The sequence below is a fragment of the Maritimibacter alexandrii genome (assembly GCF_005871115.1).
Lineage (GTDB): Bacteria > Pseudomonadota > Alphaproteobacteria > Rhodobacterales > Rhodobacteraceae > Maritimibacter > Maritimibacter alkaliphilus.
This window is the reverse complement of the sequence record NZ_SWKQ01000009.1, coordinates 280,425-336,250: the sequence shown is the minus strand read 5'-3', so window position 1 is coordinate 336,250 and position 55,826 is coordinate 280,425. Positions and strand designations below refer to the sequence as shown.

55 protein-coding genes, 1 tRNA gene and 1 riboswitch (2 of these 57 cut by a window edge) are annotated in these 55,826 nt (G+C 65.6%); of the genes, 32 read left to right on the top strand and 24 right to left on the bottom strand.

Going from position 1 to position 55,826, the window contains the following annotated elements:
* Positions 1-316, bottom strand: partial view of an NAD+ synthase gene (locus tag FCT00_RS02420; protein ID WP_138421704.1) — the 5' end (the start) only. Its footprint begins 1,346 nt before the window's first position; only the first 316 of its 1,662 coding nucleotides appear in the window; its start codon is at positions 314-316; the stop codon falls past the left edge of the window.
* Between the two features lie 149 nt (positions 317-465).
* Between FCT00_RS02420 and FCT00_RS02415 the strand changes: the two genes are divergently transcribed.
* The gene (locus FCT00_RS02415) at positions 466-2,244 is read left to right on the top strand and encodes an MORN repeat-containing protein (protein WP_138421703.1); all 1,779 of its coding nucleotides are present in this window, start codon (positions 466-468) and stop codon (positions 2,242-2,244) included.
* Positions 2,245-2,316: 72 nt separating this feature from the next.
* Here the strand turns inward: FCT00_RS02415 and FCT00_RS02410 are convergent, their stop codons facing one another.
* The 4 genes from FCT00_RS02410 to FCT00_RS02395 all read right to left on the bottom strand — a co-directional run bounded on the left by FCT00_RS02410 (position 2,317) and on the right by FCT00_RS02395 (position 6,678).
* Positions 2,317-3,600 carry an NAD(P)/FAD-dependent oxidoreductase gene (locus tag FCT00_RS02410; protein ID WP_138421702.1) on the bottom strand — a complete coding sequence of 428 codons (1,284 nt, stop codon included), beginning with the start codon at positions 3,598-3,600 and terminating at the stop codon, positions 2,317-2,319.
* Positions 3,601-3,749: 149 nt separating this feature from the next.
* The gene (locus FCT00_RS02405; RefSeq protein ID WP_008334304.1) at positions 3,750-4,340 is read right to left on the bottom strand and encodes a TetR/AcrR family transcriptional regulator; all 591 of its coding nucleotides are present in this window, start codon (positions 4,338-4,340) and stop codon (positions 3,750-3,752) included.
* Between the two features lie 146 nt (positions 4,341-4,486).
* On the bottom strand, positions 4,487-6,016 hold the full coding sequence (locus tag FCT00_RS02400; protein WP_138421701.1) for a cryptochrome/photolyase family protein: 1,530 nt from the start codon (positions 6,014-6,016) through the stop codon (positions 4,487-4,489).
* A complete protein-coding gene (locus FCT00_RS02395) occupies positions 6,010-6,678 on the bottom strand; it encodes an SDR family NAD(P)-dependent oxidoreductase (RefSeq protein ID WP_138421700.1) in 669 nt (222 codons plus the stop codon). The genes FCT00_RS02400 and FCT00_RS02395 overlap by 7 nt, the downstream gene beginning before the upstream one ends.
* A 258-nt stretch (positions 6,679-6,936) precedes the next feature.
* Between FCT00_RS02395 and FCT00_RS02390 the strand changes: the two genes are divergently transcribed.
* The 7 genes from FCT00_RS02390 (at position 6,937) to FCT00_RS02360 (ending at position 15,304) form a co-directional block, all read left to right on the top strand.
* Positions 6,937-8,499 carry a 2-isopropylmalate synthase gene (locus FCT00_RS02390; protein WP_008334309.1) on the top strand — a complete coding sequence of 521 codons (1,563 nt, stop codon included), beginning with the start codon at positions 6,937-6,939 and terminating at the stop codon, positions 8,497-8,499.
* A gap of 213 nt (positions 8,500-8,712) precedes the next feature.
* Complete coding sequence (locus FCT00_RS02385; RefSeq protein WP_040885198.1) at positions 8,713-9,750, top strand: rod shape-determining protein; 1,038 nt, start codon at positions 8,713-8,715, stop codon at positions 9,748-9,750.
* Between the two features lie 41 nt (positions 9,751-9,791).
* Positions 9,792-10,763: a rod shape-determining protein MreC gene (gene mreC, locus FCT00_RS02380; RefSeq protein ID WP_050771989.1), complete on the top strand. Its 972-nt coding sequence runs from the start codon at positions 9,792-9,794 to the stop codon at positions 10,761-10,763.
* Positions 10,760-11,299: a rod shape-determining protein MreD gene (locus FCT00_RS02375; protein WP_138421699.1), complete on the top strand. Its 540-nt coding sequence runs from the start codon at positions 10,760-10,762 to the stop codon at positions 11,297-11,299. Before mreC ends, FCT00_RS02375 begins: the two co-directional genes overlap by 4 nt.
* Positions 11,296-13,239 (top strand): penicillin-binding protein 2, encoded by a 1,944-nt coding sequence (gene mrdA, locus FCT00_RS02370; protein WP_008334316.1) that lies wholly within the window; start codon positions 11,296-11,298, stop codon positions 13,237-13,239. Before FCT00_RS02375 ends, mrdA begins: the two co-directional genes overlap by 4 nt.
* On the top strand, positions 13,236-14,375 hold the full coding sequence (rodA, locus tag FCT00_RS02365) for a rod shape-determining protein RodA (protein ID WP_138421698.1): 1,140 nt from the start codon (positions 13,236-13,238) through the stop codon (positions 14,373-14,375). The genes mrdA and rodA overlap by 4 nt, the downstream gene beginning before the upstream one ends.
* On the top strand, positions 14,375-15,304 hold the full coding sequence (locus tag FCT00_RS02360; protein WP_138421697.1) for a 2-hydroxyacid dehydrogenase: 930 nt from the start codon (positions 14,375-14,377) through the stop codon (positions 15,302-15,304). Before rodA ends, FCT00_RS02360 begins: the two co-directional genes overlap by 1 nt.
* 103 nt (positions 15,305-15,407) lie before the next feature.
* Here FCT00_RS02360 and FCT00_RS02355 read toward each other — a convergent pair whose 3' ends face one another.
* The 4 genes from FCT00_RS02355 to mgtE all read right to left on the bottom strand — a co-directional run bounded on the left by FCT00_RS02355 (position 15,408) and on the right by mgtE (position 20,037).
* Entirely contained in the window at positions 15,408-17,186 is a 1,779-nt protein-coding gene (locus FCT00_RS02355) for an SLC13 family permease (RefSeq protein WP_138421696.1), read from the bottom strand.
* A 64-nt stretch (positions 17,187-17,250) separates the two neighbouring features.
* The gene (locus FCT00_RS02350; protein WP_138421695.1) at positions 17,251-18,063 is read right to left on the bottom strand and encodes a TIGR00282 family metallophosphoesterase; all 813 of its coding nucleotides are present in this window, start codon (positions 18,061-18,063) and stop codon (positions 17,251-17,253) included.
* A gap of 43 nt (positions 18,064-18,106) precedes the next feature.
* Entirely contained in the window at positions 18,107-18,655 is a 549-nt protein-coding gene (locus FCT00_RS02345) for a 5-formyltetrahydrofolate cyclo-ligase (RefSeq protein ID WP_138421694.1), read from the bottom strand.
* Complete coding sequence (gene mgtE / locus FCT00_RS02340) at positions 18,655-20,037, bottom strand: magnesium transporter (protein WP_008334325.1); 1,383 nt, start codon at positions 20,035-20,037, stop codon at positions 18,655-18,657. Before mgtE ends, FCT00_RS02345 begins: the two co-directional genes overlap by 1 nt.
* Positions 20,038-20,161: 124 nt before the next feature.
* On the opposite strand from mgtE, the gene guaD reads away from it, so the two are divergent.
* Positions 20,162-21,448: a guanine deaminase gene (gene guaD / locus FCT00_RS02335; RefSeq protein WP_138421693.1), complete on the top strand. Its 1,287-nt coding sequence runs from the start codon at positions 20,162-20,164 to the stop codon at positions 21,446-21,448.
* 89 nt (positions 21,449-21,537) lie between these two features.
* Positions 21,538-22,200: a methyltransferase domain-containing protein gene (locus FCT00_RS02330; RefSeq protein ID WP_138421692.1), complete on the top strand. Its 663-nt coding sequence runs from the start codon at positions 21,538-21,540 to the stop codon at positions 22,198-22,200.
* 1 nt (position 22,201) lies between these two features.
* Here the strand turns inward: FCT00_RS02330 and FCT00_RS02325 are convergent, their stop codons facing one another.
* The 3 genes from FCT00_RS02325 to trxC all read right to left on the bottom strand — a co-directional run bounded on the left by FCT00_RS02325 (position 22,202) and on the right by trxC (position 23,623).
* A complete protein-coding gene (locus FCT00_RS02325) occupies positions 22,202-22,918 on the bottom strand; it encodes a SapC family protein (RefSeq protein WP_171042859.1) in 717 nt (238 codons plus the stop codon).
* Between the two features lie 124 nt (positions 22,919-23,042).
* Positions 23,043-23,118, bottom strand: a tRNA-Ala gene (locus FCT00_RS02320).
* 58 nt (positions 23,119-23,176) lie between these two features.
* Positions 23,177-23,623, bottom strand: a complete 447-nt coding sequence (gene trxC, locus FCT00_RS02315) for a thioredoxin TrxC (RefSeq protein ID WP_138421690.1) — start codon at positions 23,621-23,623, stop codon at positions 23,177-23,179.
* A gap of 75 nt (positions 23,624-23,698) precedes the next feature.
* Here trxC and FCT00_RS02310 point away from each other — a divergent pair, with 75 nt between their 5' ends.
* The gene (locus FCT00_RS02310) at positions 23,699-23,884 is read left to right on the top strand and encodes a hypothetical protein (protein WP_138421689.1); all 186 of its coding nucleotides are present in this window, start codon (positions 23,699-23,701) and stop codon (positions 23,882-23,884) included.
* 18 nt (positions 23,885-23,902) lie between these two features.
* Positions 23,903-25,087 (top strand): geranylgeranyl reductase family protein, encoded by a 1,185-nt coding sequence (locus FCT00_RS02305; RefSeq protein ID WP_138421688.1) that lies wholly within the window; start codon positions 23,903-23,905, stop codon positions 25,085-25,087.
* 133 nt (positions 25,088-25,220) lie between these two features.
* On the opposite strand, the gene FCT00_RS02300 is transcribed toward FCT00_RS02305, so the two are convergent.
* The 6 genes from FCT00_RS02300 to gcvT all read right to left on the bottom strand — a co-directional run bounded on the left by FCT00_RS02300 (position 25,221) and on the right by gcvT (position 31,407).
* On the bottom strand, positions 25,221-26,201 hold the full coding sequence (locus tag FCT00_RS02300) for a class I SAM-dependent methyltransferase (protein ID WP_171042858.1): 981 nt from the start codon (positions 26,199-26,201) through the stop codon (positions 25,221-25,223).
* A 64-nt stretch (positions 26,202-26,265) separates the two neighbouring features.
* Positions 26,266-29,112, bottom strand: coding sequence for an aminomethyl-transferring glycine dehydrogenase (gcvP, locus tag FCT00_RS02295; RefSeq protein ID WP_138421686.1), 2,847 nt, complete (start codon positions 29,110-29,112; stop codon positions 26,266-26,268).
* Positions 29,113-29,123: 11 nt separating this feature from the next.
* Positions 29,124-29,477, bottom strand: coding sequence for a VOC family protein (locus tag FCT00_RS02290; RefSeq protein WP_138421685.1), 354 nt, complete (start codon positions 29,475-29,477; stop codon positions 29,124-29,126).
* Positions 29,474-29,938, bottom strand: coding sequence for an SRPBCC family protein (locus FCT00_RS02285; RefSeq protein ID WP_212747989.1), 465 nt, complete (start codon positions 29,936-29,938; stop codon positions 29,474-29,476). Before FCT00_RS02285 ends, FCT00_RS02290 begins: the two co-directional genes overlap by 4 nt.
* On the bottom strand, positions 29,935-30,294 hold the full coding sequence (gene gcvH / locus FCT00_RS02280) for a glycine cleavage system protein GcvH (RefSeq protein WP_138421684.1): 360 nt from the start codon (positions 30,292-30,294) through the stop codon (positions 29,935-29,937). Before gcvH ends, FCT00_RS02285 begins: the two co-directional genes overlap by 4 nt.
* Before the next feature lie 18 nt (positions 30,295-30,312).
* Positions 30,313-31,407 carry a glycine cleavage system aminomethyltransferase GcvT gene (gcvT, locus tag FCT00_RS02275; RefSeq protein WP_138421683.1) on the bottom strand — a complete coding sequence of 365 codons (1,095 nt, stop codon included), beginning with the start codon at positions 31,405-31,407 and terminating at the stop codon, positions 30,313-30,315.
* Positions 31,408-31,546: 139 nt separating this feature from the next.
* Positions 31,547-31,646: riboswitch (glycine riboswitch) on the bottom strand.
* Between the two features lie 69 nt (positions 31,647-31,715).
* On the opposite strand from gcvT, the gene FCT00_RS02270 reads away from it, so the two are divergent.
* The 4 genes from FCT00_RS02270 (at position 31,716) to FCT00_RS02255 (ending at position 34,445) form a co-directional block, all read left to right on the top strand.
* The gene (locus FCT00_RS02270; protein WP_138421682.1) at positions 31,716-32,282 is read left to right on the top strand and encodes a gamma-glutamylcyclotransferase family protein; all 567 of its coding nucleotides are present in this window, start codon (positions 31,716-31,718) and stop codon (positions 32,280-32,282) included.
* Positions 32,283-32,502: 220 nt separating this feature from the next.
* Positions 32,503-33,363, top strand: coding sequence for a branched-chain amino acid aminotransferase (locus tag FCT00_RS02265; RefSeq protein ID WP_138421681.1), 861 nt, complete (start codon positions 32,503-32,505; stop codon positions 33,361-33,363).
* Between the two features lie 201 nt (positions 33,364-33,564).
* On the top strand, positions 33,565-34,020 hold the full coding sequence (locus FCT00_RS02260) for a universal stress protein (protein ID WP_008334356.1): 456 nt from the start codon (positions 33,565-33,567) through the stop codon (positions 34,018-34,020).
* Between the two features lie 35 nt (positions 34,021-34,055).
* On the top strand, positions 34,056-34,445 hold the full coding sequence (locus tag FCT00_RS02255; RefSeq protein ID WP_138421680.1) for a hypothetical protein: 390 nt from the start codon (positions 34,056-34,058) through the stop codon (positions 34,443-34,445).
* Here FCT00_RS02255 and FCT00_RS02250 read toward each other — a convergent pair.
* Positions 34,420-35,313: a DMT family transporter gene (locus tag FCT00_RS02250; protein ID WP_138421679.1), complete on the bottom strand. Its 894-nt coding sequence runs from the start codon at positions 35,311-35,313 to the stop codon at positions 34,420-34,422. The genes FCT00_RS02255 and FCT00_RS02250 overlap by 26 nt on opposite strands.
* A gap of 104 nt (positions 35,314-35,417) precedes the next feature.
* Here FCT00_RS02250 and FCT00_RS02245 point away from each other — a divergent pair, with 104 nt between their 5' ends.
* The 3 genes from FCT00_RS02245 to FCT00_RS02235 are packed head-to-tail and all read left to right on the top strand — an operon-like array spanning position 35,418 to position 36,971.
* Entirely contained in the window at positions 35,418-35,978 is a 561-nt protein-coding gene (locus FCT00_RS02245; protein WP_008334363.1) for a NifU family protein, read from the top strand.
* A complete protein-coding gene (gene tsaB, locus FCT00_RS02240; RefSeq protein ID WP_138421678.1) occupies positions 35,968-36,561 on the top strand; it encodes a tRNA (adenosine(37)-N6)-threonylcarbamoyltransferase complex dimerization subunit type 1 TsaB in 594 nt (197 codons plus the stop codon). Before FCT00_RS02245 ends, tsaB begins: the two co-directional genes overlap by 11 nt.
* A gap of 11 nt (positions 36,562-36,572) precedes the next feature.
* On the top strand, positions 36,573-36,971 hold the full coding sequence (locus FCT00_RS02235) for a GNAT family N-acetyltransferase (protein ID WP_138421677.1): 399 nt from the start codon (positions 36,573-36,575) through the stop codon (positions 36,969-36,971).
* Here FCT00_RS02235 and FCT00_RS02230 read toward each other — a convergent pair.
* Entirely contained in the window at positions 36,968-37,582 is a 615-nt protein-coding gene (locus FCT00_RS02230) for a PAS and helix-turn-helix domain-containing protein (protein WP_008334370.1), read from the bottom strand. The genes FCT00_RS02235 and FCT00_RS02230 overlap by 4 nt on opposite strands.
* Positions 37,583-37,671: 89 nt before the next feature.
* On the opposite strand from FCT00_RS02230, the gene FCT00_RS02225 reads away from it, so the two are divergent.
* The 8 genes from FCT00_RS02225 to FCT00_RS02190 all read left to right on the top strand — a co-directional run bounded on the left by FCT00_RS02225 (position 37,672) and on the right by FCT00_RS02190 (position 45,461).
* Positions 37,672-38,865 carry a substrate-binding domain-containing protein gene (locus FCT00_RS02225; protein WP_008334372.1) on the top strand — a complete coding sequence of 398 codons (1,194 nt, stop codon included), beginning with the start codon at positions 37,672-37,674 and terminating at the stop codon, positions 38,863-38,865.
* 65 nt (positions 38,866-38,930) lie between these two features.
* The gene (locus FCT00_RS02220; RefSeq protein ID WP_138421676.1) at positions 38,931-39,695 is read left to right on the top strand and encodes an ABC transporter ATP-binding protein; all 765 of its coding nucleotides are present in this window, start codon (positions 38,931-38,933) and stop codon (positions 39,693-39,695) included.
* The gene (locus tag FCT00_RS02215; protein ID WP_008334380.1) at positions 39,692-40,405 is read left to right on the top strand and encodes an ABC transporter ATP-binding protein; all 714 of its coding nucleotides are present in this window, start codon (positions 39,692-39,694) and stop codon (positions 40,403-40,405) included. The genes FCT00_RS02220 and FCT00_RS02215 overlap by 4 nt, the downstream gene beginning before the upstream one ends.
* Positions 40,406-40,664: 259 nt before the next feature.
* Positions 40,665-41,651 carry a branched-chain amino acid ABC transporter permease gene (locus FCT00_RS02210; RefSeq protein ID WP_138421675.1) on the top strand — a complete coding sequence of 329 codons (987 nt, stop codon included), beginning with the start codon at positions 40,665-40,667 and terminating at the stop codon, positions 41,649-41,651.
* Positions 41,652-41,662: 11 nt separating this feature from the next.
* Complete coding sequence (locus FCT00_RS02205) at positions 41,663-42,721, top strand: branched-chain amino acid ABC transporter permease (protein ID WP_138421674.1); 1,059 nt, start codon at positions 41,663-41,665, stop codon at positions 42,719-42,721.
* Positions 42,718-43,581, top strand: coding sequence for an alpha/beta fold hydrolase (locus tag FCT00_RS02200; RefSeq protein ID WP_138421673.1), 864 nt, complete (start codon positions 42,718-42,720; stop codon positions 43,579-43,581). Before FCT00_RS02205 ends, FCT00_RS02200 begins: the two co-directional genes overlap by 4 nt.
* 65 nt (positions 43,582-43,646) lie before the next feature.
* A complete protein-coding gene (locus FCT00_RS02195; protein WP_138421672.1) occupies positions 43,647-44,807 on the top strand; it encodes an amidohydrolase family protein in 1,161 nt (386 codons plus the stop codon).
* 36 nt (positions 44,808-44,843) lie between these two features.
* Positions 44,844-45,461: an AAA family ATPase gene (locus FCT00_RS02190; RefSeq protein ID WP_008334395.1), complete on the top strand. Its 618-nt coding sequence runs from the start codon at positions 44,844-44,846 to the stop codon at positions 45,459-45,461.
* Here FCT00_RS02190 and FCT00_RS02185 read toward each other — a convergent pair.
* Complete coding sequence (locus FCT00_RS02185) at positions 45,451-45,957, bottom strand: Lrp/AsnC family transcriptional regulator (RefSeq protein WP_171042857.1); 507 nt, start codon at positions 45,955-45,957, stop codon at positions 45,451-45,453. The genes FCT00_RS02190 and FCT00_RS02185 overlap by 11 nt on opposite strands.
* A 61-nt stretch (positions 45,958-46,018) precedes the next feature.
* Between FCT00_RS02185 and putA the strand changes: the two genes are divergently transcribed.
* Genes putA through FCT00_RS02170 form a run of 3 tightly spaced genes read left to right on the top strand, consistent with a single transcriptional unit; the run spans position 46,019 to position 51,264 of the window.
* Positions 46,019-49,435 carry a bifunctional proline dehydrogenase/L-glutamate gamma-semialdehyde dehydrogenase PutA gene (putA, locus tag FCT00_RS02180; protein ID WP_138421670.1) on the top strand — a complete coding sequence of 1,139 codons (3,417 nt, stop codon included), beginning with the start codon at positions 46,019-46,021 and terminating at the stop codon, positions 49,433-49,435.
* A 60-nt stretch (positions 49,436-49,495) separates the two neighbouring features.
* Positions 49,496-50,431, top strand: coding sequence for a diacylglycerol/lipid kinase family protein (locus FCT00_RS02175; protein WP_171042856.1), 936 nt, complete (start codon positions 49,496-49,498; stop codon positions 50,429-50,431).
* On the top strand, positions 50,428-51,264 hold the full coding sequence (locus tag FCT00_RS02170; protein ID WP_138421668.1) for a metallophosphoesterase family protein: 837 nt from the start codon (positions 50,428-50,430) through the stop codon (positions 51,262-51,264). Before FCT00_RS02175 ends, FCT00_RS02170 begins: the two co-directional genes overlap by 4 nt.
* Here FCT00_RS02170 and FCT00_RS02165 read toward each other — a convergent pair.
* A complete protein-coding gene (locus FCT00_RS02165) occupies positions 51,232-52,044 on the bottom strand; it encodes a division plane positioning ATPase MipZ (RefSeq protein ID WP_138421667.1) in 813 nt (270 codons plus the stop codon). The two genes, FCT00_RS02170 and FCT00_RS02165, sit on opposite strands and share 33 nt — an antisense overlap.
* A gap of 320 nt (positions 52,045-52,364) precedes the next feature.
* Between FCT00_RS02165 and FCT00_RS02160 the strand changes: the two genes are divergently transcribed.
* Both FCT00_RS02160 and FCT00_RS02155 read left to right on the top strand, forming a co-directional pair.
* A complete protein-coding gene (locus tag FCT00_RS02160; protein ID WP_138421666.1) occupies positions 52,365-54,497 on the top strand; it encodes a calcium-binding protein in 2,133 nt (710 codons plus the stop codon).
* A gap of 156 nt (positions 54,498-54,653) precedes the next feature.
* Positions 54,654-55,310 (top strand): hypothetical protein, encoded by a 657-nt coding sequence (locus tag FCT00_RS02155; protein ID WP_138421665.1) that lies wholly within the window; start codon positions 54,654-54,656, stop codon positions 55,308-55,310.
* A 58-nt stretch (positions 55,311-55,368) separates the two neighbouring features.
* Here the strand turns inward: FCT00_RS02155 and rpmE are convergent, their stop codons facing one another.
* Entirely contained in the window at positions 55,369-55,590 is a 222-nt protein-coding gene (gene rpmE / locus FCT00_RS02150; protein WP_008334405.1) for a 50S ribosomal protein L31, read from the bottom strand.
* Positions 55,591-55,601: 11 nt separating this feature from the next.
* A protein-coding gene (gene rplS, locus FCT00_RS02145) for a 50S ribosomal protein L19 (protein ID WP_008334407.1) crosses the window boundary here: on the bottom strand, positions 55,602-55,826 show its 3' portion. Its footprint extends 156 nt past the window's final position; 225 of the gene's 381 nt are visible here — the last part of the coding sequence; the start codon falls outside the window, past its right edge; it ends in the stop codon at positions 55,602-55,604.

Genomic DNA, 55,826 nt, shown 5'->3' with positions numbered 1-55,826 from the left:
GCCCGCCTTCGAGAACCCAGTAGGCGTTATACAGGTCTTTGCCGTCGTGATAGGGGCAGCCGATCCCCATGACCGGGCCATCGGCCACGTCCTTGGCCAGCGCCTCGCACGCCTCCATCGCCTCGGACCAGAAGGCCGGGCGCATCACAAGGTCCTGCGGCTGGTAGCCGGTGAGGAAGCTTTCGGTCAGCATGACCATGTCTGCCCCGGCCTCTTTCGCGGCGGTCCACGCCGCGCGCGCCATGTCGGCATTGCCGGGAATATCACCCACAACAGGGTTCAACTGGGCCAGTGTCAGGCGAAAGGTGTCAGCCATGTCCATCCTCGCGAGGTCGCGACCCTCTTAGCGGGGTTCATGGGCAGGGAAAAGCCGGGTGCCGTGATTGTCATGCGAAAACAATTGTCTCTCATGGCCCTGACGCTTAGGTTTCGCACACTTTCCGAACGAATGCCCACGAGGTTCTCATGTATCGCGCGATGCGTCTTGTCCTTCCCCTCGCCGCCAGCCTGTGCGCCAGCGGCGTCTTTGCGCAGGACGGGGCCGATACGATGCAGTATGACGACGGCCGCGTCTATGAAGGCACGTTCAAGGACGGGCAGCCCCACGGACAGGGCACGCTGCGCACCCCGGCGGGCTACGAATACACCGGCACCTTCGTCGAGGGCGAGATCCGGGGCGAGGGCGTCGCGCGCTTTCCCAACGGTTCGGTCTACGAAGGGAACTTCGCCGCCGGCAAGCCGCATGGCTTCGGCAAGATCACCTTCGCGGACGGGTCGAGTTTCGAAGGCGACTGGGTGGACGGCAAGATCACCGGGACCGGGATCGCGGAATACGCCAATGGCGTGACCTACGAGGGTGGTCTGCGGGAGGCGCTGCATCACGGGCGCGGCAAGATGGTCAGCCCGTCGGGCTTCACCTACGACGGCGAGTGGAACATGGGCCAGAAGGACGGGACGGGCACCGCGACCTATGCGGACGGCTCGACCTATTCCGGCGGGTTCTCGAACGACCAGCGGCAGGGGCAGGGCACCTATGTCGGAACCGACGGGATGCGCTACGAAGGCCAGTGGGTCGCGGGCCAGATGCACGGCTCCGGGATTCTCACGCAGGCCAATGGCGACGTCTATCAGGGCCAGTTCGTCGAAGGTCAGCGGTCAGGCGAGGGCAAGGTCACCTATGCCAGCGGCGACAGCTACACCGGCGCCTTCCTGAACGATCACCGCAGCGGGCAGGGCGTTTTCGCCGGCGCGGACGGGTATCGCTACGAGGGCAACTGGGTCGACGGCCAGATCGAAGGCGAAGGCACCGTCACCTATCCCGACGGGTCGGTCTATCAGGGCACTTTCCGCGCGGGCCTGCCCGACGGCAGTGGCACGATCACCTATCCCGACGGCGGCACCTATGTCGGCGACTGGCGCGACGGGGTGATCGAAGGCACGGGCCGCGCGACCTATCCCAACGGCTCGACCTACGAGGGCAGCTTCGTGTCGGCGCTGTTCGATGGCGAAGGCACCCTGACCTTCGCCGAAGGTCACGGCTATACCGGCGGCTGGAAGGCGGGCAAACGCCACGGTCAGGGACGCGAGGAATACGCCGACGGCTCCGTCTATGACGGCGGCTGGGCCAATGGTGAACGCGACGGGCAGGGCACGCTGACGCTGGCCGACGGGTTCACCTATACCGGCGAATGGAAAGACGGGATGAAACACGGCATGGGCACCGCGACCTATGCCAACGGCGACGTCTACGAAGGCATGTTCGCGAACGACCAGCGCAACGGGCAGGGCACGGTGGCCTATGCCTCGGGCGAGCGGGTGTCAGGCGCATGGGTCAACGGCGTGATGTCGTCGATGCTCGAAGGTGGCACGCCCGCGCCGATTGTCCCGGCTGCGACCGAAGCCGAACCCGAAACGCCCGCGGCCGAACCCGAGACACCTGCGACCGACCCGGTACCTGCTGCGGAGCCCGAGCCCGCCCCCGAACCGGAACCGGAACCTGCGCCCGAGCCTGAGCCTGAACCCACACCGGAACCCGCGCCGACGCCCGAACCCGAGCCCACGCCGGAACCCGCGCCTGCCCCTGCGCCCGAGCCGGAGCCTGCGCCCGCCCCGGCACCCGCTCCGGCGCCTGCGCAAGAGAACCAGTCGTCGGATCAGAACAATTCGGCCGCGCCCCGTGTGCCGTCGGGGCCGCCGCAGGCGCCCGAGATCAATTCGACCCTGGGAAGCGGCGGGCTTTACTGATTCCGACATCCTCGACCACGAAAAAGGCCGCCCACTGGGCGGCCTTTTCCCTTTTCCGATGCAAGGGCTGCCTCAGCGGCCTTGGATCTTGTTGATCTTCATGATCTTCATCGCGGTCTTTTCGTACCACGGCTCGCTCACGCCCTTGCGAACCTTGCGCATGAAATACCATTCGAAGGCCAGCTTCGCCCAATGCACCCATTTGCCTTCCGACGCCCAGTTCACGTTACGCGGCGGGTTCTGGGGCATGGCGAGGAACGCGGCCCCCCTGTCGCCGAAATCGGCAAGGCAAAGCGCGTTCCAAGACGGCAGGTTGTTCGGCTCCTCTCCCGCAAGGATGCGGGGCAGGTTGTGGGCCGTCGCGGTCACCATCGACTCGATCATGAAGCCGGTCTTGGGCACACCCGTCGCGACCGGGGTCGCCACAGGCGGTGCGATGGCGATGGCGACGCCGATGCCGAAGATGTTGCGGTATTTCGGATTGCGCTGGTATTCGTCGACGATGACGAAGCCGCGCGGGTTCACCAGCCCATCGATGCCCCGGATCGCCGGGATGCCGCGAAAGGCGGGCAGCATCATCTTGTAGGTCGCCGGCACCTCGTGCGTCTTCTTTTCGTTGCCGTCCTCGTCGAACTCGGTGACGTGGACCGCGCCCTCGGTGAACTTGTCGGTGTGCGCGTTGGTGATCCACTTGATGTCGCGGTCGCGCATCGCGCTTTCCAGCATCGACTTGGTGTCGCCCACGCCGCCAAGGCCCAAGTGGCCGATATAGGGTTCCGATGTCACAAAGGTCATCGGCACCTTATGCTTGATCTTGCGGCGGCGCAGGTCCGTGTCGAGCGTGAACAGGTATTCATAGGCCGGGCCGAAGCAGGACGCGCCCTGAACCGCGCCGACGACGATGGGGCCGGGGTTCTTGCAGAACGCCTCCCACGTGCCACCCTTGCCGCCCGATTTCTCGGCATGTTCGATGGTGCAGACCGAGTTCGTGTGACCCTCGGGTCCGAACCCCTCGATCTCGTCGAAGGCAAGCTCCGGCCCGGTCGCGATGATGAGGTAGTCGTATGTGACCTCGGCCCCGCTCTCGAGCTCGATCCTGTTTTCCTCGGGCACCAGTTTCGTCGCGCCGTCGCAGATGAAATCGATCCCCCGGCGTTTCATCACCGGAGCGAGGTCGATGGTGATCTCGTCCTTCGAGCGCCAGCCGACACCGGCCCACGGGTTCGACGGGGTGAACTGGAAATAGGGCTTGTTCGATATGAGCGTGATGGTGTCGCTGCGTGTCAGCGTTTCCTTCAGCTCATAGGCCTGGATGGTGCCCCCAAGGCCCCCGCCCAGAACGACCACATGCGCCATGATGTCTCCTCCCACAAGAGGGGCGCAGCGATCCCACCAAGCGCCCGAGCAGGCCGCGACAGTGCGGCCAAGGGCGATTGTATACTATCGGAGACCGAAAAACGGAAGCATAAATTCATATTTTAGAATGTTACATTCCGCCGCAGGTTTCAGGTGCGGATCATCGCGATCAGGTTGTCCGCAAGACGCGCGCCTTCTTCTTCCAGATCGAAGGTCTGGCCCTTCAAGGTCCAGTCGAGCGTAAGACCGTGGAGCGAGGAGAGCACCACACCGGCCACTTCCGATGGTTTCAGGTCGTGCCGAATGATCCGTGCGCCCTGACCCTGCTCGACCAGCCCGGCGATCATCGACGTGCGCTCGGAATGCATGGCATGGAAACGGTCGCGCAGCGCGGCGTTGTCGGCCTGAAGCTCCAGCGAATGCAGGATCGAGGGCAGGGCGGGCCGCCATTTGACCAGATCGACGAAATTCTTCACGTAGTCGCGCAGCCCGTCCAGAGCGTCTCCGGCGGTGCGCGCGATGCCTTCGATGTCGGTCACGATCCGCTCGCTCACGGCGTCCCAAATCTCGGCCTTGGTGCCGAAATGACGGAAGATCGCCGGCTGGGTCACCCCCACCGCATCTGCAAGGTGCTGTGTCGTCACGCGGTCCGGCCCCATCGTCGCCGACAGCTGGATCACCGTGTCCACGATTTCGGCTTTGCGGTCGGCGGCGCTTTTTCTTCTGCGCACCTGGTCCACGAATACCTCCTTTTCGACCGGCCCATCCGGTCATGTCTGGAAATCCTGACAGCAAGGACTGACTAACAGTGACTCATATGGGCTTTAAATACGATAGTGAAATACAACTTTTGGCCGTGCAGGCCGATTTTCGCTTGGGAAGTGGGTTACGGAGTCTCACCATTATCGAGTCGGGCCAAGAATTCTTCGGCTTCCGACAGGATCACCTTTTTCCGGTCCGTGTCCATCCGGTCCCATGTCGCATAAATCGTTCCCATGCGGGGATTTTTTCGGAACCTTTGCGCGTGTCGGTCAAGGAACCACCAGTAGAGCAGGTTGAACGGGCAAGCGCCTTTCCCGGTCTTCTTGCGCACGTCATAGGCGCAACCGTCACAATAGTTTGACATCTTGTCGATATAATTGCCGGACGAGACATAGGGCTTGGACGCGATCATGCCGCCATCTGCGAACTGGCTCATTCCGATCGTGTTCGGGGCCTCGACCCATTCGAACGCGTCGGCATAGACCGACAAATACCAGTCGTGCACCTGCGCCGGGTCCGCGCCGATCAGAAGCGCGAAGTTCCCGGTAATCATCAACCGCTGGATATGGTGCGCATAAGCGTTTTCGCGCGTCAGGGTCACCACTTCGGACAGGCAGGCCATATCGGTCTCGCCGCCCCAGAATAGCCATGGCAGATCGCGGTCGTGCCGCAGCGCGTTGCGGTCGGTATAGCCTGGGCCGTCCATCATGTAGATGCCGCGCACGTATTCGCGCCAGCCGAGGATCTGGCGGATGAACCCTTCGGCCGAATTCAGCGGCACCTTCCCGTCGCGATACGCCGTCTCCGCCCGGCGGCACAGGTCGAGCGGGTCCAGAAGCCCGATGTTCAGCGCGGGCGACAGGATCGAGTGATACAGATGCGCCTCGCCGGTCAGCATCGCGTCCTGATAGGGACCGAAGCCCTCAAGGCGATTCGCGATGAAGTCGTCGGCGGCCTTCGCGGCCTCTTTCGCGGTGGTCGGATAGGCGAACCCGTCCAGATCCCCGAAATGGTCGGCGAATTCGTCGGCGACAAGTTCCAGCACTTCCCGCGTCACGTCATCGGGCTTGAACCTCGGCACCTTGGGCTGGAACAGGTCCGCCTCGGCGGGCTTTCGGTTGTCGTGGTCGTAATTCCACTTGCCGCCCTCCGGCTTTTCGCCATCCATCAGGATGCCCGTCTTCTTGCGCATCAGCCGATAGAAATACTCCATGCGGAGTTCCTTGCGCCCCTTCGCCCAATCCTCGAACTCCGATTGGGTCGAGATGAACCGGGTGTCGGGCAGGCGCGTGACCTTCAGCGGCAACTCGTCCAGCATCTCGATCAACCGCCAGTCGCCGGGGGTGGTGCAGATCACCTCCTGCGCGCCGAATTCGTCCGCGCGGCGCAGGAGTTCGCCGTCGATGGTCTGTGCGTTGTCCGTGTCGGTGAGCCGGGCATAGGCCGCGGTCCAGCCCTCTTCGATCAGCTGCGCGGCGAACTTGCGCATCGCGGCAAAGATCAGCGCGATCTTCTGCGGATGGTGGTTAGGCCTTCCCGCCTCGCCCCGCACCTCGGCCATGACCACCACATCCGTCTCCCGGTCGGCCGCATCCAGCGCGGACAGCGTCGGGGCCAACTGGTCGCCAAGGACGAGGATCAGGCGGCTCACCACACCACCCGCTTGCCCTGCCAGTCGAAAAAGAGCCCCGTGTCCTCGGGCGCCAGACCGTCCAGAACGCCCAGCAGGTTCGCGGCGGCCTGATCGGGTGTGACCTTGTCGTGGCCCGCGCCGTGCACGGCGGTCAGGTCCGTCTCGACCGTGCCGGGGTGCAGGGCCACGCAGACGGCCTGTTTGTGGGTGCGGGCAAGTTCGATGGCGGCGCCGTGCATGATCTGGTTGAGCGCGGCTTTGGCGGCGCGGTAGCCATACCAGCCGCCCAGCCGGTTGTCCCCGATGGACCCGACCCGCGCCGACAAGGCCGCAATGGCCGCCGGGCGGTCGCGGGGCAGAAGGCGGGCGGCGTGGCGCAGGACCAGCGCGGGGCCGATGGTGTTGGTGCGAAACTGTGCCTCCAGTGCGGCGGCATCGATCTGGCGCAGCGCCTTTTCGGGGCCGTGTCCGTCGATCTCAAGCGCCCCCGTGGCGATGAAGATCAGATCGACCGGGCCTTCGACGCCCCCAAGCAGCCGATCCACGCCTTCGGGGTCGCCGTAGTCCAGCCCCTCGGTGCTGCGGGACAGACCAGTGACCGCCCAGCCGTCCGCCTTGAGTTGCCGCGCGATGGCCCCGCCGATCCCGCCCGACGCGCCGATGATGAGTGCTGTTTTCGTCATGGGGTGTTTACGACACGCATGGGCCCTCAGACCAGTTCCACCGAAAAACACTTTTCATTCACGCTGGGCGGGGTATAAATCCGCCCCATGACGATGACGGCACATATTCTCGGTTCGACCGGCGCGACCCCGCGCCCGTCCCGTCGTGCTGCCCTCCTCCTTCTTAGCCGCCTCTGAGCGTGCCGTCGGCGCGAGCGCTCAGGGGTATGCAACCGCGCCAGCGAACCCAAGGCTAAGACAGACAAGAGAGACATTCCCATGACCGACAAGAGCGAACAGGACCGCGTCCTGATTTTCGATACGACCCTGCGTGACGGCGAACAAAGCCCCGGCGCGACCATGAGCCACGAGGAAAAGCTCGAGATCGCGGAAATGCTCGACGACATGGGCGTCGACGTGATCGAAGCGGGCTTTCCCATCGCCTCCGAGGGCGATTTCGAGGCGGTGAAGGAAATCGCCGTCCGCTCGAAACAGTCCACGATCTGCGGGCTGTCGAGGGCGAATTTCAAGGACATCGACCGGTGTTATGAGGCGATCAAGCACGCGGGCAGCCACCGGATACACACGTTCATCGGCACCTCGCCGCTGCACCGGGCCATCCCGAACCTGACGCAGGATGCGATGGCGGACCTGATCCACGACACGGTGACCCACGCCCGCAACCTGACCGACAACGTCCAGTGGTCCGCGATGGATGCGACCCGGACCGAGCACGACTATCTCTGCCGCGTCGTCGAAATCGCGATCAACGCGGGTGCGACGACGATCAACATCCCCGACACGGTGGGCTACACCGCGCCGCGCGAAAGCGCCGACCTGATCCGTATGCTGATAGAAAAGGTGCCGGGCGCGGACGAGGTCGTGTTTTCGACCCATTGCCACAACGATCTGGGCATGGCGACGGCCAACAGCCTCGCCGCCGTCGACGCAGGCGCGCGCCAGATCGAATGCACGATCAACGGGCTGGGTGAACGCGCGGGCAACACCGCGCTGGAAGAGGTCGTCATGGCGATGCGCGTGCGCAACGACATCATGCCCTATGCCACCCAGATCGACACGAAAAAGATCATGGCGATCAGCCGCCGTGTGAGCCAGGTGTCAGGCTTCCCGGTGCAGTTCAACAAGGCCGTGGTCGGCAAGAACGCCTTCGCGCATGAAAGCGGCATCCATCAGGACGGAATGCTGAAGAACGCCGAGACGTTCGAGATCATGCTGCCCGAGGACATCGGCCTCGCCGCGTCCTCCTTGCCGCTGGGCAAACACTCGGGTCGGGCGGCGCTGCGCGACAAGCTCAAGGGTCTGGGCTACGACGATGTGGGCGAGAACCAGTTGAAGGACGTGTTCGTGCGGTTCAAGGCTTTGGCCGACCGCAAGAAAGAGGTCTACGACGACGACATCATCGCCCTGATGCAGGTGGTGTCGGGCGACGCGATCAACGAGCGGATCAAGCTGAAGTTCCTGCGCGTCATCTGCGGCACCGAAGCGCCGCAATCCGCCGACATCAACCTGACCATCGACGGGGTGGATCACCAGCACACCGCGACCGGCGACGGCCCGGTGGACGCGACCTTCAACGCAGTCAAGGCGCTGTTCCCGACCGGGGCGCGGCTGGAACTCTATCAGGTGTCCGCCGTGACCGAAGGCACGGATGCGCAGGCCACGGTGTCGGTGCGTTTGTCCGAGGATGGCCGGATCGCCACCGGCCAGTCGTCGGACACCGATACGGTCGTGGCCTCGGCCAAGGCCTATATCACCGCGCTGAACCGGCTTCAGGTCCGAAAGAAATCGACCCCGGAAGTGCGCTACACCGACGCGAGCTGACGGGCGGGGCCACGCTCATCCGGCCCTGCGACCCGTCTTCGCCCAGACGGCGATGAGAGGGCAGCGACCTTGAAGAGCGGGCGGGCTGGGCAGAATTTTGCCGGGGCCGCCTGCGCACCCCCTTTCACCTGCGCCCCTTGGCTCATATAAGGCGTCACACCCCCGGCCTCGCGTCGGGGGCTTGGGTATTGGGACTGACGGAAGACACCGAAAATGGTAGGAATCTCTGGACTTTTCTCGTCCGACATGGCGATCGACCTCGGGACGGCGAACACGCTCGTCTACGTGAAGGGTCGCGGTGTGATTCTCAACGAACCTTCGGTGGTCGCCTACCACGTCAAAGACGGCGTGAAGAAGGTGCTCGCCGTGGGCGAGGACGCCAAGCTGATGCTGGGTCGGACCCCCGGTTCGATCGAAGCGATCCGCCCGATGCGCGAAGGCGTGATCGCCGACTTCGACACCGCCGAAGAGATGATCAAGCACTTCATCCGCAAGGTTCACAAGCGCACGACCTTCTCCAAGCCCAAGATCATCGTCTGCGTGCCACACGGCGCGACCCCCGTCGAAAAACGCGCCATTCGCCAGTCGGTTCTTTCCGCAGGCGCGCGGCGCGCCGGCCTGATCGCGGAACCTATCGCTGCGGCCATCGGGGCGGGGATGCCGATCACCGATCCGACCGGGTCCATGGTCGTCGACATCGGCGGCGGCACGACCGAAGTGGCCGTCCTGTCGCTTGGCGACATCGTTTACGCGCGCTCGGTCCGCGTCGGTGGCGACCGGATGGACGAAAGCATCGTCAACTACCTGCGTCGCCAGCATAACCTGCTCATCGGCGAAGCGACCGCCGAGCGCATCAAGACCTCCATCGGCACCGCGCGGATGCCCGACGACGGGCGTGGCGCGAGCATGATGATCCGGGGCCGCGACCTGCTCAACGGTGTGCCGAAGGAAATCGAGATCAGCCAGGCCCAAGTGGCCGAGGCGCTGGCCGAACCCGTGCAGCAGATCTGCGAGGCGGTCATGACGGCGCTTGAAACCACGCCGCCCGACCTCGCCGCCGACATCGTCGACCGGGGTGTCATGCTCACCGGCGGCGGCGCACTTCTGGGCGAACTCGACCTCGCCCTGCGCGAGCAGACCGGGCTTTCGATCTCGGTCGCAGACGAGTCGCTGAATTGTGTAGCCTTGGGCACCGGCAAGGCACTGGAATACGAAAAGCAACTGCGTCACGTTATCGACTACGACAGTTGAGGGGCCACGTGGCCCGCACCCCGAGACGATAGGGGATCAGATTGGCAAGGTCCAAGGCACGGACAGAGGACTATGTGGGTCCGGTCAGGCGCATCCTGATCGGTCTGACGCTGTTCGTCCTCTTCGCCCTGTTCCTGCTCTGGCGGATCGACAGCCCGCGGGTGGAACGCTTCCGGGCGCAGCTTGTCGATGCCGTGGTGCCGAATTTCGAATGGGCACTGGTCCCGGTAACCAAGACCGCCGACGCGATCGAGAATTTCCAGAGCTATCAGCGCATCTCCGAGCAGAATCAGGAACTGCGCCGCGAATTGCGCCAGATGCAGGCGTGGAAAGAGGCGGCGCTGCAACTGGAGCAGGAGAACGCCAAGCTGCGCGACCTGAACAACGTCCGCCTCGACGCGCGCCTGTCCTACGTGACCGGCGTGGTGCTCGCCGATTCCGGGTCGCCCTTCCGCCAGTCGGTGCTCATCAACCTCGGCGCGCGCGACGGCGTGGTCGATGGCTGGGCGGCGATGGACGGTCTGGGCCTTGTCGGCCGGATCGCGGGGGTCGGGGAACGCACCAGCCGGGTGATCCTGCTCACCGATTCCAACAGCCGCATCCCGGTGACCGTGCAGCCCTCGGGCCAGACCGCTATCCTGACCGGCGACAACTCGGCGGTGCCGCCGCTGGGCTTCGTCGACAACCGCGATCTCGTGCGCCCCGGCGACCGGGTGCTGTCCTCGGGCGACGGCGGCGTATTCCCCGCCGGGCTTCTGGTGGGTGAGGTGGTGCAGGGCAAGGATCGCCGCCTGCGCGTGCGCCTTGCGGCCGATTACGAACGGCTCGAATTCCTGCGGGTCATGCGCTCGCACCCCGGCGAAGTGGTGACGGACAACGGTGCGCTCATCGTGATGAACCCGGTCATGGCCCCCGTGGCCGACGGCCTGCCGCCCGAATGCGTCGACCTCGAAGACGGGGCGGAGCGGCCTGAAACCTGCCCGGCGGAGGAAACGGCGGAGGTCACGCAATGATCGACCCGTATCTCGCCCGCAGGCTACTCTACATGCTGCTCTTTCTCGGCATCAGCGCGCTGATCCTGTTCACCCGGATGCTGCCGCTGCACAACGGGGCGCAGAACTTTCCGCCGCCCGATCTGATCCTGTGCTTCGCCTTCGCCTGGACCGTCCGGCGCCCGGATTATCTTCCGGTCCTGCTGGTCGCGGCCATCCTTCTCGTCGGTGACATGCTGTCGCTCGCCCCGCCGGGCATCGCGCCGTTGCTCGCGATCCTGGGGCTCGAGGCGCTCCGCTCGCGCCGTGGCCTGTTGGCCGAACAGGGCTTTGCGCTCGAATGGGTGTCGGTCGGCGCGATCCTGACCTTGATGATGCTGGCCGAACGGCTGATCCTCGGCGTCTTCTTCGTGCCGCAGGTCGGGTTCGGCATGTCGGTTCTGAACCTGTTGGTCACCGTGGTCGCCTATCCGGTGGCCGTCCTGATCTCGTCGCTCGGGTTCCGCATCGAATGGCTGAAACCCGGCGCCCTCGACCCGGAGGCGCGGCCTGCATGAGACGCACCCCCGCCGATACCGAGAAAAGCGCCAAGCGCATCACCCGGCGCGGCCTGCTGCTGGGCACGGCCCAGCTTGCGCTGGCGGGCGTCTTGGTGGGCCGGATGCGCTATATGCAGGTCGATCAGGCCGACGAATACCGGATGCTCGCCGACGAGAACCGGATCAACATTCGCCTGATCCCGCCGGTGCGCGGTCTGGTCTATGACCGCAAGGGCGTCTTGCTTGCCGGGAACGAGCAGAATTACTCCATCGTCATGGTGCGCGAGGATGCGGGCGACCCCGAAGAAATCCTGACCCGGTTGCAGAAGCTCGTCTGGATTTCGGAAGAGGACAAGCAAAAGGCGCTGGACGAGATGATGCGCCGCTCGCCCTTCGTGCCCGTGACGGTGGCCGAACGTGTCGCGTGGGAAGACATCTCCAAGGTCGCCGTGAACGCGCCCGCCCTGCCGGGTGTCACGCCCGAGGTCGGCCTCAGCCGGGTCTATCCGCTCGACAGCGATTTCGCCCATGTGGTCGGCTACGTCGGCCCGGTGTCCGATTATGACTTGTCCAAGATCGAAGACCCGGACCCGGTGCTTCAGATCCCACGTTTCCAGATCGGCAAGACCGGGGTCGAGAACAAGCACGAAGAGGATCTGAGGGGCGAGGCCGGGACACGCCGGATCGAAGTGAACGCCGTGGGCCGCGTCATGCGCGAGATCGACAGGGAAGAGGGCATCCCCGGCGCGAACCTGCAACTGACGGTGAACCACGCGCTCCAGAATTTCTCGGAAGCGCGTCTGGCGGGAGAAAGCGCGGCGGCGGTGGTGATGGACCCGCGCAACGGCGATATCCTCGCCATCGCCTCAGCACCGTCCTACGACCCGAACAAGTTCGTGCGCGGGATTTCCAGCCGCGATTACAACGCGCTGCTCGAAGACCCGTATCGCCCGCTCGCCAACAAGACGGCGCAGGGCACCTATCCGCCCGGCTCGACCTTCAAGATGGTCGTGGCGCTCGCGGCGCTCGAGGCGGGGGTCATCGACGACAAGGAAACCGTGACCTGCCGGGGCTACAAGGAAGTCTCAGGCCGACGCTTCCACTGCTGGTCGCGCGGCGGGCATGGCCGGGTCGATCTGGTCCGCTCGCTCAAGGAATCCTGCGACGTCTATTACTACGAGCTTGCCGAACGGGTCGGGATCGAAGCGATTTCCGCGATGGCGCGCAAGCTTGGGCTGGGCATCCGGCCCGACGTGCCCCTGTCCGGCGTGGCCGAAGGGCTGATGCCGACAAAGGACTGGAAGCGCGAGGTTCGTGGCGGCGACTGGATGATCGGCGACAGTCTGAACGCGGGGATCGGGCAGGGCTTCGTGCTCGCCTCGCCGCTGCAACTCGCCATCATGACCGCCCGCATCGCCAGCGGCACCGCGATCGAACCGCGCCTCGTGCGGTCGATCGACGGGGTCGAACAGCCCGTGCGCGGCGCGGATGTTCTGGACATCGACCCCTCGCACCTCGCCGCCGTCCGCCTCGGCATGTACGAGGTCGTCAACGGCACGCGCGGCACCGCCGGGCGCTCGCGCATCGTGGCCGACGGGATTCGCATGGCGGGCAAGACCGGCACCAGTCAGGTGCGCAACATCACCGCCGCCGAACGCGCGGCGGGCGTGACCCGGAACGAGGATCTGCCGTGGAACCGCCGCGACCACGCCCTGTTCGTCAGCTTCGCGCCCCATGACGCGCCCGAAGTGGCGGTGTCGGTGGTCGTGGAACACGGCATGGGCGGCTCGCTGGCCGCCGCGCCCATCGCCCGCGACATCATGCTCGCCGCGCTTTACGACGACATTCCGCCGCTCGACGCCTATCCCTCGCCCCAACGAGGCACGATCCGCTCGCAGTTCGAAATGATGAACCTGCGCGAACCGCTCGCCCCGTCGCAAGGCAGGTCGCGGGCATGAGTTTTCTCGAATACAACGTCAAGTACACGCCCACCGGGCTGTCCAAGGTCTTTTACTTCAACTGGGTGCTCGCCCTGCTGCTGGCCGCCGCCGCCAGCATCGGATTCCTGATGCTCTACTCGGTCGCGGGCGGGTCGTTCTCGCCTTGGGCCGAGCCGCAGATGAAGCGTTTCGCGGTCGGCTTCGTGATGATGTTCATCGTCGCGATGGTCCCGATCTGGTTCTGGCGCAACATGTCGGTTCTCGCCTTCGCGGTCTCGGTCGCGCTGCTCGTCGCGGTCGAGTTCGTGGGCGACGTGGGTATGGGCGCGCAGCGTTGGATCGACCTCGGCTTCATGCGCCTGCAACCGTCCGAGCTGACCAAGATCACCTTGGTCATGGTGCTCGCCGCCTATTACGACTGGCTCGACGTCGACAAGGTCTCGCGCCCGCTCTGGGTGCTGGTGCCGGTCGTGGTCGTGCTGTTTCCCACCTTCCTCGTCCTCAGCCAGCCCGACCTCGGCACCGCCATCCTGCTGGTCGGCGGCGGCGCGGTCGTGATGTTCCTTGCGGGGGTCCACTGGCTTTATTTCGCCGTCGTCGGGGCCGGGGGCGTCGGGCTGGTGGCCGCCGTCTTCACCTCGCGCGGGACCGAGTGGCAGCTTCTCAAGGATTATCAGTACCGTCGGATCGACACCTTCCTCGACCCGACGACCGACCCGCTCGGCGCCGGCTACCACATCACCCAATCCAAGATCGCGCTGGGGTCGGGCGGCTGGACGGGGCGGGGATTCATGCAGGGCACCCAGTCGCGCCTGAACTTCCTGCCCGAAAAACACACCGACTTCATCTTCACGACGCTGGCCGAGGAATTCGGCTTCGTCGGCGCCGCCTCGCTCCTCGCCGTCTATGTGCTCATCATCGTGTTCTGCATCGCAAGCGCCGTTCGTAACACCGATCGATATGGGGCGCTGCTGACGCTCGGCATCGCCGCCACGTTCTTTTTCTTTTTCGCGGTCAACATGTCGATGGTCATGGGCCTCGCCCCCGTTGTCGGTGTGCCGTTGCCCTTGGTCAGCTACGGCGGCTCGGCCATGCTCATCCTGATGATCGGGTTCGGCCTCGTCCAATCCGCGCACGTCCACCGGCCCCGCTGATGCTGAAGGTTCAGTGCCTCGCCCCCCGCCGCCTCGTCGCGGAGTGGACGCCGCATCTGGAGGCGGCCTTTGCCGAGGCCGGGATCACCGCGTCCCTCGGCACCGACTTCGCACCCGAAACGGTGGACTACGTGATTTACGCGCCCGGCAAGGGCGCGGCGGACCTGTCGGATTACACGCGCACGAAAGCGGTGCTCGGTCTCTGGGCCGGGGTCGAAAGCATCATCGCGAACGACACGCTGACCCAGCCCTATGCGCGCATGGTCGATACGGGCCTGACCGAAGGCATGGTCGAATGGGTGACAGGCCATGTCCTGCGCCATCATCTTGGCCTCGACCAGCACATCACCCGAACCGCGCCGGACTGGACCCACGCCGCCCCGCCCCTCGCCCGCTCGCGCAAGGTCGTGGTGCTGGGGCTAGGCGAACTTGGCGCGGCCTGCGCGCGCGCTCTGTCGGCCTTAAATTTCGTGGTAACGGGGTGGAGCCGGTCGCCCAAATCCATCCCCGGTGTCGCCTGCTTTCACGGCGCGGCGGGGCTGGACGAGGTGCTGACCAGTGCCGAAATCCTCGTGCTGCTCCTGCCCTCGACGCCCGATACCGAGAACACGCTGAACGCCCGCACGCTGGCGCTCATGCCCGAAGGCGCCGTGATCCTGAACCCCGGACGCGGCGCGCTGATCGACGACGACGCCCTGCTGGCGGCACTCGACGCGGGGCGGATCGGGCACGCGACGCTCGACACCTTCCGCATCGAACCGCTGCCGGAAGATCACCCCTACTGGTCGCACCCGCGCGTCACGGTCACGCCCCACATCGCGTCCGAGACCCGGCCTGAAACCGCGTCCCGCGTCGTGGCCCGGAACATCAGGCGGGTCGAAGCCGGCGAGCCGCTTCTCAATGAAGTCGACAAACGCCGGGGCTACTGACGCCGCGTCCTGCTTCTCTGGTCCGAAAATACCTCGGAGGGGGTGTGGGGGAGGCTGGCCTCCCCCACCTCGGTCGGACGGGCGCAAGCCTGTTCGAAACCGCTCAGAGCGGCCAGATCAGCGGGATGACCGCGCTCACCAGCAGGCCCATGGACAGGTTCAGGGGAATCCCCACCTTCATGAAATCGGTGAACCGATACCCGCCGGGGCCATAGACCAGCGTGTTGGTCTGATACCCGATCGGGGTCGAAAAGCTGGCCGAGGCCGCGACCATCACCGCCACCACGAGAGGGCGGGGGTCATAGCCGATGGCCGTGGCGATCCCGATGGCGATGGGTGTGACCACCACGGCGACCGCGTTGTTCGAGACAAGCTCCGTCAGAACCGAGGTCAGCAGGTAGATCGACCAGATCAGCAGGAAGGGCGGGAGGCCCTCGATCACAGGCGCCAGCGCGTCCGCGATCATCTTCACGGCGCCCGAGGCGTCCAGCGCGGCCCCGATGGCGAGCATCGAGAAGATTAGCGCCAGAAGACTTCCCTCGACCTGGCTGAAGGCCTCGTCCGCATCCACGGCGCGGGTCAGCAGCACCACCGCCACGGCGATCACGGCCACGGCGAGGATCGGGGCGACGCCCAGACCGGCCAGCGCCACGATCCCGAACAGCGACAAAAGCGCGATGGGCGCGTGACCCCGGCGAAACGCGCGGCCCGACGGTTTGGACACGTCGACAAGGTCCATATCCGCCGCCAATCGCTGAATATCCTCCTGCGCGCCTTCCAGAAGCAGCGTATCGCCCACCCGAACGGTGATGTTGTCGAGTTGCTGGCCGATGTTCTGGTTCCGGCGATGCACGGCCAGCGGATAGACCCCGTAGCGTCGGCGCAGTCGAAGCTGGCCCAGCGTGCGCCCGATCATCTTGCAGCCGGGCGAGATCAGCACCTCCACCGTCGTCGTTTCGACCGCCGACACCTGATCCACCCGCTTGAGGCTCTTGTTCGCCTGAAGCGACAGAAGCTCGGTCATCTGGGTGCGCAGAACCACACGGTCCCCGACCTGAAGCTTCACGGCGGCAAGATTGCGGCGCAGCGAGACGTCGCCGCGCACAACGTCGATCAGCCGCACGCCTTCGCGTTTGAACAGCTGCACCCCGTTCACCTCGCGCCCGATGAGGTTGGAGTCCGGCGGGATCACCGCCTCGGTGAAGAACTTCTTGCGCGAGCGGTCGGTGAGCAGCCCCGCCATCGTGTCGCGGTCGGGCAAGAGATGCGGCGCCACGATCCAGAGATAGGCCATGCCCCAGATCACGACGAGCAGCCCGATGGGCGTGATCTCGAAGATCGAGAACGGCTCCAGCCCCGCCGACCGCGCCACGCCGTCGACCAGCAGGTTGGTCGAGGTGCCGATCAGCGTCAGCGTGCCGCCGAGGATCGCGCCGTAGGACAGGGGGATCAGCAGTTTCGACGCCGAGATGCCGAGCCGCCGGGCAAGCTGCGTGAACACCGGGATCATCACGACGACGACTGGAGTGTTGGACACGAAGGCCGAGGCGAAGACGACGAACCCCATGAGGGTGGCGAGGGCGAGCTTCGGCCGCGCGCCCGCCTGCCGTTCCGCGATGTTGGTGAACCAATCCAATGCGCCGGTGCGCACCAGCGCCCCCATGATGATGAACATGCAGGCGATGGTCCAGGGTGCCGGGTTCGACAGGACGGCGAGCGCGTTCTCGTAGGGCAGGATGCCGGTGACGAGCATGACGGCGACCCCGCCGATCGCGACCACTTCGGTCGGAAAGACCTCGCGCAGGAAGAGCAGGAACATGACGCCGACGACGATCAGCGCAACGATGGGTTCGACTGACGAGGAAAGTTGTAGGACGTTCATGCTGCCTGTGCCTTGACCGGCTCATCTAAACCGGGCCGCCGCGTGCGGGCAAGCGCGGAAGGGGTCAGGGTGCCGACTGTTGCAGCTTTCCACCCTCGCGCACCATCTCGATCCGCACCGCCTTGCCGGTCGCGTCGTCGGTCTCGACGTACAGGCCCGAAAGCGTCGCGTCCTCGTTCGCGGGATTGAAGCGGCCCTTGGCCATGCCGGTGACGAACCGGCGCAGCGGCTCGGCCTTCTCCATCCCGATCACGGAATGATAATCGCCGCACATCCCGGCATCGGTGAGATAGGCGGTGCCACCGGGCAGGATCATCGCGTCGCCCGTTGGCACGTGGGTATGGGTGCCGACGACGATGCTCGCCCGCCCGTCGAGGAAATGACCCATCGCCATCTTCTCCGACGTCGCCTCGCAATGCACGTCGACCAGCGCGGCCTGCACGGCACCGCCGAGGTTGAAGGGCTTTAGGGCCCGGTCGATATACCCGAACGGGTCTTCGAAGGCGCGTTTCATGAACACGTTGCCCAGGATCTGCGCCACGAGCACCCGGCGGCCCCGATGATCCTCGAACACCCGCACACCGCGCCCCGGCGCGTCCTTGGCGAAGTTGAGGGGGCGGATGATGCGGGTTTCGCGCTCGCAGTAGGACAGCATCTCCTTCTGGTCGAAGGCATGATCGCCCAGCGTCACCACATCCGCGCCCGCCTCGAAGATCAGCTTCGCGTGGGCTTCGGACAGCCCCGCGCCATTGGTGGCGTTCTCGCCGTTCACCACGACGAAATCGAGCTTCCAGTCTTTGCGGAGGGTGGGGAGGCGATCCGAGATCGCCTGACGGCCGGCGCGGCCCATGACGTCGCCAAGGAAAAGTATCTTCATGGATCGTGACTAGGACGTTGCCGGGGCGAGGGCAAGCGGGCGCTCACCCGAAGCGCAGCGTTTCGACCTCGGTCACGATGGCGTCGAGCGGCTGATCCGTGGGTTCCAGCGGCAAGTCGGGAAGTTCCTGCGCGGCGAAGGCATAGCCGATGGCGAGGGTCGGGCGCAGCGCCCGCAGCGCCGCCAATGTCCGGTCGTAGAACCCGCCGCCATAGCCCAGCCGATTGCCCGCGCGGTCGAAGGCCACAAGCGGGACGATCAACACATGCGGCTCCACGTCCGGCCCGTCGGCGGGCCATTGGGTGCCGTATTTCCCCTCGACCAGCGGTGTGTCCGGCGTCCAAAGCCGGAAGGTGAGGGGAAGGCCCAACTTGGGCGTGACCGGAACGCCCACTGGGCCATGTCCGGCCATTTCCGCCATGACGGGCCGCGCATCGACCTCCGAGCGCATCGGCAGGTATCCGGCCAGCGGCCTGCCGCGATGCTCATGCAGCACGGCCCTGAGCCGCGCCTGCGCCGCCTGCGCGCGCGCCGGATCGTGCACCGCGTCACGGGCGGCAAGCGCGCGGGCGCGGGCGTCGGCCTTGTCCATCACAGCAGGACGATTCCGGCGAGGCCGAGGAAGGCGAAGAACCCCACCACGTCGGTTACCGTGGTCACGAAAGTGCCGGAGGCCAGCGCGGGGTCCACGTTGAACTTGTCCAGAACGACGGGGACGAGCACGCCCGCCAGCCCCGCGACCATCAGGTTGATGACCATGGCCGCCGCGATCACCGCGCCCAGCATGGGCGAGCCGAACCAGATGATCCCGACGATCCCCATCACGATGGCGAAGACCGCCCCGTTGATGAAGCCCACGGCGGCCTCGCGCCGGATCACGCGCCAGACGTTCGAGGAGGTCAGGTCTTTCGTCGCGATCGCCCGCACCGCGACGGTCAGGCTTTGTGTGCCCGCGTTCCCGCCCATCGACGCCACGATGGGCATCAGAACGGCCAGCGCCACGAACCCGGCGATTACGTCTTCGAAGAGCGCGATGACGAGCGAGGCGATGATCGCGGTGCCAAGGTTCACGGCGAGCCACGGCAGGCGCGCGCGCACCGTTTCGCTGACCCGGTCGTTGAGTGACCCTTCCCCGACACCGGCGAGGCGCAGAATGTCCTCTTCATGCTCTTCGTCCAGAATGATCATTGCGTCGTCGATGGTGATGACGCCCACAAGCCGGTCGTCCTCGTCCACCACCGGGGCCGAAATCAGGTGATACTGGTTGAACGCATAGGCCACATCGCCCTCGTCCTGCGTCACCGGGATGGTGCGAAAGCTGTCCTCGGTGATCTCGGACAGGGCGGTGGTGCGGGGCGAGGCCATGATTTTGCCCAGCGTGACATAGCCCGTGGGCCGCATCCGCGGATCGACGAGAATGACGTGATAGAACTGGTCCGGCAGATCCTCATGCGCGCGCATGTGGTCGATCAGGTGGCCGACGTCCCAGTGCTCGGGCGCCGCCACAAGCTCGCGCTGCATCAGACGGCCTGCGGATTCCTCGGGGTAGGACAGCGACTGTTCGACGGCGGCCCGGTCGGTGATCGCCAGCGCGTCGAGGATGATTTCCTGCTGCGGCTCGTCCAGATCCTCGATCAGGTCGACCACGTCGTCGGTGTCCAGCTCGCGCACGGCGTCGGCCAGAACCTCGGGATGCAGCGCCTCGATCACGCTTTCGCGGACGCTCTCGTTCAGTTCCGACAGGATGTCGCCATCGAATTCCTTGCCGTAAAGCTGGACAAGGCGCAGGCGCGTATCCTCGTCCACCTGTTCCAGAAGGTCGGCGATGTCGGCCGGGTGAACCGGCTCCAGCGCCTCGATCAGCGCCTCGCTGTCACCGTCGCGCAGGGCGACGAGAACCGGCTCGACCGTCTCACGGTCAAGCGCGTAGCTATCCTCTTCGTGAATCTCTTCGGTGTTCAGGTCTTCCGCCATCTTTCACCCCGCCTGTTGTCGCGGGCGACATTAGGGGAAGGCCGGGATGAGATACAGGGGGAAAGGCCGTGGACCTTGCCCCAAGCCCGGCCTAGGTTTTGCGAGTCACCAGCGCGGAAGCCCCATGAAACTCATCCTCGGTCAGACCCTGTCATTCCTGTCGGACCCGTTCGCGGGCGACCCCGAAGCGTCGGCGCTCTGGGATCGCCGGTCGGGCGTCGTCGTGGACGACACCACGGGAACCATCGTCGAGATCGGGCCGGCGGACACGCTGAAACGCCTGTGGTCCAATGCGGTGGTCGAGGATCACGGCGACGCCCTGATCCTGCCAGGCTTCATCGACGCCCACGCCCATTACCCGCAGACCGGCATCATCGCCAGTTGGGGCAAACGCCTGATCGACTGGCTGAACACGTACACATTCCCCGAAGAGGCGCGTTTCGGGGATGCGGGCTATGCGGCCGAGGTGGCATCGCGCTATTTCGATCTGGTCCTGTCCAACGGCACGACCACGACCGTCAGCTTCTGCACCATCCACCCGGAAAGCGTGGGCGCCTATTTCGCCGAGGCGCAGAAACGCGGGATGCGCGTGTTCGGGGGCAAAACCTGCATGGACCGGAACGCGCCGGACACTCTGCGGGACACCGCGCAATCGGCATACGACGACTCGAAGCGGCTGCTCGCGCGGTGGCACGGGCAGGGGCGGCTGTCCTACGTCATCACGCCGCGCTTCGCGCCCACCTCGACGCCCGAACAACTCGAGGCGCTGGGGAGCCTTTGGACCGAGAACCCTTCGTGCCTGATGCAGACGCACCTGTCCGAGCAGACGGAAGAGATCGAGTGGGTCATGGGGATGTTTCCCGAGGCCACGGATTACACCGACATCTACGACCGCTTCGGCCTCTTGCGCGAGGGCGCGCTGATGGGCCACGCGATCCACCTGTCGGCCCGTGAACGAGCGCGGTTGAAGGAGGCGGGGGCATCGCTCATCCATTGCCCGACCTCCAACACCTTCATCGGCTCCGGCCTATTCGACATGGCCGGCCTGCGAGCCGAGGGGCAGAAGGTCGGGCTCGCCACCGACACGGGGGGCGGGTCGTCGTTTTCCATGCTCCGCACCATGGCGGCGGCCTATGAGATCGGGCAGCTACGCGGCACGCCGCTGCACCCCGCGCACCTTCTGTGGCTGGCCACCGCCGGATCGGCCGAGGCCATTGGCATGGGGCAGACCATCGGACGGCTCGCGCCGGACTACGAGGCGGACCTCGTGGTTCTCGACCTCGCCTCGACACCGGGGATCGAACAGCGTGCGGGCAGGGCCGAGACGATCTGGGAACAGGTCTTTCCGACCATCATGATGGGCGACGACCGGGCCGTGGCCGCAACCTATGTCGCCGGGCAACGCGTTTGATGAATATCGGATTTTGGCCGGTTTTCCCTTGATCTGACCGCATCCTTCCGAATCCTTGTCTCAAAAAGACAAGAAGATCGGGCGGACAGATGCACAAGGAAACGATCACGCTGATGAAAAAGGCGTTCCGCAAGCACGTGGCGGAACGCGATCCGGGGCTTGTCCTCGACGTCGGGTCCGTGGGCAAGCGCCCGTGGTTTCGCCAAGTGTGGGAGGACGGCGGCTGGACCTATCACGGGATGGACATGAAGGCGGGGCCGAACGTCGATATCGTGCTGGACGACCCTTGGCGGTTCGAGATCGAGGACGGCAGGTATGACGCCGTCATCTCAGGCAACATGCTCGAACATAACGAGTTCTTCTGGCTCACCTTCCTTGAAATGTCGCGGGTGCTGAAACTGGGCGGCGTGATGGTGCATGTCGTGCCGTCGCGCGGGCCGGAACATCGCGATCCGCAGGACTGCTGGCGCTGGTATCGCGACGGCATGTTCGCGATGGCGAAATGGGCCGGCTTCGATTGCGTCGAGACGACGACGGACTGGTCGGACGAACACATCGCGTATTACGAGACCAAGAACAGGGCGCGGGCCAAACGGCTCACGCGCACGCGGCGGCACGCCGACAACTTCTGGGGCGACACCGTCGGCGTGTTCGTGAAGACCGCCGAAACCCGCGATACGCTCGGGATGGACTACATCCGGCGCTTCGCCGCGCAACACCCCGAAGGCGCCGCGCAGCTCGCCGCCGAATAGCTCAGGCCGCCTGCGCTTCGCTTTCGTCCTTGAGGACACGGGTCAGCGACACGCTCATCAGATGCGCGTAGATCGCGGGCAGGATACCGGCCGCGCGCAGCCGCAGGAACGCCTCGTCCGGCAGGGCCGACAACGCCTGTTCGTTGATGACCGCGAAGCCCTGTAGGCTGGTCGTGACCTTGCCGTTCGCATCCTTCGCCTCGATGGTGATGGTCTGGAACAGCGCCAGCTCGTTCAGCACGGCAAGCGCGGCTTCGGTCCGCTTGGCCGAGGCCGCGTATTCGGTGACGAGGGTGACCACCCGCCCCATGAAATCGGTCTGCTTGCCGTCCGCGTCAAACAGCGCGGTGCCGCCATCGGTCTCGGCGAAGCCGGGGAACTCCGCGTCCACGCAGATGATCGGGTCGGCCCCGTCCTGTTCGCCCAGAATGAAAGGATAGCGCCGCAGATAGGCGGGGAGGTAGCGGCGGTTCCAGCGCCCGTCGGCATCCACGAACTGATTGTGACCCGTGGTCAGCCCGCACAGAAAGACCGGCGTATACCCGGTGCCGGTGGGCACGAACACGATCGGCAGGTCATGCGCGGCCGCCGTGAACTCGTCGAACACCGCCGGGATCAACTGCGCCTCACGGGCGAAGCCGAACGGCTCGGCCTCGGGTGAAATCTGGAACTTGCGATGATTCACGGTCGAGAGCGCCTCGACCTTTTTATAAAACATTGGCAATTGGGTCATCGGAACGCCTCGTCTGAAAATTGGTCCCGAGACTGTCCGACGAGACGCGCCCGGAGTCAAACACGGGGCGGCCGCAAACCGGGCCACGACATTGCCGATGAAGGGAATTTGGTGGAGCCGATCGGGATCGAACCGACGACCTCGTCATTGCGAACGACGCGCTCTCCCAACTGAGCTACGGCCCCAACGCGGTGGTATCTGGAGGTTTCCGGCCCCGCTGTCAAGCGGGTAACGCCGCCTGGATCACGCCCCGACCTTGGCTTTCGACCGCACGAAATCCTCGATCCCCTTGGCGGGCATCGCCCCCGCCTGCCGCGCGATTTCGCGACCGTTCTGATAGAGGATCAGCGCGGGAATGCCTCGGATGTTGTTCTTCATCGACACCTTGGGGAATTCTTCGGTGTTGATCTTGGCCAACCGCACATTCGGAGCAAGCGACTGGGCCGCTTTCTGGAACTCCGGTGCCATCATCCGGCACGGCCCGCACCACGGGGCCCAGAAATCGACGAGCAAGGGCAGATCGTCGGCCTTGGCGGCCTTGGCCAGCGTCGTCGGGTCCAACTCGCGCACCTTGCCGTCCACCAGCTTGGTGCCGCAGGTGCCGCATTTCGGGCCTGCGCCCAGCTTGTCTTCGGGCGCACGGTTCAGGCTGCCGCATTCGAGACAGGTAAGTTTGACGTGTTTGGTCATGTTGGACCTCGTAAATATTCTTCGGAGTGAATATGTATCCGGACGGATCGCGGTTCAAGGGGCAAGTGGCGGCAAATGCGGGAATGGGCGGGCCTCACCAAAGACGAGCAGACGGCGCTGCGTCTGGCCTATCAGGATGAGATAGACCGAAACCCGCGCACCTGTTCGATGGACGAAAAAGTGACACGGTTCACCAACTGGCTCGCCATACGCGGGGTGACCTTTTCCGCCGCCGACCTTTCGCCTAACAAGGCCCGGTAAAGGATCGGAGCGCATGTCATGGCAGATCAGGATTTCGATGTCGTCGTGATCGGCGCCGGACCGGCCGGGTCGTCCGCCGCGAAACGGGCCTGTGACCTCGGCCTCAGCGTCGCCCTCATCGACCGGGCGGTGTTCCCGCGCCCGAAACTCTGCGGCGCGCTCATCAGCCCGCGTGGCAACAAGGCGGTCAAGCGCGTCTTCGATATGGAGATGTCGCCCGAGATGTTTCTCGTCTCGCGGCAGGTGGCGTTCAAATGGGATGGCGAGGAACTGAACCGTTTCGACGCGCCCTATGATCTGACCTACACCTACCGGCTCGATTTCGACCACTGGCTGCAACAGGCCGCCGTCGCGGCGGGTGCTGTGGACATGCAGGGCACGCGGGTCGAGACGATCCATGACGCCGACAACCTGCTGGAACTCTCGGACGGGCGCCGGATCGGCTACAAGGTTCTGATCGGCGCGGACGGGGCCGCCAGCCCGGTGGCCAAACACATCCTCGGCGCGGCCTACGACCCCGACAAAATCGGCTTCGCGTTCGAGACCGAGGCACCGGGCGGCTGCGAACCCGAGGCGCTTATGTCCATCGACTTCGACATCGTGCATTGGGGCTACGGCTGGAATTTTCCCAAGGCGGGCAGCCGCACCATCGGGCTGGGGGCGATCCGGTCGGTGGATCAGGATCTCAAGAAACGCATGGCGCGCTATCTGGCGCATGAGGGCGTAGACCCGGACAGCGTGACGATCAAGGGCGCGCATATCCCGCTGGGCGACTTCAAGGAAAAGCCGGGCAAGGGCAACGTGCTGCTCGCAGGCGACGCGGCGGGGTTCGTGGACGGGATCACGGGCGAGGGGATCGCACTGGCCATCGAAAGCGGGGCCGAAGCGGCCGAGGCCGCCGCGCAGGTGATCGGCGAGGGGCGGCCTCAGCGCGCCGACCGCGCCTATTTCCCGCGTATCAAGTATATCCAGACCGATCTGGAAAAGGTCCGGCGCCTGCGGGTGATCGCCTACAGCTCCGCCATGCGCGATCTGTTCAAGGAAAAGCTCAGGACCTCGACCATGATGCGCTCATCCCTGTTCGAGGTGCTGGCGGGCAACGCGACCTATGCCGACATCGAAAAGCGGGTCGCCAAGCGTGCCTTCATGTCGGTTGCGCGAGGGTTGTCGTCCTGGCCCACCAAACTCGCGCGCCGGGGCTGACGGACGCGGTAGTTTCGGGGTGGTGGTGACTGGAGAGACCTGATTAACGCATTGAAATCATGACGCAATACGCCATTCCTAGGATACTAGGATACTAGGATACTAGGATCCTGGTATCCCCCGCCGCGCCCGCTCAGTCCGCCTTTGGCCCCACGGCCCGGATCAGACCGTACCGCGTTATGCCGTTCTCGCTCGCCGGATCGACCGCGCCGCCGTACATGATGTAGATGCCAAGGAACCCGGCGACGGCATTGCGCGCGAGGTGCTTGGGAACGAAGGGGCGCAGCAGCCGGTATTTCCACTGGGTCAGGAACTTCAGCCCGACCCGGCCCAGACGCCGACAGGTGCCCAGACCCTGCATCGAAATGTCCTCGGTCGTGACGTCGGTGAACCCGGCGCGCGCCAGCGCATCCTCCCACGTGCCCCAGACGGCATAGCCGTGGGGAACCGCAAGGCACAGTTCGTTCAGGACCAGCGCCTCTTTCAGATCGTCCGATTTCGATTCCCAGTCCGTGCGACGGAACGCGTCGTGGAACATGAAGGTGCCGCCGGGGGCGAGCCGGGCCTTGATGCGTTCGATCACCGCGTCGATCTCGGGCGAATGGCACAGGGTTTCGACCGCGAAGATCAGGTCGAACTGGCCCAGATCGTCGGGCAATTCGGTAAAGCTCGACCGAACCGCGCGGAAGTTCGGCAGACGCGCCCCGCGTTCGTTGGCCTTTGTGATATGCGCTTCGATCAGGTCGGTCGCCACCACCTCGACTTCGGGCAGGGCCTCGGCGATGACGCGGGCGTTGAAGGCCTGACCGCACCCGAGTTCGAGGATGCGCCTCGCCCCGATCTTCCGCGTCTCGGCGATGACCGTGTCGGCTTGCGCCCGCAGGCCGTCGTGGGTGTATTTGCCGTCATCCGACAATGCCATGTGCATCGCCGCATGGGGGTTGTAGCGTTCGTAGCCCCAGCGCGATTGCAGGTAGTAGGCGGTGACGAGCCGTTCCGTCGGCGTCGACAGATCACGCAACAGGCGGTCCTTGCCGAACCGCCTGTCGATCAGCGCCAGAGCATCCGTCACCGAATAGTCCGTCAGTTTCGGATCGTTCGTCTTCTGCGCCATGACCGCTCTCGTTTGCCCCGGCGGCTTGGGTAGCAACCGATGCGCGCTTTGACCAGCGCCAAGATCACTCGGCGGCTTCGACGTAATCCTCGAGCGGCGGGCAGATACAGACGAGGTTCCGGTCGCCATAAGCGTTGTCGACCCGGTTCACCGGCGGCCAGTACTTGTCGACGCGGAACGCGCCGGGCGGATAGCAGCCCTGTTCGCGGCTATAGGGCCGGTTCCAGTCGCCCACCAGATCCTCGACCGTGTGCGGCGCGTGTTTCAGCGGGTTCGCCTCCGCATCCGCGCGCCCCTCTTCGATGTCGCGGATTTCCTCGCGGATCGCCAGCATGGCGTCGCAGAAGCGGTCGAGCTCGGCTTTGGTTTCGGATTCCGTGGGTTCGACCATCAGCGTGCCCGCCACCGGCCAGCTCATCGTAGGGGCGTGAAAACCGCAATCCATCAGGCGCTTGGCGATGTCGTCGACGGTGACCCCGGCGCTCTCGGCATAGGGCCGCGTGTCGATGATGCACTCATGCGCGACATGGCCGGTCGGCCCCTTGTAGAGCACGTCATAGGCCCCGCGCAGTCGCGCCGCGATATAGTTCGCGTTCAGGATCGCGACCCGCGTCGCCTGTGTCAGCCCCTCGCCGCCCATCATCAGGATATAGGCCCAGGAAATCGGCAGGATGCTGGCCGACCCATAGGGCGCCGAAGACACCGCACCGATTCCGCCCTTGAACGGATCGGGGGGCAGATGCGGCGCAAGGTGCGCCTTGACCCCGATCGGACCCATGCCGGGGCCGCCGCCGCCATGCGGAATGGCGAAGGTCTTGTGCAGGTTCAGGTGGCTCACGTCGCCCCCCAACTCGCCCAGCTTCACAAGACCCACGAGCGCATTCAGGTTCGCCCCGTCGATATAGACCTGCCCGCCGTGTTCATGCGTGATGGCGCAGACGGTGCGCACGGTTTCCTCGAACACGCCGTGCGTGGACGGATAGGTAATCATCGTCGCGGCCAGCTTGTCGCCCGCCGCTTCGGCCTTGGCGCGGAAGTCGTCCAGGTCGATGTCGCCGTTCTCGGCGGATTTCACGACCACCACCTTCATCCCCACCATCTGCGCGCTCGCCGGATTGGTGCCGTGCGCGCTCATCGGAATGAGGCAAACGTCGCGCTCGTCCTGCCCGTTCGCCGCGTGATAGGCGGCGATGGTCAGAAGCCCCGCGTATTCCCCCTGCGCGCCGGAGTTTGGCTGCATCGACATCGCATCATACCCGGTGATCGTGCAGAGCTTGGCCTTCAGATCCTCGATCAGCCTGTGGTAGCCGCGCGCCTGATCCTCGGGCGCCAGCGGGTGCAGCATCGCGAATTCGCGCCACGAAATCGGGATCATCTCGGCCGCGGCGTTCAGTTTCATCGTGCAGGAGCCGAGCGGAATCATCGCCCGGTCCAGCGCGAGATCGCGGTCGGCCAGCCGGCGCATGTAGCGCATCATCTCGGTCTCGGCCCGGTTCATGTGAAAGACCGGATGGGTCAGGTAATCGCTGTCCCGCAGGATCGAGTCCGGCAGGCGGTAATCGGTGTCCGACGGATCGTCCTCGGCCTCGATCCCGAAGGCGCGCCAGACCGCTTCGATGGTGGCGGAGCGGATCGCCTCGTCCATCGTGATCGCCACTTTGGTCTTTCCGACCGGGCGCAGGTTCACGCCCTGAGACCGCGCCGCGTGAAGCACGCCTTTCTGAAGCAGACCGACCTCGACCGTGAAGGTGTCGAAGAACGCACCCGGCCCGATCTCGAACCCGGCCTCTTCCAGCTTTTTGGCGCAGCGCAGTGCCTTGCGGTGAACGCTCTGCGCGATGGCCTTCAACCCTTCCGGACCGTGGAACACCGCATAAAAGCTCGCCATGACCGCCAGAAGGGCCTGCGCGGTGCAGACGTTCGACGTGGCCTTTTCGCGCCGGATATGCTGTTCGCGGGTCTGAAGCGACAGGCGATAGGCCTTGTTGCCGCGCGCATCCACGCTCACGCCTACGATCCGCCCCGGCATCGACCGTTTGTAGGCGTCCTTGGTCGCCATATAGGCCGCGTGCGGGCCGCCATAGGCCATGGGCACGCCGAACCGCTGGCTGGTGCCGACGGCGATATCGGCCCCCATCGCGCCGGGTTCCTTCAGCACGGTCAGGGCAAGCGGGTCCGCCGACACGATGCCGATGGCCTTCGCGTCGTGCAGGGCGGCGATTTGTCCCGTGAAATCGCGCACCTCGCCATTGGTGCCGGGATACTGGAAGATCGCGCCGAACACGGCCTCGGGGTCGAGCGTTTCGGGGTCGCCCACGATCACCTCGATCCCCAGCGGCGCTGCGCGGGTTTTCATGACGGCGATGTTCTGCGGGTGGCAGTTTTCGTCCACGAAGAACCCGGGCGCCTTCGACTTGGCCACCCGATGCGCCATCGCCATCGCCTCGGCGCAGGCCGTCGCCTCGTCGAGAAGCGAGGCATTGGCGACCTCCAGCCCGGTCAGGTCCGAGATCATCGTCTGATAGTTCAACAGCGCCTCGAGCCGCCCTTGGCTGATCTCCGGCTGATAGGGCGTATAGGCCGTGTACCACGCCGGGTTCTCAAGAATGTTGCGCTGGATCGCGGGCGGGGTGACCGTGCCGTGATAGCCTTGTCCGAGGAGCGAGGTCAGAACCTCGTTCTCGCCCGCCGTGACGCGCATCCGATGCAGCATCTCGCGCTCGGACAGGGGCGCGCCGAAGTCGAGCGGTTCGTCCTGTCGCAGGCTTTTCGGGATCGTCGCGTCGATCAGCGCGTCCAGACTGTCGGCGCCGATCACTTTCAGCATCTCGTCCATCTCGCTGGGCGACGGGCCGATGTGGCGACGGTTCGCGAAGTCGTAGGGGTCGTAGCCGGTGGGCGTGAAGGTCATATCGGTTTCCTTCAATTGATATGGGTCACGACGTTCACGAGGTTGCCCTCGGGGTCGGAAAAGTAGAAGCGGCGAATGCCCCACGGCTCATCGACGGGGCCGTAGGACGGGGTGATCTGGCGGGCGTTCAGGCGGTCGAGCGTGGCGGCGAAATCGTCGACCTCTATCGAGATGACGGGAATGTCGGTGCCCGATCCGCCTTCGCTCGCGGTGTGCAGTTCGATCTGGTGGGACTGGTCGTTTTGCAGGAACGCGATCCACCCCATGTCCATCGGGACGTCGAGGTCGAACACCTCGGCATAGAACCGGGCCAGCGTGACCGGGTCGGTCGCGGGCAGATTGGGCACGATGCGGATGACGCTCATCCCCCCACCTCGGCGGCGAGTTTCGCGAGGGACGAGGCGAGCGCGGCTTCGTGCACGGCCCGGTCGATCCCCGGCGGCACGTTCTTGGCGGTCACCGATACCTTGGTCCCGCCTGCGGCAGCGATATGGTCCCACGTCATGCGCATGGTGCCCGCGTAAGCGTCTTCGGTGCTTACGAAGTCGACCTCCTGAACGATGCGGGTCGGCTCGTCGAGCGCGACGAAGCGCCCGTTCACCTCGTCCGTATCGGCTTGCGTCTTGCCCACGCCCGTCTCGGTGAAGGTCAGGCGCAGGCGATACGCGCCGCCCGGTGTCGGGTCGAACGCCAATACCTCCATCGTGGCATCGTCGGGCGGTAGCCATCGCACCAGCCTGTCCGGGTCGGTCTGGGCCGCCCAAACCTCTTCGGGCGAGGTGGCGATGAAGCGTTCCGCCCGGTCGGTGCGCCCGCCGTCGATCACCCGATGAAGTCCTTGTATTCGTTCTCGTCCATATAGTCGTCCATCTGCTCCGGCTCGGACGGCTTGATCCTGAAGAACCACGCCTCGCCTTCGGGGTCGTCGTTGATCTTGCCCGGTTCTTCGACGATGGCCTCGTTGATCTCGACGATCTCGCCGTCGATGGGGGCAAGGATGTCCGACGCCGCCTTGACGCTTTCGATCACCACGATCTCGTCGTCCTTGGTCACTTCGGTGCCCACTTCGGGCAGTTCGACGAAAACGATGTCGCCCAGTTGCTCGGCGGCGTGGGCGGTGATGCCGACCGTGACGATCCCGTCCACGTCATCGAGCCATTCGTGTTCTTCGGTATATTTCATGCGCGTCTCTCCTGTTGGTCAGCGTTTGAAGGTGGCGGGACGGAAGGGCAGGGGCGCGACCGTCACGGGAAGCCGTTTGCCCCGCACGTCGCCGAACAGCGTCCTGCCGGGGGCGGCGGATGAGGTGGGAACGTAGCCCATCGACATGGGCCGTTCGATGGAGGGGCCGAAGGCACCCGAGGTGACGGCCCCGATGGGATCGCCCGCGTCCGGACTGGCGAAAAGCTGCGTTCCCGCGCGCATCGGGGCGCGACCTTCGGGCAGCAGGCCCACGCGCTTGCGCGGCGCGCCGTTCTCGATCTGGTCGAGGATGGTGGCGGCACCGGGAAAGTCCGTTCGGTCGGTGCGCCGGACCTTCTGGATCGCCCAGCCAAGGCCGGCCTCGATGGGGGTCGTCGTCGTGTCGATGTCGGAGCCGTAAAGGCACAGCCCGGCCTCGAGCCGAAGCGAATCCCGTGCGCCCAGCCCGATCGGCTCGACCTCCTCCATCGCGAGCAGCGCCTCGGCCAGCGCGGTGGCCTGCGCCTCGCCCACGCTGATCTCATACCCGTCCTCGCCGGTATAGCCCGACCGCGACACCCAAAGCGCGCCGTAGTCCGAGGGGATCACGGCCACGTCCATGAACCGCATCCCGGCCACGTCAGGTGCGATGCGTGCAAGTGCGGCCTCGGCTTTCGGCCCCTGAAGCGCCAGCAATGCGCGATCCGTGATAACCTCCACCGCATCGCCCAGATGCGTGCGCAGGTGGGCGATGTCCTGATCCGCCATCGCCGCATTCACCACGAGGAACAGGTGGTCGCCGCGGTTGGCGATCATAAGATCGTCCATTATCCCGCCCGCCGCGTTGGTGAAGACCCCGTAGCGTTGCCGCCCTTCGGCCAGCCCGACCAAATCGACCGGCACGAGGGCTTCCAGCGCGGCGGGGCCTGCGCGCAGGATCACCTGACCCATATGGCTTACGTCGAACAGACCGGCGGCGGCGCGGGTGTGCAGGTGTTCCTTCATAACGCCCAGCGGATACTGCACCGGCATAGCCCAGCCCGCGAAGGGCACCATCTTGCCGCCGCGCTCCACGTGCAGATCGAATAACGGTGTTCGTTTCAAGTCGCCCATGCGCTCCCGGCTCCCAATCCACCGGGGTGACGCGCCCGGCATCGCGGGGCCGATCCGGCCCGCCCGATGCCCCCTCTGTCCTTTCGCCTGAGATCGTTATCCCTTCGGCGGGCGCCCATGCGCCACTCTCCAGAGTGCTGTCGTCCACGCGGTCCTGAAGCCTGAGAGGTTCCGGGGCGGTTGCTCCTTCGGCACTGGTCCCGGTCAGGCGGGTGCCAGATTCTCCCAACGTGGATGCCGCCAAGTTACCGACGCATTGCACAGGGTCAAGACTTGCCTTCCGTCCCGTTCGCGCAAACAGTGCCGCCATGTCCGACCCGTTCTTTTTCGGCTACGGCTCGCTGGTGAACCGGCGGACCCATGCCTACCCCGAAGCGCACCCGGCCCGCGTGACAGGATGGCGGCGCGCATGGCGCCATTCTAAACGGTTCGACCGCTGTCTGCTCTCCGCCGTGCCCGCGCCCGACGATTACATCGACGGGCTGATCGCCTCGGTGCCCGGAGCCGACTGGGCCGCGCTCGACGAACGCGAAGGGGCTTATGCCCGCCATGATGCGAGCCACGCGGTCACGCACCCCGTGGCCCGTGATCTGGACATCGCGATCTATGCGGTGGACCTCGCCACCTATCCGGTGCCCGGCGACGATCACCCGATCCTCATGTCCTACCTCGACGTGGTCATTCAGGGCTTTCATTCCGAGTTCGGCCAAGCCGGCGTCGATCATTTCTTCGAGACGACCGAAGGCTGGCACGCGCCCGTGCTGGATGACCGCGCGGCCCCGGTCTATCCGCGCCATCAACGGCTCGCAGCCGAGGAAACGGCCCTCGTGGATGACGGGCTGGCCCGGATCGGGGCGCGGATCGTCCGTCTTTGACCTGACCTGTCACAAAACGGAATCAGCCCGACCCTAGGGTAAGCCTGCCCGCGATTCCCGGCCCGACCCGGTGGGGATGACATGGGCCGCGCGCCTGTCCCTACCCATTCCCCTGCGCGCATCCTCGCGCCCCCGGTCCTACCCACCGGGGGCGCTTTTTTGTCCGACTGGACCTTCGGAAAGGCCGGGCATAGGGTCGCGCGAAATCAAGGAGAACGACATGGCGACCGGGACCAATCTGCGCACATATTTCGACGGCACATGGCACGAGGGCGACGTGCCCGTGATGAAGGCCGGGGATCATGGCGCATGGCTGGGCACCACGGTGTTCGACGGTGCACGGTTCGTCGACGGGATGGCCCCGGACCTCGACCGCCATCTGGCGCGGGTCAATGCCTCGGCCGAGGCGCTGATGATAAAGCCGACGGTCGGTGTGGACGAGATGCTCGAAATCGTGCGCGAAGGTCTGGCGCTCTATCCCAAGGACGCCGCTGTCTATATCCGCCCGATGTACTGGGGGATCGAGGGCGGCTACCTCGGTATCCTGCCCGACCAGTCCGCAACCGGGTTCGCCGTGGCGCTGGAGGAAATCCCGATGGCCGCGCCGGATGCGTCGATGACGCTCACGACCACGCGCTTTCGCCGCCCCGTGCTGGAGGACGCCGTGGTGAACGCCAAGGCCGGATGCCTCTATCCCAACAACGCCCGGATGCTGGCCGAGGCCCGCGCCAAGGGCTACACTAACGCGCTCGTCGCCGACGCGCTGGGCAACGTGGCCGAAACCGCGAGCGCGAACGTGTTCATGGTGAAGGACGGCGAGGTGTTCACGCCCATCGCCAACGGCACCTTCCTGTCCGGCATCACCCGCGCCCGCCATATCGAGAACCTGCGCGCCGATGGCGTCACGGTGCACGAAGCGGTCCTGAGCTTCGACGATTTCAGGGCCGCGGACGAGGTGTTCTTGTCGGGCAACCTCAACAAGGTCACGCCCGTCACCGAGTTTGACGGGACGATGTATCAGCATGGCCCCGTCACGCGCCGGGTTCGCGAGCTTTACTGGGACTGGGCCGCGAGCCTTTAAGCGTTGGCAAGCGGTGCGGGGCTGAAGCCCCGCGCAGGGTTTGCGCCGCCCCGACTGCGTCGGGCCATCGCGGTGGCAGCCGCCGTTGGCGGCTCTGGAGGGCCAGCCCTCCAGACCTCCCGAAGTATTTAGAAAACGAAGAAGAACATTGATCGGTTGCGGGTGCTGCGTCATGATCCGGACGGTTGAGGGGAGTGATCCATGCGCAAGTTTCTGGTGGTTCTGGACGACAGCCGCGAGTGTCTGAACGCGATGCGCTTCGCCGCCATGCGCGCGGCCAACACCGGCGGTGGGGTCGAGATCCTGTCGATCATTCCGCCCGAGGAATTCAACCACTGGCTTGGCGTGGGTGCGGTGATGCGTGAGGAAGCCCGCGAGCGGATCGAGGCGCATTACGAGGTGTTCGCAAAGTGGATGCGCGACAAGCAGGGGGTGAACCCCGAACTCGTGATCCGCGAAGGAGAGGCGGTCGAAGAGCTTCTGGCCCAGGTGCGTGAAGACCCGGATGTGGGGGTCGTGGTGCTGGGCGCCGGGTCCGGCAAGAAGGGGCCGGGGCCGCTGGTCACCGCGCTCACGCGGGCGGCAGCGAACCTGCCGGTGCCGCTGACCATCGTTCCGGGCGAGATGTCCAAGGAGCGGCTGGAGAGCATCACCTGAGCCGGGTCTGGCTGTCGCTCATCTACCTCGCCGCGATGAGTGGGGCGTTCGTCGCCGCCATGGGCATCGCCATAGACGAGACCACCGGGATGTATGCGCGGCAGGCGGACGGGGGGTTGTTCGATTGCACGTCGCTCGCTGGTGCCGGCAGCGACGATCAGGTGTTCTTTTCGCTGATCGTGGTGTTCCTGCCCAGTATGCTTTTGCGTCTCGTGCGGCTGGCGCGCCCGGTGCCGCTCTGGGAGGCGATCGTGCACGGGGTGGCCCTGCTGATCTACATCCAGATCATCATGAACCTGCGCAGCTGCGGCGAGATCGTGGCGACGCAGGCGGTGCGCGACGACTGGCTTTTGCCGGGCGTGGCGGCGGGCCTTTTGGTCGCCAGCGTCGCGATCATCCCTACGCGCGGGGCGGTCCGGGTTTGACGGCGACCCGGCGGCCCTGAACCAGCGCGATGCCGTTCGACACGGCGAGGGCGCCGATCACCACCGCGCCGCCGATCAGCGCCCATTTGCCGGGGTCTTCGCCCACCACCACCCATGCGAGCACCGGTGCGAGGACGCTTTCGACCAGAAGAAGAAGCGCGACCTCCGCCGAGGGCAGAAACCGCGGTCCGGTCGCCAGAAGCGCGGTCGAGACGGTGACGAAGAACCCGCCGTGGAGTGCGACCCAGATCCAGTCGTCCGCGGGGACCGACAACGGGGTGGCGAAGGGAAACAGGACAAGAGCCGCGCCCAGCATCCCCGCAGGAATGGCCGGGACGACCGAGACCGGACGCAGTTTGCGCGCGACGGTCAGTCCGATCGAGAACACGATGACGATACCGACCGCGATCAGGTCGCCCTTGAGCGAGGCGCCCTCGGTCTCGCCCGAGCCGAAGGCGATCAGCGCGATGCCGACCGGGACCACGGCCATGGTGAGCGCCGTACGCCGTGAGATCGCCTCGCCCAATGCGATGCGCGAGAACAGCGCCGAGGCCAGGGGCATGGCCGCGACGATGAAGACGACGTTGGCGATCGAGGTATGCGCGACGGCGATGACGAACAGCGCACCGCTCGCGCCCGAGGTGGCGGCATAAACCCAGACGAGCGGGCTTGCGGCGAAGGTGGCGCGGTAGACGCCGGGGCCACGGGTGACGAGCAGGCCAAGGCCCAGCACCAGCCCGATGAGCAGCGCCTTCCAGAACGCCACCGTCACGCCGTCGGTGCCGATGAGACGGACGAACAGGCTGTCGGGCAGGATGAACAGGACGCCCGTGAAGGTGATGAGAAGGCCTTTGAGGTGATCGGTCATGCCTCCATCAATCGTGATTGGCGACAAAAGGGAAGAGGGAACCGGTCGGGTTGACTTGGAACGATTCCAAGCTCATATGAATACCCGACAGAAAGGCTGTGCAAATGTTCATTCAAACCGAGTCCACACCGAATCCGGCGACGCTGAAGTTTCTTCCCGGTCAGGAAGTTCTTGAGGCCGGGACCGCCGATTTCCCGAGTGCCGAAGCCGCGGCCAAGTCGCCGCTGGCGCAACGCGTCTTCGCGGTGAACGGGGTGAAAGGCGTCTTTTTCGGCACCGATTTCGTGACCGTGACCAAGGCCGACGATGTCGAGTGGGACCACGTGAAACCCGCCATCCTCGGCGCGATCATGGAGCATTTCCAATCCGGTGCGCCGGTCATGGGCGAGGGTCCGCGCGAAGCGGCCCATGCCGAACATGACGGCCCGGATGCCGAGATCGTGGTTCAGATCAAGGACCTGCTCGATACCCGCGTGCGGCCCGCCGTGGCGCAGGACGGGGGCGACATCACCTTTCACGGGTTCGAACGCGGCGTGGTCTATCTTCACATGCAGGGTGCCTGTGCGGGCTGCCCGTCCTCGACGCTCACGCTGAAGATGGGGATCGAGAACCTGCTCAAGCATTACATCCCGGAAGTGACCGAGGTGCGGCCGGTTGCGGTCTGACCCCACCATCCTAGCTTTCGACACATCGGCCGCGCATTGCGCGGCCGCTTTGCTTGTGGGCGGGGCGATCACGCAGGTCACGGCGGAGGCGATGGCCAAGGGGCAGGCCGAACGCCTGATGCCGCTGTTGCAGGACGTGATGACGACGGCCGGGCTGTCCTTCGACGATCTCGACGCGGTGGCGGTCGGCGTCGGGCCGGGCAACTTCACCGGCATCCGTATCGCCGTCTCCGCCGCGCGCGGGCTGGCGCTGGGCCTCGGCAAACCCGCCATCGGCGTCTCGACGCTGGAGGCGCAGGCGCTGGGTCACCCGCGGCCCTGCCGCGCTGTGGCGGATGCCCGGCGCGGGATGGTCTATGTGCAGGTTTTCGGCGATGGCGACCCGTCGCCTCGTCTGGACGCGGCGGGCGACGACCACCCGGTCGCCGGCCCCGTGCCTGCCGAGACGCTCGTGACCCGCATCGCCCAGATCGCGGCTGACCGTCTGGCATCAGGTGCCGAGCTTGCGCGCCCCGCCCCGCTTTACATCCGGGGGGCCGATGCCGCCCCGGCCAGCGACCCGCCTCCGGTGATCCTGCCGTGACACCGGAGCGGATGGCGGACATCTACGCGGCCGCCTTTCCCGAAGGCCGGGCATGGTCGGCGCTGGAACTCGCCGGGTTGGTCGGTGGGCCGGGCGGTTTCGCGGTCTACACCGATGCGGGCTTCGCCGTCGGGCGCGCGATTGCGGGAGAGGCGGAATTGGTCACGCTTGCGGTCGCGCCCGAAGCCCGCCGGAGGGGCGAAGGCCGGGCGTTGCTCGCCGCCTTCGAACGCGCCGTGCAGGACCGTGATGGCGAAACCGCGTTCCTCGAAGTCGCCGCCGACAACACGGCGGCGATTGCGCTCTACCTTGCCGCAGGATGGGCCGAGACCGGGCGGCGCCGGGGGTATTACCCGCGCCCGGACACCGCGCCGGTCGATGCGATCCTGATGACGAAACAATTGGCCTAACGGGCGACGATCCGCTCGGGCGGCACGCCCGACATGGCGTGCAAGAGCGCGTTGGTGTTGGTCACCCCGAACTTCTTTTGCAGCTTGGCCCGGTGCACTTCGACCGTGCGCGGGCTGATCTCAAGCTCGCGCGCGATTTCCTTGGATGTCATGCCTTCGGCCAGGAGGTTCACCACCTCGGTCTCGCGCCGGGTGAGCGGCTGATAGGGGCGGTGACCCGACAGGTCGGCGAAACTCCAGACCGCGCGGTTCAGCGGGTCGCCCTCGGGCGTCAGGGAATGGCCGCGCGTCCGGCACCAGAACAGCGACCCGTCCTTGCGCGCCATCACGCGTTCATCCCAATAGGTGTTGGTCGTGCGCAACTGATCGACACCCCGGTCGCGGATCTTCGCGAACTCCTCCGGCGTCGGGTAGAGCACCTGAAACGACTGATCGACAAGCTCGCCCGCGCCATATCCGAACATGCGCTCGAATTCGGGATTGCAACTGCGGATCACCCGGCTCTCGGTGATGACGAGGCCGACGGGCGCGTATTCGAAGGCCAGACCCGCGAAGTCGCCAGTGGCATATGCCTGATCTATACGTATTTTCCCCAACTTGCTCAGACCCATCCCAAAAAGCGAGGTTCATGCCACGATATGAACGATCCCGTGCAGGCACAACCATGCGACGGGAAAAGGGAGGACATTCCATGACTATCATGAAACGCGCATTCGCCGCGTTGACCCTTGCTGCCGGCCTTGCCGTTCCTGCCGCCGCGCAGGATGCCGATCCGATCAAGATCGCACTCGTCCACGGCATGTCGGGCAGCCCGCTCGAGGCGTTTTCCAAGCAGACCCACACCGGGTTCGAGCTTGGCCTCGAATACGCCACCGATGGCACGATGGAGGTGAACGGTCGCCCCATCGAGATCATCTACAAGGACACGCAGTTCAAGCCGGACGTGGCGCGCGCCGTGCTGGCCGAAGCCTATGCCGATGACGAAGTTCTGCTGGCCGTCGGCGCCACCTCGTCGGGTGTGACCACGGGCCTTCTGCCCATCGCCGAGGAATACGAGCGCATCCTGCTCGTCGAACCGGCGGTGGCCGACAGCCTCACCGGGCCGGATTCGAACCGCTACGTGTTCAAGACCTCGCGCAACTCGTCGATGGACATGCAGGCACAGGCGCTTGCGCTGAAGCCGGACGAAAACCTCTATGTCGCCACGCTGGCCGAGGACTACGCCTTCGGTCGTGACGGGATCGCCGCGTTCAAATCGGCGCTCGAAGGCACTGGCGCCACGGTCGTGACCGAGGAATACGTGCCGCAGGGCACCACCGACTACACCGCCGTGGGCGAGCGGATGTTCAACGCGCTCAAGGATCAAGAGGGTCGCAAGGTCATCCTGATCTACGTGGCCGGTTCTGGCGACGCGCCGGGCAAGCTTCAGGCGATGGACCCCTCGCGCTTCGGGATCGAACTGTCGTTCGGCGGGAACATCCTGCCCGCGATGGTCGGCTACAAGGCCTATCCGGGCATGGAAGGCGCGGTGTATTACTACTACGAAGCCTTCGATAACCCGATCAACGACTGGCTCGTGGAAGAGCATCAGGCGCGCTTCGACGGTCCGCCCGACTTCTTCACCGCAGGTGGCATGGCCGCCGCTCTCGCCGTGGTCAAGGCGCTGAACACCGCCGAAACGCTCGACACCGAAGGGCTTATCGCCGCGATGGAAGGCATGTCCTGGGACACGCCGAAGGGTGAAATGACCTTCCGCCCCGAAGATCATCAGGCGCTGCAATCCATGCTGCACTTCAAGATCCGGGTCGATGACGACGTGGCTTGGGCGATCCCCGAGAAGGTCGAGATCATCACGCCCGACATGATGGACATTCCGATCGGTCGCGAAAACTGATCGTCCCGTCCCGGCCGGCTTTGCATCCCCGGCCGGGACACACCCCTGAAAAGACCCTTTCCGACATGACCCAAGCTTCGCTCTCCACCCGGGATCTCACGATCCGGTTCGGCGGCCATACGGCTGTGAACGCCGTCACCTGCGACTTTCGCCCCGGCGAGTTGACGGTGATCGTGGGCCCGAACGGCGCCGGCAAGACGACCTACTTCAACATGATCTCCGGGCAGTTGACGCCCTCCGAGGGGACCGTGACGAAGGACGGGATCGACCTGACCCGGATGCCCGCCTCGACCCGCGCCCGCCATGGTGTCGGCCGCGCGTTCCAGCTGACCAACCTGTTTCCCCGCCTGAGCGTGATCGAGAACATTCGGTTGGCCGTTCAGGCCCAGTCGGGCGATGGTCGCCGGTTTTTCTCACCGGTTTCCAAACTGACCGAACTCACCTCGCGCGCCGAACGCTATCTCTCCGCCGCGAAGCTTGAAAACAAGGCCGATCTGCCCGCGGCCGCGCTGCCCCATGGGGATCAGCGCAAGCTGGAAGTGGCGCTCCTGATGGCGATGGAGCCGGACATCTACATGTTCGACGAACCCACCGCGGGCATGAGCCTCGACCATACGCCGGACGTGCTCGACCTCATCGCCGAGATCAAGCACGACCACACGAAAACCGTGCTCCTCGTCGAGCACAAGATGGACGTGGTGCGCGCGCTCGCGGACCGGATCATCGTGCTTCACAACGGCGAGCTGATCGCCGATGGCGACCCGACCGAGGTGATGTCCTCGCAGGTGGTGCGCGACGTCTATCTCGGCAATGCGGGGGAGATGGCATGAGCCTGCTTTCCATTCAGAACATGGACGTCTCGATCGGGCAGTATTCCGTGCTGCACGGCGTGACCTTCGACGTGCCCGAGGGCGGCGTCTTCGTCCTTTTGGGCCGTAACGGCGCGGGCAAGACCACGACACTGCGCGCGATCATGGGGCTGTGGCAGCCCTCGCCGGGATCGGTGAGCTTTCGCGGCGAGCAGATCGCCGGGATGCACACCTCGGACATCGCGAAAAAGGGTATCGCCTTTGTTCCTGAAAACATGGGAATTTTCGGCGGGCTGACCGTGGCTGAGAACATGGTGCTCGCTACCGCCAACGGCAAATTCGACCAGACCCGCCTGAAGCGCGTCTACGAGCTGTTCCCGGCGCTGGAGCAGTTCTGGGACAAGCAGGCCTGGAGCCTGTCGGGCGGGCAGAAACAGATGCTCGCTGTGGCCCGCGCCATCATCGAGCCGCGCGATCTGATCCTGATCGACGAACCGACCAAGGGGCTGGCCCCGTCGATCATCGCCGCGATGGGCGAGGCGTTTCGCGAGATTTCGGCCCAGACCACGATCCTGCTGGTCGAACAGAATTTCGCCTTCGCCAAGTCGCTGGGCCGGGACATGGCGGTAATCGACGACGGGCGGGTGGTTCATACCGGGACCATGGCCGATTTCGTGGCGGACACCGAACTTCAGAACCGGCTTCTGAGCCTGTCGATGGAGGCGGGGTGATGGTCTTGGTCCGATGTGGAAACAGAGCGGGAGCGCCGGACCGGGGGCTGGCGCACCGACAGCCGAACAAGGCGCTTTATAGTGCCGTGTCCGAAAAACATCTGAGCGAAGCGTCTACAGAACCCAAGCGCCAGACCGCGGGACGGCCATGCTGGAAGCATGCCTCTGGCATGACCGCTCGCGCGGCGGCCTGCGGCCTAGATTCCGCGCGTTCGGGCGATCGAGCCTTCGCTTACATTCATCCGAGGAGGCTCGCCTGATGGGTATGCTCGACCGTTTCGGGGGTGTCTTCTGGCTCCCCGTCATCCTCGCCATCATCGCCTTCGTCCTGATCGGCGCGCCGTCTTCGTGGCTGACGCTGACCGTGGCCGGGCTGTCGATGGGACTGATGATCTTTCTCATGGCCTCGGGTCTGAGCCTCGTCTTCGGCCTGATGGACGTGCTGAACTTCGGCCACTCGGCCTTCGTGAGCTTCGGGGCCTTCGTCGCGGCGAGCGTGCTGGCCTATTTCGGCGGCTGGCTCGGCTCCGACAGCATCCTGCTCAACAGTCTCGCGCTGGTCTTTGCCATTGCCGCCGCCGTCGTATTCGGCGCCGCGCTGGGCTGGTTCTTCGAGCGCGTGATCGTCAAGCCGGTCTATTCCGACCACCTGCGTCAGATCCTCATCACCATGGGCGCGTTGATCGTGGCCGAGCAACTGATCCTCGCGACATGGGGCGGTTCGCCCGTGAACGTGCCGCGCCCGCATTTCCTTGAGGGCGCGATCATCGTCGGCAACTCGTCGCTGGAGGTCTATCGCCTGTTCGCCTTCTGCCTCGGCGCTCTCGTCTATGGCGGCCTTTTCGTGCTGCTCAACCGCACCCGCATGGGGCTGCTGATCCGGGCGGGCGTCGAAAACCGCGAGATGGTCGAGGCGCTGGGCTTCAAGATCGACCGCCTGTTCATCGGGGTCTTCATGCTGGGGTCTGCACTGGCCGCGATGGGAGGGGCCATGTGGGCGGGGTATGAGACGATCATCACCCCCGCGCTCGGGGCCGAGATGATGGTCATCGTCTTCATCGTCGTCATCATCGGCGGGCTCGGGTCCATTCAGGGCACGCTGCTGGGGGCGATCGTGGTCGCGCTGATGCAAAACTACGTGGGCTTCCTCGCCCCCAAACTCGCGCTCGCATCCAACATGATCCTGATGATGGTCATTCTGCTGTGGCGGCCCTACGGCCTTGCCCCGGCGGTGAAGATCAAGTGAGGGAGGGGACCATGAACGGCAAAATCACCGTCAAGATCATCGCGCTCACCATCTGGGGGTTGCTCCTGTTCTCGCCCTTCCTGTTTCAGGACGTGCGCCAGATCGAGGTCGCCGCGCGGATCGCCGTCTTCATCGTGCTGGTGGCGAGCTACGATCTGCTGATCGGCTACACCGGGATCGTGAGTTTCGCGCATACCATGTTCTTCGGCTTCGGGGCCTATGGCGTCGCAATCGCCATGAAGCAGGGCGACAGCACGTGGGGCTACTGGATCGTCGGGGTGCTCGCGGGTGTGCTGGTCTCGGCCATCGTCGCGGTGCTGATCGGTCTTCTGTCCCTGCGCGTGAAGGCGATCTTTTTTGCCATGATCACGCTGGCCGCCGCCAGCGTTGCACTGGTGCTCGCCTCGCAACTGTCGAGTTTCACGGGCGGCGAGGACGGGATCACCTATTCCGTCCAGTCGATCTTCAAGCCCGCGACCAAGCTTTTGACGGATGACGAGGGTAAGGTGCTTCGCATCATGGACGTGCGCATGAACGGCAAGATCGCGGCCTATTACTTCGTCTTCATCTCCTGCGCGGTTCTGTTCTGGGCGATGCTGCGAATCGTGGCCAGCCCCCTGGGCACCGTGCTTCAGGCGATCCGCGAGAACGAGGCGCGGGCCGAAGGCATCGGCTACCGCGTCGTCGCCTATCGCACCGCCGTGTTCGTCATCGCGGCGACCGCTGCGGCGCTGGCCGGGGCGGTCTATGCGACATGGCTCAAATACACCGGGCCGGATACCACGCTGAGTTTCGCGATCATGATCGACATCCTTCTGATGGTCGTGATCGGCGGCATGGGCACCATGTGGGGCGCGGTGATCGGTGCGACGCTGATGGTCATGGCGCAATACTACCTGCGTGACCTGATGGAGGTCGCCGCGAACGCGACCGAGGCGATCCCGCTTCTGCCCGACCTTCTCAGCCCCGACCGCTGGCTTCTGTGGCTCGGCATCATCTTCATCCTTTTGGTCTATTTCTTTCCGGCGGGCATCGCGGGCACGATCATCCAGCGGCGGGCGGCGAAATGACCCCGCGCTCGGTCTACCTCCCGCTTCTCGGCCATGAACTGCACGTCATGGAATGGGGCGATGCGACCAAGCCGCTTCTGGTGATGTGGCACGGGCTGGCGCGCAACGGGCGCGACTTCGACGAGCTTGCGATGGCGCTGACGGATCGCTGGTTCGTGGTTTGCCCGGACACCATCGGACGCGGCTATTCCACGTGGTCCGACCGGCCCGAGACGGATTACGTGCTGCCCAACTACGCGCGCATGGCGGTGGCGATGTTCGACCATTACGGCGCCGAGCGCGCGGCGTGGATCGGCACGTCGATGGGCGGGCAGATCGGCATGACCGTGGCGGGCGATGTGGCGCCGCACCGGATCTCGGCCCTCGTCATCAACGACATCGGGCCGGAAGTGCCGGATGCGGCGCTGGACCGGATCGTGACCTATTCTGCCGACCTGCCGACCTTCGAAACCCTGACGCAGGCCGAAGCCTGGCTGCGCGAGGTCTATCTGCCGTTCGGGCCGGCGAGCGATGCGTTCTGGCGGCGCATGGCCGAGGCGAGCGTGCGGCGCAGGGCCGACGGGCGGCTGACGCTGCATTACGACCCCCGGATCATCGCTGTGCTGGACGGGGACCGCGCCTCGACAAACCTGTGGGAGGTGTTCGACCGCATCACCGCGCCGACCCATGTGGTGCGCGGCGGGCAATCGGACCTGCTGACCGCCGAGATCGCTGAGGCGATGAAGGCGCGCGGACCCAAACCCGGTGTGACGGTCTATGACGACTGCGGCCACGCGCCGACGCTGACGCGCCCGGCCGATACCGAATGGATCGCCGGGCTCTTGGAGACCCTGGTCGAAACCAGCGCCGCCGACACCTGACCGCACGTCATGTGAGCGACACATAGACCTGTTATCTCAGTTGGAAATTGAGTGCAGGTTCGAAAATGACAACTCTCCCCCCGCTGAGGTTCACGGGCGCCGAGGTGCTGCGTGACGGCGCCTTGTCGCGCGGATCGGTGGCCCTGAAGGACGGGCGGATTGCGCAAGGCGATGCGCCGCAGGTGGACCTGTCGGGCTATCTGGTCCTGCCGGGGATCGTCGATCTGAACATGGGGCCGCTGGGCCGGGCGGGCGCGCTGACCCACGGGGCCGCCTTTGCCGCCTTGGACCGCGAGGCGGCGGCGCATGGCATCACGACGGGCTGGATCGCGCAGAGCTGGTCGTGGAAGGGCGGTGCCAGCAGCCCCGAGGCCGCGATGGATACGCTGGCGGCGCTGGGCATGGCGCGGCGCCGGGCGCTTTGCGATCTCAGGCTGCAACTGCGGGTCGAGACCCACATGCCGGAAACGCGCGAGGCGCTGATCGCCGCCGTGACCGCGCATGAGGTGGATCAGGTGATCTTCACCGACGGGCTGCCCGAAGCGATCGCGATGTCGCACCGGGCGTCGCACAAGCTGGTCGCATGGGCCGAGGCCGAGGGGCGCAGGCCGGAGGAGTTCATCCGCCGCCTGCGCATGGCCAAGGATGCCGCGCCGGATGTGCCGCGTCACCTACTGGCGCTGGCCGAGGCCTTCGACCGGCTGGGCGTGATATACGGCAGCCATGACGACCCGGACGGCGAAACGCGCGAGCGGATGGGAACGCTGGGCGCGCGGCTGGCCGAGTTTCCGCTGTGCGCAGGGGCGGCGGCGGTGGCGCGGTGCAACCGAAACCCCATCGTGTTCTGCGCCGCCGATGTCCTCGGGGCTGGGCCGCGTGCGGGCGGCGTGTCGACCATGGCGCTTTTGTCCAAGGGGATGGGGGATGCGCTGGCCTCGCGCGATCATCCCGCGGCTCTGGTCGAGGCGGTCTTTGCGCTGATCGATAGCGGCACGCGTGGATTCGCCGAGGCCTGGGCGATGATTTCCACCGGGCCCGCGCGGATCATGCGGCTTGAGGACCGGGGTCGGATCGAGACGGGATTACGCGCGGACCTGACCATCCTGAACGCCGCGACCCGGACGGTTGAGGGGACGATCTGCGGGGGTCGCATCGCCTATCTGTCCGGCGCGCTCGCCCTGCGGCTCATCGCGGCGCGCGCGGATTTCGCCCTCGCTGCCGAGTGACTTGCGCAGAACCCGCGACGGCGGCAGTGTCGTTACATGACCGAGATCAGCGAAACCGACCTTGCCGACCTTCTGCGCCGAACTTCCGTCGGGCGTTCCCGCGTGCTCGTCGCCGTGGTGGGTGCGCCGGGGTCCGGCAAATCGACACTGGCCGAGACGCTTGCGGGCGCCTTGCCGCAGGCCCAGTGGATTCCGATGGACGGTTTCCACATGGACAACGCGACGCTCGCCGCGCAAGGCACGCTCGAACGCAAGGGGGCGCCCGAAACCTTCGACGCGGCAGGGTTCGTGCGCTTCGTGCGTGCGCTGGCGAGCGGCCAGCAGGCGCATTACCCGACCTTCGACCGGGTCGCCGATGCGGTGGTCCCGCAAGGGGGGCGGATCGCGCCGGATACCCATATCTTCGTGGTCGAAGGCAACTACCTTTTGCTCGACGACGACCCGTGGCGCGAGCTTGCGCGCCTGTGGGACGTGACCGTGACGCTCGAGGTCGACGAGGATGAGCTTGAACGCCGTCTGGTGGAGCGGTGGACGCGGCATGGCCATCCGCCCGAAGACGCGCTCTTTCGCGCCCATAACAACGATCTGGTCAATGCCCGCGTGGTGCGCGACCGATCCCGCAAGGCCGACTACGTGATCCGGTTCAAAGCGTGACGTAGCTTTGTTCGACCACCGCCTCCATCGCGATGTAGGTGGAGGAGGACGAGACATGAGGCAGCGAAGAAATGGTCTCGCCCAGCACGCGGCGATAATCCACGATGTCGCGCGAGCGGACCTTGAGCAGATAATCGAACCCGCCCGCGATCATGTAGCATTCTTCGATTTCCGGCACCCGTCGCGCGGCGTCGTTGAATTCCTGAAGCGCGGCCTGCCGGGTGTCGAGCAGCCGCACCTCGACATAGGCCACATGGGCCAGACCCAGCTTTTCGGGTGACAGGATCGCGCGGTAGCCAAGGATGATCCCGCGATCCTCCAACGCCTTCACCCGCGCGGCCACCGGCGTTTTCGACAGACCGACGCGCCGGGCGAGTTCCACGATGGACAGGCGCGCGTTTTCGGTGAGGGCCGACAGGATTCGCCTGTCTATCGGGTCCAACGTGTGCTGATCGTCCAATATTAGCCTCAACTTCGGTGCTTTCGCCTGCAACATCGCGAAACAAGGGCGATAAGTCCAGCGTTGAGAGGGTATCCTGCCGCCAAAGGAGCCCTAGATGCGCGATACGCTGATGACCCCGTTTGACGACACCGCCAAATTCGCCCCCGAAGCCGACCTGATCCCCGACCTGATCGTGGATGCCCGCCTGTCCACCAAGGACCGTGCGGCGATCCACTCGCGGGCGGTCGCGCTGGTCCGCCAGATTCGAGAGGGCGAAAGGCCGGGGATCATGGAGCAGTTTCTGGGCGAATACGGCCTGTCCACGGAAGAAGGCGTCGCGCTCATGTGTCTGGCCGAGGCGCTGCTCCGCGTGCCGGACCCGGACACCATCGACGCGCTGATCGAAGACAAGATCGCACCGTCCGACTGGGGCCGGCACATGGGGCAGGCGGCGTCGCCGTTGGTCAATGCCTCGACCTGGGCGCTGATGCTGACGGGCCGGGTGCTGGACGATCGCCAGCCAGGTGTCGCGGGCACGCTTAGGGGCATGGTGCGCCGTCTGGGCGAGCCGGTGATCCGGGTCGCGGTCGGCCAAGCGATGCGCGAGATGGGGCGTCAGTTCGTGCTGGGCGAGACCATCGAAGACGCGATCAAGCGGGCGAAGAAGCAGGAGGACAAGGGTTACACCTATTCCTACGACATGCTGGGCGAGGCGGCGCGCACCGCCCGCGATGCGCGGCGCTATCACGAAGCCTATTCCCATGCCATCGAGCGCATGGGGCATGTGGCCCGCGACAAGCCGGTGGCAGAAAGCCCCGGCATTTCGATCAAGCTCTCGGCGCTGCATTCCCGCTACGAGGTGGCGCAGGAAGACCGCGTGATGCGGGAGCTTGTGCCGATCGTCACCGATCTTGCCCGCCAGGCCGCCGAAGCCAACATCGGCCTGAACATCGATGCCGAGGAACAGGATCGGCTGGCGCTGTCGCTCAAGGTGATCGCGGCGGTTCTGAGCAATCCCGCCTTGCACGGCTGGAACGGTTTCGGCGTCGTCGTGCAGGCCTATGGCAAACGCGCGGGGGCGGTGATCGACTGGCTTCACGCCACCGCCGAGGCGCTGGACCGCAAGATCATGGTGCGGCTGGTCAAGGGGGCCTACTGGGACACCGAGATGAAGCACGCGCAGGTCGAGGGACATCCGGGCTTTCCGCTGTTCACGACCAAGCCCGCGACCGATGTGAGCTATCTGGCCAATGCCCGCAAGCTGATCGGATATGCCGACCGGCTGTATCCGCAGTTCGCCACGCACAACGCCCATACCGTCGCCGCGATCCTGCACATGGCCGAGGGGGTGGATTACGAATTCCAGCGCCTGCACGGAATGGGCGAGGGGCTGCATGACATCGTGATGCGCGAAAACGGCACGCGCTGCCGTATTTATGCACCCGTTGGGGCGCACCGCGATCTGCTCGCCTACCTCGTCCGGCGGCTTTTGGAGAACGGCGCGAATTCCAGCTTCGTGAATCAGATCGTGGATGAGGACGTGCCGCCGGAAACCATCGCCGCCGATCCGATCACCCAGGTGAGCGAGGTCAAGCGGGCCGAGGTTCTGGCGAAACCGTCCGCGATTTTCGGGGCCGGGCGGATGAATTCGCAAGGCTACGACCTGTCCGACGCGGCGACGCTCGCGCGCATCTATGAGGCACGCGAGATCGAGATGCCGGGGGCCAAGCCGATCCTGTCGGACCGTCTGGGCACGGGCACGGACCGGCAGATCGTCAACCCGGCGACGGGAGAGGGCATTGCGACCGTGACCGATGCGGGTGCCGACAGCGTCGAGCGCGCGCTCGCCGGGGCGGCACCGTGGGAGGCGACCGCCGCCGAACGCGCGGCGATCCTGCGCCGGGCGGCTGATCTCTATGAGGATGCGCTTGGCCCGCTTTTCGCCGCGCTCCACCGGGAAGCGGGCAAGACGATTCCCGATGCGGTGGGAGAATTGCGCGAGGCGGTCGATTTCCTGCGCTATTACGCGAACGAAGGTGAAAAGCTGACGTCAGGCCCGCGCGGCATCATCGCGGCGATCAGCCCGTGGAACTTCCCGCTTGCGATCTTCACCGGGCAGATCGCCGCCGCTCTGGCCGCAGGCAACGCGGTCATCGCCAAACCCGCCGAACAGACGCCGCTTGTCGCCGCGATGGCCGTGCGCCTGATGCACGAGGCGGGGGTGCCGCGCAGCGCGCTGCAATATCTGCCGGGCGACGGGGCCACGGTGGGGGCGACACTCACCTCGGATGCGCGGGTGGATGGCGTGGTGTTCACGGGGTCCACCGAAACGGCGCGTATCATTCAGGGCGCGATGGCCGAACACCTCGCCCCCGGCGCGCCGCTGATCGCGGAAACCGGCGGGCTGAATGCGATGATCGTGGATTCCACCGCTCTGCCCGAACAGGCGGTGCGCGACATCGTCGCCTCGTCCTTCCAGTCGGCGGGGCAACGTTGTTCGGCGCTTCGGTGTCTGTACGTGCAGGAGGACGTGGCGCCGGCGCTGATCGAGATGCTCAAGGGTGCGATGGACGAGCTGGCGCTGGGCGATCCGTGGCAACTGTCGACGGACGTGGGGCCGGTGATCGACGCCGACGCCAAGGCAGGGATCGAGGCCTATGTCGAAGCACACAAGGCGCGGGTCCTGCACCGGGTGGCGGCGCCCGAGACGGGCACCTTCGTCGCGCCGACGCTGATCGAAGTGGGTGGTATCGCGGATCTTGAGCGCGAGGTGTTCGGCCCCGTGCTGCACGTGGCGACGTTCCGGGCCGAGGATATCGACCGGGTGATCGACGACATCAACGCGCGGGGGTTCGGCCTGACCTTCGGTCTGCACACCCGCATCGACGGGCGGGTCGAAGACCTGTCGCGCCGTATTCGTGTCGGGAACGCCTATGTGAACCGCAACCAGATCGGCGCCATCGTCGGCAGTCAGCCGTTCGGCGGCGAGGGGCTGTCGGGCACGGGTCCGAAGGCGGGCGGGCCGAACTATGTCGCGCGCTTCACCGCGTCGCCCACCCCGATGCCCGATCAGACGTGGGAGGTCATTGCCGAGACACCGGCGGTGAAACGCGCCCTGTCCGATCACAGGGACCGGGTGGTGTCGGAGGAGTTGCTGCCCGGCCCGACCGGGGAGTTGAACCGCCTGACGCACTGGACGCGCCCGCCGATCCTGTGCCTTGGGCCCGGCACCCGCGCCGCCGAGGCGCAGGCACAGGCGGTGCGCGCGCTTGGCGGCGAGGCCGTCGTGCCGGAGGGGGAGCTGACGCCGGAAGCTCTGGTCACGCTCGACGGTTTCTCGGGCGCGATCTGGTGGGGCGAGGCCGAAACCGCGCGCATCTATGCCAAGGCGCTGGCGGCACGCAAGGGCGCGATCCTGCCGCTGATCACCGGCCATCCGGACCGTGCGCATGTCTGCCACGAGCGGCACCTGTGCGTGGATACCACAGCCGCGGGCGGTAACGCCGATTTGCTTGCGAAGTCTGCCGGGTAGAGGGAACCAATCTCGGGGCGCGCCGTTAGGTCACCGATGTCGACAGAGCGTGCCCCGAGTATGTTGAAGCGAACCAACGAACCACAGTTGATGAACACCCATGTGGTAATCAACGCGCGCTCGGGGCGCCGTGAAGGCACGGCCATCACCGATGCGCTCGAGGCCTGCGTCGCCAAGCATGGCGGTCGCGTGACCTTCCACGTCGACGAACGGGGCGGCTCGGTCGAGAAGCTGACCCGCCGCTCCCTGAACGCCGGGGCATCGGCCGTGATCGCGGCGGGGGGCGACGGCACCATCTGCGGCGTGGCGAACCGGATGGTCGGCTCGGGCGTGCCGCTGGGCGTGATCCCGATGGGGACGTTCAACTATTTCGCACGCTCGCTCGGCATCCCGGAAACGGCCGAGGATGCCGTGGCCGCGATCTGCGACGGCGAGGTGCGCCCGGCGGCCATCGGTCGGGTGAACGACAAGGTGTTCCTGAACAACACCTCGATCGGGGTCTATTCCGCGATCCTTCAGCAGCGCGAAGACACCTATAAGCAATTCGGGCGTTCGCGCATCGCCGCCTATTGGTCGGTCCTGCGGGCGCTGGTGAAGTTCTACGACCCGATGACGATGAAGATCGAAGTGGATGGCGAGCGGATGTCGGTGAAATCCCCGCTCGCCTTCGTCTGCAACTCGGCCTTCCAGCTTGAACGCTTCGCCCTGCAAGGGGCCGACGAGGTGCGCGAGGGCAAGCTGGCGCTGTTCCTTGCCGATGACGTCGGGCGCTGGGGGCTGGTCAAACACGCCGCCAAACTCGCCGCGCGCCGGATGCAGGAAGGGCGGGACTTCCGCCTCGTCACCGGGCGCGAGATCGTGATCGATCCGGGCAAGCACAAGCGGCTCGTCGTGCGCGACGGCGAGAAGGAACCGATGCGCGGGCCCTACCGCATACGGCTGGACCAGCGTGGGCTGGATGTCATCCGCCCGAAGGCCGGCCCGCGTCCGGCATGAGCCGTCTCGTCCACCTGTCCGACCTTCACTTCGGGCGCGCGCGCCCCGAATTGCTCGCGCCGTTGTCCGATGCGATCAACGCCGCGCACCCGGATCTGGTCGTGGTGTCGGGCGATCTGACACAACGCGCCCGGTCGCGGGAGTTCGCGGCGGCGCGGGAGTTTCTTGACGGTCTCGGTGCGCGCTGGCTGGCGGTGCCGGGCAATCACGACATTCCGCTATATCAACCGTGGGACAGGTTCCTGAAGCCGTTCCGAAAATATCGCGAGAACATCGCGCTGGATTTGGAGCCATGCCACGAGGGCGAGGATTACCTTGTCGCGGGTCTGAATACGGTGGACCGCTTCGCCGGGCAGCGGGGCCGGGCACGGGCGGGCGCGATCCGGCGGGTCTGTTCCCTGTTCGACGGTGGGCCGGACGACCGGTTCAATATCCTGATGGCCCATCACCCGTTCGAGCAGGATCACGCGAGCCACAAGACACCGATGAAACGGGCCGAGCCGATGCTGGAACGGCTCAAGGCCTGCGGCACCCATGTGGTGCTGTCGGGGCATCTGCATATGTGGCACACCGGCCCGTTCCTGACGCGCCCCGGCCATGTCGGCCCGATTCAGGTCCATGCCGGCACGAGCCTGTCGAGCCGCCTGCGCGGCGAGGTGAACGATTTCGCCCTGCTCGACATGACCGGCGACCGGCTGACCGTTACGCGCATGGCGGTCGAGGCCGACGGCACCGATTTCACCGAGCGCACGCAGGCGCGGTTCAAGCGTCAGGGCACCGGACTAGTGCCGCTGGACGGGTCAGAAATCGACGGTGACGCCGGGCAGCTTTAGCTCTTTCATCAGGTCGCGCAGTTCCTGACGCGCGGCCACGTTCGAGATGTTCATCTGACCGACGACGCCCACGTCGCGCAGGTCGAGAAGCGTCAGGCCGCGCGGGAACAACTCGCGAAAGATCACCCGTTCGTTGAAGCCGGGCGCGGTGCGGAACCCGATCCGGCGCGACAGGTTCTTGAGCGCGTCGCCCATCTTCTTCTTGTTAATCATGGCCTGCGCCCCCAGCCGGTTGCGCACCACGATCCAGTCGATCGGCTTGAGACCCGCCTGTGCGCGAAGCTGGCGGGCGTCCCACACCATCTCCGCATAGACCGAAGGGCCGAGCACCTTGTTCGAGTCGCTGTCGATTTGGGCGAGCAGGTCGAAATCGACGAAGCTGTCATTGAGCGGGGTGATGAGCGTGTCGGCCAGCGTATGCGCCACCTGACTTAGCCGGGTGTGGGAGCCGGGACAGTCGATCAGGATGAAATCGCAGGTCGGCTCGATCTCGGCCACGGCTTGCGAGAGCCTGCGGTCATAGGGATTTTCGCCGGGCTTGAGGCTCGCCTGATCTATTTCGGGCAGTTCGTGGTAGACGGGCGAAGGCAGGTCCACGCCTTCCTTGGCGATGGTCGCGGCGCGGTTCGCCATGTAGCGGCCGAAGGTCCGTTGACGCAGGTCGAGGTCGAGAACGCCGACCTTGAAGCCCAGACGGGCCAGCGCGGTCGCCACGTGCATGGAAACGGTCGACTTGCCAGCCCCGCCCTTTTCGTTCCCCACAACGATGATATGCGCCACGCCCGGCCCCCGAAACTGTCCCGATGATGCGCCTGTGCCGACGCTTTGCCACACTATATGGTGGGAGGTCGGGATTTGGAAGCGGAACCGCCCTTGCCCTGACGCGACGAAGGCCATCCGCATCCGGCGCCGGAGCACCCGGCGAAGTGCATCGGCGCGTGATGGTGCGGGGGCGGGCCGGACGGGTCCGCACAGTCTGTTTCCAAATCGCTCATAGGGAAATGTGGCAGGAATAAGGTAAGAACAAGGCGGGTTTGGGGGCAGATAATGGCGGTTTCGTCGCATTGCGACGGAATTCTTGTCTGCGGACCGGGGGATCCATGAAGCTCGAACTCACCCATCAGCCTGCGACGGGCCTGACGGTGCGGCCAGAGCTGTTCGGCGGCAACACGCTTTATTCTCTCAACTCGCTCGACCCGGACGGCAGCTTCGTGCAGGCGGTCGATCAGCTTGGAGTCACCGGCCTGCGCTATCCCGGCGGGACGATGACGGAGGAGTGGGGGGCCGCGTTCTATGACGATCCCAACACGCTGCCCGCCCATGTGACCGATGCCTACAGCTTCATCGGGCTGGACGCCTTTCTCGACTGGACCACCGCGCAGGGCCGGGCGGCGACCATCGTGCTGTCCACGAGCCATCTGTTCGTGGGCGACCCCGTGGGGCAGGCGCCGCGCAGGCTCGACATGGCGGCGGTGGCCGAGATCGGGGAGTTCGTCGCGGACCTCGTCGCGCGTCACCCCGAGGCGGTGATCGAAGGGTTCGAGATCGGGAACGAATACTGGGGCGCCGTGGATCGGATGACCTCGCAGGAATACGGCATCCTCGCGAATGCCGTGGCGATTGCAGCGCAGGCCGGACTGGACAGGGTTCTGGGGGCGGGGGCCGATCAACCCGCAATCCTCGTCCAGTCCGGCCAACAATGGGGCCGCGATTTCAAGCTGGGCGGGGTCTATTACGGCAACGGGATGGACTGGCCCGCAAAGGTCACGCAGGCCAATATCGACGTGCTGGCCGAGCTCACCGACGCGGCGAAGGTGGCGATCGACGGGTTGATCGAGCACTACTATTTCGTCGAAACGACCGACCCCCTGAACATCGGGGATACCGCGCCAGAAAAGGCCGACCGTTACTTCCGCGAAATGCAGTGGGACATCCGTCAGTGGAGCGCGGCCTTCGATCCGGCGCGCCACGGGGTGCTGGACATCGCCGTGACGGAATGGGGCGTGGCGTGGGAAGCGCGCGAGCAGTGGGGGCTGAAATCGGCGGGCGTCGTGCTGGAGATGTTCGAGGGGCTCGTGCGAATGGGGGCCAGCAGCGCGAATGTCTGGCCCATCGAACTGGACGGCTCGGTCGATTTCGCGGGCAGCCACACTGACCGGGACGGGGCCGATAGCGACAAGCTGACCGCGCGCGGGCAGGCGTTCCGGCTGATGGCGGAATACACCATCGGGCTGGAGGTGCTGGACAACGGGTTCAGCGCGGCGGATGCGTCGGTCCAGACGGTCGAGGTGAACAGCTACGGCAGCGCCGACCGCTTCGTCGTCTTCATCTCGTCGCGCGACGCGGCGACACAGGATGTCGAGTTGGATGTGTCGGCCTATGTGCCGGGGTTTTCGTCGATGTCCGGCCAGCGCATATCGCTCATCAACGACGCGGCGCACTGGAACGAGGCGCGGTGGTTTGCCGAAACCGACCCGCTGTCGGCGGGCGATCTGGGCAATTCCGCCGTCATCGACGTGACCCTGAAACCGTTCGAGGTGGTCATGGTCGAATACGTGCTGAACGGCGCCGCCGACCGCTTCGCCGCACCGGAATATATCTCGGGCGCCATGACCGCCGACCGGATTTACGGCACCGACGGCAGCGATGAGATCTGGGGCCGGGCCGGGCACGATTTCATCAACGCGGGCGGCGGCGACGACTGGGTGCAGGGCAACAAGGGCCGCGACAAGATCCTGACCGGGACCGGGGACGACTTCACCAAGGGGCGCAAAGGGCCGGACACGATCCTTGGCGGGCCGGGGGACGACGACCTGCGCGGCAATCGCGGGCATGACCAGATTTTCGGTGAGGCGGGACACGATACCCTCAAGGGTGGGCGGGGCAACGACTGGCTTTACGGCGGGACCGGGGATGACGTCATCATCGCGGGGCGCGGCAACGACGTTCTGGTCGGCGGTCCGGGCCACGACATTCTGAGCGGAAAGCAGGGTGCGGACCGCTTCGTCTTCAAGGGCGCGGGGTCGAACCTCGTCACGGATTACGACGCGGGCGAGGATACGCTCGACCTGTCCGAAACGGGTGCGCGCTATTCCGACCTCACCATCATGAACACGACGGCACGGATCGACGGCGAGACGACCACGGGCGCTCTCATCGACTACGGCGAAGGGACCGCGTTCCTCGTCGCAATCGATGCGCGCGACCTTGGGGCCGACGATTTCGTGTTCTGAGCATCACCGGGGCCTCTCTTCGTCCAGCCGGGCGGGGGCCACGGTGCGCGCAGGTCGGCGGGTGCGGCCGGCCTGCGCAATCACGCATGACCACTCTTGCCGCGCATGGCAAAAGGCCGGACAGTGGGTCGCGATTGCCCCAGACTGCGTTTCGCGATGCCGATTGACCTGAACTTCACCCTCGACGTCATCACATGGGAAGCCGTCTCGGCGCTTTCGGGCCTGATGATCGCGGGTGTCGGTTTCGTCATCAGCCGCAACCTCAGACGCCACGACCGGCACACGCAACGCTATGCGCTGTTGGGCGAATACCGGCGCGAGGTGACGGCGTTTTCCAAGGAATACTTTGAAATCGTCGCCGATGTGCTTGCGGTGCGCGACAGCGTGGAAGACCCGGCACAGGTGCGCGCCGAACTCGAACGCCTCGCCACCCGGCTGTCGGGCATGGTGGATGCGGGGCGGTTTCTGTTTCCCAACGACACGAGCGGAGACAACGCGTTCGGCTTTGAAAAAGGCGATGCTTTCGCGGGCCGGCGACGCCCGGCGCTGAACGCGATCCTCGCCGCCTATCACGCGGTGAAGGCGATGAAGACCGAAGGCGACTATCGGCAGGAGAAGCTTGCCGAAGCTCTGGCCCAACTGAGGAAAACGGGCGAACCGCTGTCCGAACCGATCCGGGCGAACGATCCGGTCTACCTGCTGATCCAGTCGCGCCGCTGCTACCTGAACGCCGTGGTGCCCGAGACGCAGCCGGACGAATGGCGGCGCATGTTCTCGGACTTTCTGGCCCCTGTGCCGCGGGCGACGAAATAGCCCAAGGAAAAACGCCGCCCGTGTGGGGCGGCGTTTCCGATACGTCTTGCGGGCTGGCTCAGAAGCCGAGACCGGCGTACTTGTTCTTGAACTTCGACACGCGGCCACCGGTGTCCATCAGGCGGGACGAGCCGCCGGTCCAGGCCGGGTGAACGGTGGGGTCGATGTCGAGCGACAGCGTGTCGCCCTCGGCGCCCCAGGTCGATTTCATCTGCACCACGGTGCCATCGGTCATCTTGACGTCGATGATGTGGTAGTCCGGATGGGTTTCCTTTTTCATCTCGTCTCTCCTCAGGCTTTCGCTTTGAGCGGCTTGTAGGTGGTGTCTTCCGCGATACGGGCCGATTTGCCGCGACGCGAACGGAGGTAGTAGAGCTTGGCGCGGCGGACTTTACCGCGACGCACCACTTCGATCGACTCGATGTTGGTCGAGTAGAGCGGGAACACGCGTTCCACGCCTTCGCCGAAGGAAATCTTGCGAACGGTGAACGAACCGGCAATGCCCGCGCCGTTCTT

Excerpts from the sequence above, each read along its gene's own strand:
- mrdA (WP_008334316.1), top strand. The coding sequence starts at position 11,296 with ATGAGACGCACCCCCGCCGATACCGAGAAAAGCGCCAAGCGCATCACC.
- FCT00_RS02390 (WP_008334309.1), top strand. The coding sequence starts at position 6,937 with ATGACCGACAAGAGCGAACAGGACCGCGTCCTGATTTTCGATACGACC.
- FCT00_RS02410 (WP_138421702.1), bottom strand. The coding sequence starts at position 3,600 with ATGGCGCATGTGGTCGTTCTGGGCGGGGGCCTTGGGGGCACCATCCAG.
- gcvH (WP_138421684.1), bottom strand. The coding sequence starts at position 30,294 with ATGAAATATACCGAAGAACACGAATGGCTCGATGACGTGGACGGGATC.
- mgtE (WP_008334325.1), bottom strand. The coding sequence starts at position 20,037 with ATGGCGGAAGACCTGAACACCGAAGAGATTCACGAAGAGGATAGCTAC.
- FCT00_RS02200 (WP_138421673.1), top strand. The coding sequence starts at position 42,718 with ATGACCCCGCGCTCGGTCTACCTCCCGCTTCTCGGCCATGAACTGCAC.
- FCT00_RS02385 (WP_040885198.1), top strand. The coding sequence starts at position 8,713 with ATGGTAGGAATCTCTGGACTTTTCTCGTCCGACATGGCGATCGACCTC.
- rpmE (WP_008334405.1), bottom strand. The coding sequence starts at position 55,590 with ATGAAAAAGGAAACCCATCCGGACTACCACATCATCGACGTCAAGATG.
- FCT00_RS02235 (WP_138421677.1), top strand. The coding sequence starts at position 36,573 with ATGGCGGACATCTACGCGGCCGCCTTTCCCGAAGGCCGGGCATGGTCG.
- FCT00_RS02305 (WP_138421688.1), top strand. The coding sequence starts at position 23,903 with ATGGCAGATCAGGATTTCGATGTCGTCGTGATCGGCGCCGGACCGGCC.
- FCT00_RS02160 (WP_138421666.1), top strand. The coding sequence starts at position 52,365 with ATGAAGCTCGAACTCACCCATCAGCCTGCGACGGGCCTGACGGTGCGG.
- guaD (WP_138421693.1), top strand. The coding sequence starts at position 20,162 with ATGAAACTCATCCTCGGTCAGACCCTGTCATTCCTGTCGGACCCGTTC.
- FCT00_RS02245 (WP_008334363.1), top strand. The coding sequence starts at position 35,418 with ATGTTCATTCAAACCGAGTCCACACCGAATCCGGCGACGCTGAAGTTT.
- FCT00_RS02230 (WP_008334370.1), bottom strand. The coding sequence starts at position 37,582 with ATGGGTCTGAGCAAGTTGGGGAAAATACGTATAGATCAGGCATATGCC.
- FCT00_RS02355 (WP_138421696.1), bottom strand. The coding sequence starts at position 17,186 with ATGAACGTCCTACAACTTTCCTCGTCAGTCGAACCCATCGTTGCGCTG.
- FCT00_RS02395 (WP_138421700.1), bottom strand. The coding sequence starts at position 6,678 with ATGACGAAAACAGCACTCATCATCGGCGCGTCGGGCGGGATCGGCGGG.
- FCT00_RS02310 (WP_138421689.1), top strand. The coding sequence starts at position 23,699 with ATGCGGGAATGGGCGGGCCTCACCAAAGACGAGCAGACGGCGCTGCGT.
- FCT00_RS02195 (WP_138421672.1), top strand. The coding sequence starts at position 43,647 with ATGACAACTCTCCCCCCGCTGAGGTTCACGGGCGCCGAGGTGCTGCGT.
- FCT00_RS02375 (WP_138421699.1), top strand. The coding sequence starts at position 10,760 with ATGATCGACCCGTATCTCGCCCGCAGGCTACTCTACATGCTGCTCTTT.
- FCT00_RS02155 (WP_138421665.1), top strand. The coding sequence starts at position 54,654 with ATGCCGATTGACCTGAACTTCACCCTCGACGTCATCACATGGGAAGCC.
- FCT00_RS02175 (WP_171042856.1), top strand. The coding sequence starts at position 49,496 with ATGTTGAAGCGAACCAACGAACCACAGTTGATGAACACCCATGTGGTA.
- FCT00_RS02190 (WP_008334395.1), top strand. The coding sequence starts at position 44,844 with ATGACCGAGATCAGCGAAACCGACCTTGCCGACCTTCTGCGCCGAACT.
- FCT00_RS02345 (WP_138421694.1), bottom strand. The coding sequence starts at position 18,655 with ATGGACAAGGCCGACGCCCGCGCCCGCGCGCTTGCCGCCCGTGACGCG.
- FCT00_RS02360 (WP_138421697.1), top strand. The coding sequence starts at position 14,375 with ATGCTGAAGGTTCAGTGCCTCGCCCCCCGCCGCCTCGTCGCGGAGTGG.
- gcvP (WP_138421686.1), bottom strand. The coding sequence starts at position 29,112 with ATGACCTTCACGCCCACCGGCTACGACCCCTACGACTTCGCGAACCGT.
- FCT00_RS02250 (WP_138421679.1), bottom strand. The coding sequence starts at position 35,313 with ATGACCGATCACCTCAAAGGCCTTCTCATCACCTTCACGGGCGTCCTG.
- FCT00_RS02350 (WP_138421695.1), bottom strand. The coding sequence starts at position 18,063 with ATGAAGATACTTTTCCTTGGCGACGTCATGGGCCGCGCCGGCCGTCAG.
- FCT00_RS02225 (WP_008334372.1), top strand. The coding sequence starts at position 37,672 with ATGAAACGCGCATTCGCCGCGTTGACCCTTGCTGCCGGCCTTGCCGTT.
- FCT00_RS02185 (WP_171042857.1), bottom strand. The coding sequence starts at position 45,957 with ATGTTGCAGGCGAAAGCACCGAAGTTGAGGCTAATATTGGACGATCAG.
- FCT00_RS02205 (WP_138421674.1), top strand. The coding sequence starts at position 41,663 with ATGAACGGCAAAATCACCGTCAAGATCATCGCGCTCACCATCTGGGGG.
- rodA (WP_138421698.1), top strand. The coding sequence starts at position 13,236 with ATGAGTTTTCTCGAATACAACGTCAAGTACACGCCCACCGGGCTGTCC.
- putA (WP_138421670.1), top strand. The coding sequence starts at position 46,019 with ATGCGCGATACGCTGATGACCCCGTTTGACGACACCGCCAAATTCGCC.
- FCT00_RS02265 (WP_138421681.1), top strand. The coding sequence starts at position 32,503 with ATGGCGACCGGGACCAATCTGCGCACATATTTCGACGGCACATGGCAC.
- FCT00_RS02215 (WP_008334380.1), top strand. The coding sequence starts at position 39,692 with ATGAGCCTGCTTTCCATTCAGAACATGGACGTCTCGATCGGGCAGTAT.
- FCT00_RS02300 (WP_171042858.1), bottom strand. The coding sequence starts at position 26,201 with ATGGCGCAGAAGACGAACGATCCGAAACTGACGGACTATTCGGTGACG.
- FCT00_RS02270 (WP_138421682.1), top strand. The coding sequence starts at position 31,716 with ATGTCCGACCCGTTCTTTTTCGGCTACGGCTCGCTGGTGAACCGGCGG.
- FCT00_RS02330 (WP_138421692.1), top strand. The coding sequence starts at position 21,538 with ATGCACAAGGAAACGATCACGCTGATGAAAAAGGCGTTCCGCAAGCAC.
- FCT00_RS02260 (WP_008334356.1), top strand. The coding sequence starts at position 33,565 with ATGCGCAAGTTTCTGGTGGTTCTGGACGACAGCCGCGAGTGTCTGAAC.
- FCT00_RS02255 (WP_138421680.1), top strand. The coding sequence starts at position 34,056 with ATGAGTGGGGCGTTCGTCGCCGCCATGGGCATCGCCATAGACGAGACC.
- gcvT (WP_138421683.1), bottom strand. The coding sequence starts at position 31,407 with ATGGGCGACTTGAAACGAACACCGTTATTCGATCTGCACGTGGAGCGC.
- FCT00_RS02415 (WP_138421703.1), top strand. The coding sequence starts at position 466 with ATGTATCGCGCGATGCGTCTTGTCCTTCCCCTCGCCGCCAGCCTGTGC.
- FCT00_RS02290 (WP_138421685.1), bottom strand. The coding sequence starts at position 29,477 with ATGAGCGTCATCCGCATCGTGCCCAATCTGCCCGCGACCGACCCGGTC.
- trxC (WP_138421690.1), bottom strand. The coding sequence starts at position 23,623 with ATGACCAAACACGTCAAACTTACCTGTCTCGAATGCGGCAGCCTGAAC.
- FCT00_RS02325 (WP_171042859.1), bottom strand. The coding sequence starts at position 22,918 with ATGTTTTATAAAAAGGTCGAGGCGCTCTCGACCGTGAATCATCGCAAG.
- FCT00_RS02170 (WP_138421668.1), top strand. The coding sequence starts at position 50,428 with ATGAGCCGTCTCGTCCACCTGTCCGACCTTCACTTCGGGCGCGCGCGC.
- FCT00_RS02220 (WP_138421676.1), top strand. The coding sequence starts at position 38,931 with ATGACCCAAGCTTCGCTCTCCACCCGGGATCTCACGATCCGGTTCGGC.
- FCT00_RS02210 (WP_138421675.1), top strand. The coding sequence starts at position 40,665 with ATGGGTATGCTCGACCGTTTCGGGGGTGTCTTCTGGCTCCCCGTCATC.